The 57671-nt window shown below is 69.3% G+C and carries 27 protein-coding genes (1 of these 27 running past the window's edge); 17 read left to right on the top strand and 10 right to left on the bottom strand.

The genetic code is table 11. From position 1 onward, the window contains the following. The coding region annotated (locus ACNJ7E_RS14775; RefSeq protein ID WP_418340220.1) for a non-ribosomal peptide synthetase crosses the window boundary (this coding region is incomplete at its 5' end): on the top strand, positions 1-7766 show 7766 of its 15171 nt. 7405 nt of the annotated region lie to the left of the window's left edge. A gap of 531 nt (positions 7767-8297) precedes the next feature. Here the strand turns inward: ACNJ7E_RS14775 and ACNJ7E_RS14770 are convergent. Next, positions 8298-8636: an RNA polymerase-binding protein RbpA gene (locus ACNJ7E_RS14770; RefSeq protein WP_005255751.1), complete on the bottom strand. Its 339-nt coding sequence runs from the start codon at positions 8634-8636 to the stop codon at positions 8298-8300. Between the two features lie 172 nt (positions 8637-8808). Between ACNJ7E_RS14770 and ACNJ7E_RS14765 the strand changes: the two genes are divergently transcribed. From ACNJ7E_RS14765 to ACNJ7E_RS14735, 7 genes are all read left to right on the top strand, one after another. Continuing rightward, positions 8809-9141: a hypothetical protein gene (locus ACNJ7E_RS14765; protein ID WP_005246337.1), complete on the top strand. Its 333-nt coding sequence runs from the start codon at positions 8809-8811 to the stop codon at positions 9139-9141. Positions 9142-9356: 215 nt separating this feature from the next. Next, positions 9357-36143, top strand: a complete 26787-nt coding sequence (locus tag ACNJ7E_RS14760) for a non-ribosomal peptide synthase/polyketide synthase (protein ID WP_418340219.1) — start codon at positions 9357-9359, stop codon at positions 36141-36143. Between the two features lie 115 nt (positions 36144-36258). Next, the gene (locus tag ACNJ7E_RS14755) at positions 36259-37479 is read left to right on the top strand and encodes a lipase family protein (protein WP_280783141.1); all 1221 of its coding nucleotides are present in this window, start codon (positions 36259-36261) and stop codon (positions 37477-37479) included. Between the two features lie 118 nt (positions 37480-37597). Then, positions 37598-38284, top strand: coding sequence for an SDR family NAD(P)-dependent oxidoreductase (locus ACNJ7E_RS14750; RefSeq protein WP_280783142.1), 687 nt, complete (start codon positions 37598-37600; stop codon positions 38282-38284). Between the two features lie 60 nt (positions 38285-38344). Further along, the gene (locus ACNJ7E_RS14745) at positions 38345-40702 is read left to right on the top strand and encodes an ATP-binding protein (RefSeq protein ID WP_280783143.1); all 2358 of its coding nucleotides are present in this window, start codon (positions 38345-38347) and stop codon (positions 40700-40702) included. Positions 40703-40976: 274 nt separating this feature from the next. Beyond that, complete coding sequence (locus ACNJ7E_RS14740) at positions 40977-41366, top strand: Zn-ribbon domain-containing OB-fold protein (RefSeq protein ID WP_105417507.1); 390 nt, start codon at positions 40977-40979, stop codon at positions 41364-41366. A 5-nt stretch (positions 41367-41371) separates the two neighbouring features. Next, a complete protein-coding gene (locus tag ACNJ7E_RS14735) occupies positions 41372-41692 on the top strand; it encodes a hypothetical protein (protein ID WP_280783144.1) in 321 nt (106 codons plus the stop codon). Positions 41693-41702: 10 nt separating this feature from the next. Here the strand turns inward: ACNJ7E_RS14735 and ACNJ7E_RS14730 are convergent, their stop codons facing one another. The 3 genes from ACNJ7E_RS14730 to ACNJ7E_RS14720 are packed head-to-tail and all read right to left on the bottom strand — an operon-like array spanning position 41703 to position 45312. Continuing rightward, complete coding sequence (locus ACNJ7E_RS14730; protein WP_280783145.1) at positions 41703-43799, bottom strand: xanthine dehydrogenase family protein molybdopterin-binding subunit; 2097 nt, start codon at positions 43797-43799, stop codon at positions 41703-41705. Next, on the bottom strand, positions 43796-44788 hold the full coding sequence (locus tag ACNJ7E_RS14725) for an FAD binding domain-containing protein (RefSeq protein WP_280783147.1): 993 nt from the start codon (positions 44786-44788) through the stop codon (positions 43796-43798). The genes ACNJ7E_RS14730 and ACNJ7E_RS14725 overlap by 4 nt, the downstream gene beginning before the upstream one ends. After that, positions 44785-45312, bottom strand: a complete 528-nt coding sequence (locus ACNJ7E_RS14720; protein WP_280783148.1) for a 2Fe-2S iron-sulfur cluster-binding protein — start codon at positions 45310-45312, stop codon at positions 44785-44787. The genes ACNJ7E_RS14725 and ACNJ7E_RS14720 overlap by 4 nt, the downstream gene beginning before the upstream one ends. Positions 45313-45437: 125 nt before the next feature. Between ACNJ7E_RS14720 and ACNJ7E_RS14715 the strand changes: the two genes are divergently transcribed. The 4 genes from ACNJ7E_RS14715 to ACNJ7E_RS14700 are packed head-to-tail and all read left to right on the top strand — an operon-like array spanning position 45438 to position 48452. Beyond that, positions 45438-46103: a glycosyltransferase family 2 protein gene (locus ACNJ7E_RS14715; RefSeq protein ID WP_280783149.1), complete on the top strand. Its 666-nt coding sequence runs from the start codon at positions 45438-45440 to the stop codon at positions 46101-46103. Continuing rightward, a complete protein-coding gene (locus ACNJ7E_RS14710; protein WP_280783150.1) occupies positions 46100-47065 on the top strand; it encodes an acyl-CoA dehydrogenase family protein in 966 nt (321 codons plus the stop codon). Before ACNJ7E_RS14715 ends, ACNJ7E_RS14710 begins: the two co-directional genes overlap by 4 nt. A gap of 2 nt (positions 47066-47067) precedes the next feature. Next, positions 47068-47841 (top strand): PIG-L deacetylase family protein, encoded by a 774-nt coding sequence (locus ACNJ7E_RS14705; RefSeq protein WP_280783151.1) that lies wholly within the window; start codon positions 47068-47070, stop codon positions 47839-47841. After that, positions 47826-48452, top strand: coding sequence for a class I SAM-dependent DNA methyltransferase (locus ACNJ7E_RS14700; protein WP_280783152.1), 627 nt, complete (start codon positions 47826-47828; stop codon positions 48450-48452). The genes ACNJ7E_RS14705 and ACNJ7E_RS14700 overlap by 16 nt, the downstream gene beginning before the upstream one ends. Before the next feature lie 13 nt (positions 48453-48465). Here the strand turns inward: ACNJ7E_RS14700 and phoU are convergent, their stop codons facing one another. Beyond that, complete coding sequence (gene phoU, locus ACNJ7E_RS14695) at positions 48466-49113, bottom strand: phosphate signaling complex protein PhoU (protein WP_280783153.1); 648 nt, start codon at positions 49111-49113, stop codon at positions 48466-48468. Between the two features lie 39 nt (positions 49114-49152). Continuing rightward, the gene (locus ACNJ7E_RS14690; protein ID WP_280783154.1) at positions 49153-49422 is read right to left on the bottom strand and encodes a DUF4235 domain-containing protein; all 270 of its coding nucleotides are present in this window, start codon (positions 49420-49422) and stop codon (positions 49153-49155) included. A 132-nt stretch (positions 49423-49554) separates the two neighbouring features. On the opposite strand from ACNJ7E_RS14690, the gene ACNJ7E_RS14685 reads away from it, so the two are divergent. Together ACNJ7E_RS14685 and ACNJ7E_RS14680 are read left to right on the top strand one after the other, a co-directional pair. After that, positions 49555-50877: an NAD(P)/FAD-dependent oxidoreductase gene (locus ACNJ7E_RS14685; RefSeq protein WP_280783155.1), complete on the top strand. Its 1323-nt coding sequence runs from the start codon at positions 49555-49557 to the stop codon at positions 50875-50877. A 38-nt stretch (positions 50878-50915) separates the two neighbouring features. Beyond that, the gene (locus tag ACNJ7E_RS14680) at positions 50916-51143 is read left to right on the top strand and encodes a hypothetical protein (protein WP_280783156.1); all 228 of its coding nucleotides are present in this window, start codon (positions 50916-50918) and stop codon (positions 51141-51143) included. Here the strand turns inward: ACNJ7E_RS14680 and ACNJ7E_RS14675 are convergent. Continuing rightward, on the bottom strand, positions 51140-51829 hold the full coding sequence (locus ACNJ7E_RS14675) for an HAD family hydrolase (protein ID WP_418340218.1): 690 nt from the start codon (positions 51827-51829) through the stop codon (positions 51140-51142). The two genes, ACNJ7E_RS14680 and ACNJ7E_RS14675, sit on opposite strands and share 4 nt — an antisense overlap. 78 nt (positions 51830-51907) lie before the next feature. On the opposite strand from ACNJ7E_RS14675, the gene ACNJ7E_RS14670 reads away from it, so the two are divergent. Both ACNJ7E_RS14670 and ACNJ7E_RS14665 read left to right on the top strand, forming a co-directional pair. After that, on the top strand, positions 51908-52351 hold the full coding sequence (locus ACNJ7E_RS14670; RefSeq protein WP_317567508.1) for an SRPBCC family protein: 444 nt from the start codon (positions 51908-51910) through the stop codon (positions 52349-52351). 4 nt (positions 52352-52355) lie between these two features. Then, a complete protein-coding gene (locus tag ACNJ7E_RS14665; RefSeq protein WP_280783158.1) occupies positions 52356-53978 on the top strand; it encodes a phytoene desaturase family protein in 1623 nt (540 codons plus the stop codon). 12 nt (positions 53979-53990) lie between these two features. On the opposite strand, the gene ACNJ7E_RS14660 is transcribed toward ACNJ7E_RS14665, so the two are convergent. Continuing rightward, complete coding sequence (locus ACNJ7E_RS14660; RefSeq protein ID WP_280783159.1) at positions 53991-54401, bottom strand: NYN domain-containing protein; 411 nt, start codon at positions 54399-54401, stop codon at positions 53991-53993. 85 nt (positions 54402-54486) lie between these two features. Between ACNJ7E_RS14660 and ACNJ7E_RS14655 the strand changes: the two genes are divergently transcribed. Further along, entirely contained in the window at positions 54487-55470 is a 984-nt protein-coding gene (locus ACNJ7E_RS14655) for a magnesium transporter CorA family protein (protein ID WP_280783160.1), read from the top strand. Between the two features lie 603 nt (positions 55471-56073). Here the strand turns inward: ACNJ7E_RS14655 and ACNJ7E_RS14650 are convergent. Then, positions 56074-57219: an RNA polymerase sigma factor gene (locus ACNJ7E_RS14650; protein WP_280783161.1), complete on the bottom strand. Its 1146-nt coding sequence runs from the start codon at positions 57217-57219 to the stop codon at positions 56074-56076. Positions 57220-57225: 6 nt separating this feature from the next. Beyond that, complete coding sequence (locus ACNJ7E_RS14645) at positions 57226-57633, bottom strand: YciI family protein (protein ID WP_280783163.1); 408 nt, start codon at positions 57631-57633, stop codon at positions 57226-57228. Positions 57634-57671: the final 38 nt, after the last annotated feature.

Below are 57671 nucleotides of genomic sequence, written 5' to 3'. Positions count from 1 at the left end.
CGCTCACCGCACACCCGCAGATCGAGTACGCCACCACGGTCGGGTACGAGCACCCGAACGGGGAGACCTCCCTCGTCGCGTACGTGCTGCCGTTCACCGGTGAAGACGTGGACCGGGTCGAGGTCGCGAACTTCGTCGGACGCACCCTGCCCGCCTACATGGTTCCCGCCTCCGTCACCCTCCTCGACGCCCTGCCGCTCACCCCGGCGGGCAAGCTCGACCGGGCCGCGCTGCCCGAGCCGATCTTCGCCGCCGCGGCCACGACATTCGAGGCACCGCGGAACCCGATGGAGGTGATCGTCGCCGGTATCTTCGCGGACATCCTCGCATTGCCGGAGATCGGCATCCACGACAGCTTCTTCGACCTCGGCGGCAACTCGCTGCTCGCCACCCAGGTGGTGTCGCGGATCAACGCGGCACTCGACGTCCACGTCGGGGTCCGTGAAGTGTTCGAGTCGCCGACCGTGGCCGCGCTCGCGGCACGTATCACCGAGACCACCGCCCACAGTGTGCGGCGCCCCGCGCTGACGGCGAAGCCCCGGCCCGAACACATTCCGCTGTCGCTCGCCCAGCAGCGGATGTGGTTCATCAACCAGTTCGACACCGCATCGCCCGCCTACAACCTGCCGGTCGCGCTCCGGCTGTCGGGCGAGGTGGACCTGCGTGCCATGCAGATCGCGATCGCCGATCTCGTCGGGCGGCACGAGGCGCTGCGCACCGTCTATCCCGACTCCGCCGACGGTCCGCACCAGGTGATCGTGCCCGCCGGGGACGCGGTGCCCGACCTGACACCGGTGACGGCGCACCCCGACGACGTCCTCGAGCGGGTGCTCGCACTCGTCACGACGGGCTTCGACGTGACCGCGGACGTGCCCCTGCGGGCCCGGATGTACCGCGTCGGCGCCGACGACTACGTGCTCGTGATGGTCGCCCACCACATCTCGGGTGACGGCTGGTCGCTCGCCCCGCTGGCCCGCGACGTCATGCTCGCCTACACCGCCCGCGCCGAGGGACACGTTCCCCGCTGGACGCCGCTGCCGGTGCAGTACGCCGACTACAGCCTGTGGCAGCGGGAACTCCTCGGCGACGAGGCCGATCCCGAATCTGTCGCCGCCGCTCAGATCGCCTACTGGACCCGCACACTGGAGGGTCTGCCGGACCGGCTGTCCCTGCCGACCGACCGTCCCCGTCCCGCGGTCGCGTCGCACCGGGGCGCGCACGTGCCGTTCACCATCGGCGCCGGCACCCACCGCGCCCTGCTGGCGCTCGCCCGCGGCCGGAACACGTCCCTGTTCATGGTGATGCACACCGCGCTCGCGGTGCTTCTCGCGCGACTGAGCAACGAGTCCGACATCGCCGTCGGCGCACCCATCGCCGGCCGCGGTGAGGAATCCCTCGACGAACTCGTCGGGATGTTCGTGAACACCCTGGTGCTGCGCACCCACGTGGACCTCGCGAGTTCGTTCGCCGACAGCCTCGCCGACGCGCGGTCTGTCGATCTGAATGCGTTCGCGCACTCCGACATTCCGTTCGAGCGCCTCGTCGACGTGCTGAACCCGGCCCGGTCCCGCGCGCACCACCCGCTGTTCCAGGTCGCGTTCTCGTTCCAGAACCTCGCCACCACCACGCTCGAGCTTCCCGGACTGCACGTCGAGGGACTCGACGTACCGAACACGATCTCCAACTTCGATCTGCACCTGACACTGTCGGAGAAGCACGACGCCGACGGATCCCCGGACGTGATCGAGGCCCAGTTCACCTACGCCACCGACCTCTTCGACGAATCCACCGTGCGGGCGTTCGCGGAACGCTTCACCCGCGTCCTCGAGTCGGTCGTACAGGATCCGGACGTGGCCGTCGGGGCCATCGACCTCCTCGACGGCCCCGAACGGCAGTCGGTCCTCGCCGACTTCAACGACAGCGGCGTCGATCTGCCGCCGACGACGCTCGCCGAACTGTTCTCCGCCCAGGTGTCGCGCACCCCCGACAAGGCCGCGGTGTTCTTCGAGGGCACCGAACTGACGTACGCAGAGTTCGACCGCCGTGTCGACGCCCTCGCCCACCGGCTGATCGCTCGCGGGGTGGGACCGGAATCCGTGGTGGGACTGGCGATGAACCGGTCGATCGAACTGCTGGTCGGGATGTACGCGGTGCTGCGAGCCGGCGGCGCGTACCTGCCGATCGATCTCACCCATCCGGCCGACCGACTCGCCTACGTGCTCGCGACCGCACGCCCGACGTGCATCCTCACCACGTCCTCGGACGGGTTCGCCTCCGTGAACGTCCCGGTCATCGAGATCGACAGCATCGACCTCGCCGGCTCGCCCCGCGAACCGGTGACCGATGCGCATCGCCTCGCCCCGCTGCGGCCGGAGAACACGGCGTACCTGATCTTCACGTCCGGGTCCACCGGCCGCCCCAAGGGGGTCGCCGTGACTCACGCCGCCATCGCGAACCAACTCCGCTGGAAGCAGCACGAATACCCGCTCGACACCACCGACGCCGTCGTGCAGAAGACACCCGTCACGTTCGACCTGTCGGTGTGGGAACTGTTCTGGCCGCTGACCACGGGCGCCCGACTGGTCATCGCCCGCCCGGACGGTCACCGCGACCCGGCCTACTTGGCGGACCTGATGCGTCAGCAGTGCGTCACGACAGCACATTTCGTGCCGTCCCTGTTGGAGGCCTTCCTGGCGGATGCCGGGGAGCAGCCGGCCCTGCGGCGGGTGCTGTGCATCGGCGAGGCGCTGCCCGTCGACACCGCCGCCCGCTTCCGCCGCCGGTTCGGGACCGTCGCGCTGCACAACCTGTACGGGCCCACCGAGGCCGCCGTGTCCGTGACCGCCTGGACACACACCGCCGGCGACATCGACACCGTTCCCATCGGCGGACCCGAGTGGAACACGCAGGTGTTCGTGCTGGATGCCCGGCTGAACCCGGTCCCCGTCGGGGTGGCGGGTGAGCTGTACCTGGCCGGTGAGCAACTGGCCCGCGGCTACGTCGCTCGCGCGGATCTGACGGCCGAACGCTTCGTGGCCAACCCCTTCGGCGCATCCGGTTCGCGGCTCTACCGCACCGGCGACGTGGTCCGCTGGCGCGTCCGGGACAGCAGGGGTGTCCTCGAGTACCTCGAGCGCTCCGACTTCCAGGTGAAGGTTCGCGGGTTCCGCATCGAACTCGGCGAGATCGAGTCCGCCCTGGTGTCGAGCGCGGCGGTGGGGCAGGCCGTCGTCGTCGCCCACCAGCACCCGCACACCGGGACCGCCCTGATCGCGTACGTCGTCCCCGAGGACGGCGCCGCCGTCGACTCCGCCGCGGTTCTCGCCACTGTCGGCGCGGCGGTGCCGAGCTACATGGTGCCCGCCGCCCTCGTCGTGCTCGCGCAACTACCCCTGACCTCGAACGGCAAACTCGACCGCAAGGCCCTTCCTGCGCCCGACTTCGCCTCGGCGACAGACGAATATCGCGCTCCCGCGACGCCCACGGAGGAAGCGGTTGCCGCCGTGTTCGCCGACGTGCTCGGCGTCGACCAGGTCGGTGCCGCCGCGAACTTCTTCGACCTCGGTGGCAACTCCCTCGTCGCCACCCGGGTGGTCGCCCGGCTGTCCGAGCGGCTCGGGCGCCGCGTGGAGATTCGAACCCTGTTCGAGGCGCCCACCCTCGCCGCCCTGGCGGCACTACTGGATTCGATCGAGGCGACCGCACCCGCCCGCCCGGCGCTGACACCGGCGGTGCGCCCCGAACGGATTCCGCTGTCGTCGGCGCAACGCCGGATGTGGTTCCTCAACAGGTTCGACCCGAACTCCGCGGTGCACAACATTCCCGCGGCGGTTCGCCTGTCGGGCGCGCTGGACGTCGACGCACTGCAGCATGCGGTCGCCGACGTCGTCCGCAGGCACGAGTCGCTGCGGACGGTGTACCCGGACTCCGCGGACGGCCCGCACCAGGTGATCCTGCCCGTCGACCGGGTAGGGGGCGAGCTGTCCGTCGTCGCGACGGACGAGGCTGCGCTGCCCGCTCAGATCGCCGGCCTGGTGACCACCGGATTCGACGTCACCACGGAGGTTCCGGTGCGGGTGCGGATCTTCCGCATCTCTCCGACGGAACACGTTCTCGCCCTGGTGGTCCATCACATCTCCGGCGACGGCTGGTCGATGGCACCGATGGTGCGGGACGTGATGACGGCGTACGCGGCGCGGTCGGCGGACACCACGCCCGACTGGGCGCCGTTGCCGGTGCAGTACGCCGACTACGCGCTGTGGCAGCGGGCGCTTCTCGGCGACGAGGCCGATCCCGAATCGGTGTCGGCACGGCAACTCGCGTTCTGGACGCAGACCCTCGCGGGCGCACCGGATCAGCTGGACCTGCCCACCGACCGCCCGCGTCCCGCGGTCGCGTCGTACCGGGGCGGCACCGTCGACTTCGCCGTGCCGGCCGAACTGCACGGCACGCTCCTGGGTACGGCGCGGGACGCGAACGCGTCCCTGTTCATGCTCGTGCACTCGGCGCTCGCGGTGCTGCTGAGCCGACTCTCCGGCACCGGGGACATCGCCATCGGCACCCCCGTCGCGGGCCGAGGCGAACGCGAGCTCGACGACCTGATCGGGATGTTCGTCAACACGCTGGTCCTGCGCCAGCAGGTCGACGGAGGCCGGACCTTCGCCGAACTGGTCGCCGACGTGCGCGAGACCGATCTCGCCGCCTTCTCCCACGCGGACGTCCCGTTCGAGCGCCTTGTGGAGGTCGTCAATCCGTCGCGGTCCACCGGGCGGCATCCCCTGTTCCAGGTGATGCTCACGTTCCAGAACCTCGACCAGGCGACACTTCAACTGGGTGACCTGTCGATGAGCGGCGTCGACTTCGACGTCGACATCGCCAAGTTCGACCTGCAGCTCACCCTGATGGAGCAGTTCGACTCGGCGGGAAGTCCGGACGGGATCGCGGCCCGCCTCACGTACGCCTCCGACCTGTTCGACGAGCCGTCCATGCACGTGTTCGGACAGCGGTTCCTGCAGATTCTGCGGGCGGCCGCCGACAGTCCGGACACCGCGGTCGGCGACATCGATGTCCTCGGCAGCGGCGAACGGAAGCAGATCGCCGGCACCAACGCGACATCGCACGAGGTGCCCGCCGGGACCCTGGCGTCGCTGTTCGACACGAGGGTCGCGGCGGACCCCGACCGGATCGCGGTGATCTTCGACCGGGACGAGTTGACGTACGCCGACTTCGACGCCTGCGTGAACAGGCTGGCGCGCGGACTGATCGAGCAGGGCGTCGGCCCCGAGTCGGTGGTGGCGGTCGCGATGCGCCGGTCGATCGATCTGCTCGTCGCGATCTACGCCGTCGTGAAGGCCGGTGGCGCCTACCTGCCGGTGGATCCGGACCATCCGGCCGAGCGCACCGCGTATGTACTCGACACCGCACGGCCGGCATGTGTCCTGGTCAGCGGTGCCGGACTCCCCGGCGGCGGATCGGTCCCCGTCATCGACGTCGCGTCCGAGGATTTCTCCGGCTTCGACGACTCGCCCGTCACCGATGCGGACCGGCTGTGGCCGCTGTCCCCGGCGAACACGGCGTACGTGATCTTCACGTCCGGGTCGACGGGCCGGCCGAAGGGCGTCGCGGTCACCCACGGTGCGATCGTGAACCGCCTGCTGTGGATGCAGCACGAATACACCCTGACCAGTGCGGACGTCGTTCTGCAGAAGACTCCGGTGACGTTCGACGTATCGGTGTGGGAGCTGTTCTGGCCGCTGCAGGTGGGAGCCTCCGTGGTGATCGCCGCGCCGGACGGACACCGCGATCCGCGGTATCTGACAGGGCTGATGCAGGAACGTCACGTGACGACCACCCATTTCGTGCCGTCGATGCTGTCGGTGTTCACTGCCGAACCTGCTGCGGCGCAGTGTGATTCGTTGCGGTTGGTGTTCTGTTCGGGGGAGGCGTTGACGCCGGAGCAGGTGTCGCGGTTCCGGGCGGTCAGTGGTGCCGATCTGCACAACTTGTACGGGCCGACGGAGGCCGCGGTCGACGTCACGTACTGGGAGACCGGTGCGGCGGACACGGTGACGGTGCCGATCGGGCGTCCGGTGTGGAACACGCAGGTGCATGTGCTCGATGCCCGGTTGCATCCGGTGCCGAACGGGGTGGCGGGGGAGTTGTATCTGGCGGGGGATCAGCTGGCGCGGGGATATCTGAACCGGGCGGATCTGTCGGCGGATCGGTTCGTGGCGAATCCGCATGTGACGGGTGGGCGGATGTACCGCACGGGTGATCTGGTGCGTCGCCGCACCGATGGTGCGCTGGATTATCTGGGTCGTACCGATTTTCAGGTGAAGTTGCGCGGTCAGCGGATCGAGTTGGGGGAGATCGAGACGGCGCTCGAGACCCATCCGGACGTGTCGCAGGCGGTTGTGGTGGTGCACCGCGACGACCGCGGCGAAGAAGCGCTGGTGGCGTACTTGGTGGGCCGGCGCGCGGCCGATTGGTCCGACGTGCGTGCATACCTGTCGGCCCGCGTCCCGTCGTACATGATCCCGGCGCGCGTCGTGCACCTGGACACCCTGCCGCTGTCGGTGAACGGCAAACTCGACCGCAAGGCCCTGCCCGCACCGGCCGTCCGGTCGGCGGCCGACGAGTACCAGGCGCCGCGAACGGCGGCCGAGCGTGCTGTCGCGACGGTGTTCGCCGACGTGCTCGGCATCGACCGCGTGGGAGTGACGGACAGCTTCTTCGACCTCGGGGGCAACTCGCTGATCGCCACCCGGGTCGCATCCGCGCTCGGGTCCGAGCTGGGAATCGACTTCCCGCTGCAGTGGATGTTCAGCGACCCCACCCCGCAGTCGCTGGGACAACGCATCCAGAAGTGGACGAACGACGGGGTGGACGGTGCCGGTGCGTCACTCGACGTGCTGCTCCCGATCCGCACGAGAGGGACGGCGGAGCCGCTGTTCTGTGTCCATCCGTTCATCGGGCTCGCCTGGAGCTACGCGGGGCTCGGCCGCGAGCTGACCCAGGACCGGCCGATCTACGGGCTGCAGTCGCCCGCGCTGACCGAGGACGAGCCGCACCTGGAGACGATCACCGACTTCGCGGCCCGCTACGTCCGGGAGATCCGTTCGGTCCAGCCGCACGGCCCGTACCACCTGGTGGGGTGGTCGCTGGGCGGGGTCATCGCTCACGAGATGGCCGTGCAGTTGCAGGACGCCGGTGAAGAGGTGCGTCTGCTGGGGCTCCTCGACAGCTATGTCGGGATCGACCGCAGCGTGGAGAATTCCGCGACCACCGCGGATCTTCTCGGCGGTGTCGGCCTGGACCTCCCGGACGACAGCGTGCTCGACGAACTCGCGCCGGACGGACAGTTCGACGCCGAGCGGGCGGCGGCGCTGCTGCGGGTCGTCGGAGGGCCGCTGGGGGCGCTGACCGCTTCGGAACTCGAACGGATCTACGGCAATGCGCTGCGAGCCCCCGCACTGATCGACGCACACCGGCCGAGGGTGTTCGACGGCGATCTGGTGTTCTTCACCGCCGCCCTGGACGACGGTTTCCACGTGGACCCGGTGACCTGCTGGGGCCAGTTCGTGCGCGGGAGCATCGACGAGCATCCGGTGGACGCGACGCACTGGACGATGACGACGCCGGCTGCTCTCGCCGCGATCGCACCGCACCTCGAGCGTTCGCATCGTCGGCCGCGGCACGCCGCGCCCGACACCGGCAGGGACAGCGATCCCGACGACAGCGCGAACCGGCCGCACTCGGTGCGCTGACCGCATCACCGCCCGACAGACCGGAAGGTTTGGTTTGGGCGGTGATGGGGGAATACCACGAAATGTGAGTGGTTGTACGGAAAACGAGCGGTTGACCACCCCGAATGTCGTGGACGCCCGACCGGTCGTGGTTTCGGGGTGCCGATTTCATACCCCAGGTGTGAGATTTACCCGAAGAGAAGACCAAACCCTTGACTCCGCGGTACCGAATAGTAGATTGAGAGCGGTCATGTGACCTACCTCTCAAATGGTACGGAAGCCCGAGAGGTCGGTCATACGTGGTTTCTTCGACTGCGTGTTCGGGGCGTGACGCTCGGTGCTTTGTGTGCTCGGAATGTAACGCGCCCGCGTTCAGCAGATCGGAGTACTTGGATGAGTCCTGTCGAGACGGTGACCAGCCCAGTGACGAACAGAAGCTTGTCCGTGTCGAACACCCCGTCCGCGCCGAAGCCGGGGTCGCAGTCTCCCCGGACGCGGCGAACGCCGCCCCGGCAGAGCCGAGACGGCGTTCGTACGGTTCGGTTGCCTGTGTCAGGCTCCGCGGCGCTTCGCCTTCAGCAGGTCGAGGCGCTCCTTCAGCAGCTCCTCCAGTTCCTCCTTGGAACGGCGTTCGAGCAGCATGTCCCAGTGGGTACGCGGCGGCTTGACCTTCTTGGCCTCGGGCGCAGTGCCCTCTACCAGGGTTCCCTCGAGGCCGTTACGGCACAGCCACGTGCCGGGAATCTCGGCATCGTCGGCGAAGGGAATGTCGAAGACCTCACCGTTGTCGCACCGGTACTTGGCCATCCGACGGGGCGCGAGGTCGTGGTCACGGTCGGTCTCGTAGCTCACCGCTCCGAGTCGACTTCCTCGAAGTACGCGATCTGCCATGGTTGTGTCCTCTCCTCGATCGTCTCCGCGCGAGTACGCCTGGACCAGAACCAAGCGTTCACACTCATCTACAACGCCACGGCCTCCCGATTGGTTCCCGCACGCCGCGCAGATGCAACCTCGACATCTTACCGGGCGGGCCTCGAGGCGCCGCGCAGTAAGGTGGTTGACCATGACCGGCGCCTCCCGCAGACCCGATTCCTGTGTGTGGTGCGGCCGGGAAGTGGCCGAGACAGGGATGGGGCGGCGCCGCCGGTACTGCCGCCAATCCTGCCGGCAGCGCGCATACGAGCAGCGCAACCAGGTCAAGGGCACGAGCATCCCCGCCGATGCGGTGGTGCTCACCTCGGAGGAAGCCTCCGCCATGGTCGACCGGGTTTTCCAGGTTCGATGTGCCGCCGAGGACGTGGCGACAGCCGTTGCCGAAGGTGCGGCGGCCCATGAGGTGGAGTCTCTGTGCGCCGACCTCGTGCAACTCGCACGTGAGGCCGAACGCTTCCGCTGAGCCTCGGACAGAGGCGGGGGAGCGTAGGACGCACTCTGCTCGACCGGTCCGACCGTCGCCCGTCGATGGCGATTCCGAAACGAACATCACGAATCGACGCACGCCGAGCCCACGCGTACAGCACGATCAGTACAGCGTGGGAGACCGGTGTCGGTTGGTCCGTCTCACGCGCAGGACTTGCGCATCCAAGGTCTTCTACCCGCTGGGGGAACGAGATGACGACTGTGAATTCGCCGCAGCCGAATAACGGCGCCGAAGATGTGAACGTTCCCGAAGGGGCCTTCCCGCTCTCCTCGGTGCAACGCAGCATGTGGTTCGCCCAACAACTGAGCCCCACCGTTCCGAAGTTCATCGCCCAGTACATCGAGTTGCGGGGCGAGATCGACCTGGACCTGTTGAGCGATGCGGCGGTCCGGGCGGGTCAGGAGTTCCAGTCGCCGTTCCTGCGACTGCTGGACGTCGACGGGGAGCCCTACCAGGCGGTCGATTTCAGCATCGACCCGTCGATCGGCTTCCTCGACTTCCGGGGCGAGTCCGACCCGATGGCTGCCGCGCAGGTGTGGATCGACGAGGATTACGCGACGCCGCTCCGGCTCACCCGGGACCGGCTCGTCGAGATGAACGTTCTCCAGGTCGGTGAGCAGCACTACCTGTGGTACACCAGGATTCACCACGTCGCGCTCGACGGATACAGCGGTATGACCATGGTGAACCGGATCGCGGCGCTGTACACGGCGGCGGTCGAGGGCACCGAACCGGAACCGAACCGTGCGCTGGATCTGCGCGACCTCTACGAGCTGGACCAGAAGTACCGGGCGTCGAGCCGCTTCGAGAACGACCGGTTGTACTGGGCCGAACGCATTGTCGGCATCGAGCACGGGTCGACGCTCGCCACCCACGACGCGCCCGCGGCGGCGAAGAGCCGGCTCGAGAGCGCGAAGATCTCCGACACCGCACTGGGTTTCCTCGGAGAGTCGGATCAGCGGGTCGGCGCCACGTCGGCGGCGGTACTGCTCGCCGGGTTCGCCTGCTATCTGTCCCGGATGACGGGCAAGCGGGACGTGCTCATCAACCTGCCGGTGTCGGCGCGCACCACGGCGCCGTTGCAGCGTTCCGGTGGCATGCTCGTCAACGTCGCCCCGCTGCGGATCACCGTCCGCCCGGAGGACACGGTGGCCGAGCTCGTGCAGCGAACGCAGCTCGAACTGATGGGTGCGCTACGCCATCAGCGGTGCAGCCTCGAGGACATCCGCCGCGATGCCGGGCTCGCCGGGACCGCGGAGGGCCTCGCCGGCCCGATGGTGAACGTCATGCTGTTCCACCAGGCGTTCACTCTCGGCACGGTCACGGGCGAGTACCACATCGTGACATCGGGCCCTGTGGACGACCTGCTGGTCAACATCTATCAGAGCGGTGACGGGCAGACGCTCCTCGATTTCCGCGGCAACCCCAACCGGTACGGCTCGGAGGAGTTGCGCGCCCACCACCGCAGGTTCGTGGAACTGGTCGAGGAGTTCGTCACGGCCGAGCCGCAGACACGGACCGCCGACATTCACGCCGAGAGTGCGCGCCTCGGCGCGCGGTTCCTCGAGCGGGAGGCCCAGCTCGCGTTCTGGAAGCGGGAGTTGGCCGGCCTGCCGGAGGTGACGGCACTGCCACTGGATCGGCCGCGTCCGGTTGAGCGGGCCGGGGCCGGCGAGGTGGTCGGGTTCGCCGTCGACGCGGACGTGCAGCGCCGCGCGGCACTGCTTGCCGAGGAGGCGGGCACCGGGATCTTCACCACGCTGCACGCCGCGCTGGCCGTACTCCTGGGCCGGCTGGGCGACACCGACGACGTCGTGATCGGAACGCCGGTCGTCGGGCGCGAGGCTTCCGACTCCGACGACCCGGAAGCCGGAGCATTCTTCAACAAGACCGTCCTGCGGTCGCAGGTGGACACCGCAACGTCGTTCGTCGACCACCTGAGCCGGGTCCGGGACGCCGACCGGGCCGCGTTCGCGCATGCGGCGCTGCCCTTCGACGATCTCGTCGCCACCCTCGGGGCCGAATCCGATCCCTCGCACGCCCCCCTGTTCCAGGTGATGCTCGAATTCACCGACGGTGGCCATCCGCACTACTCGTCCGGGGACGTGACGGTCAGCCCGATCCAGCGCGAACACCGCGCGCTGGGGCTGGATCTCGTGTTCTCCCTCACCGAATCGGAGACGGGCGGCATCATCGGCCGGTTGCGGTTCGCGACGGACGTGTGGGACCGCGCCGGCGCGGAGGCCCTGGCCGCGCGCTTCGTTCGCATCCTGCAGACGGTGACGGCGGACCCCGCCGCACCGATCGGGGACGTCGACCTCCTCGAGCAGGTCGAATACGCGGAACTCGCGCCGGTCCGCGACGAACCGTCGGTCGAGCCCCGCACGCTGCCCGCGTTGCTCGCGCGCGCCGTCGAGGCGGGCGGCGACGGGGACGCCCTCGCCTACCAGGGACGCACCCTGACCTACCCCGAACTCGACGCGCAGTCGGACCGTCTCGCCCGCATGCTGATCGGACACGGTGTGGGACCGGGTTCGGTTGTGGCGCTGGCGATCGCGCGGTCGATCGAATCGGTGCTGGCCACCTGGGCGGTCGCGAAGTCCGGGGCCGCGTTCGTCCCGGTCGACCCGAACTATCCGCCCGATCGCATCGAGCACATGCTCACCGATTCCGGTGCGGTCGTCGGCCTCACCGTGGCGGCGCACCGGTCGTCGCTGCCGGAGATCACGCCGTGGTTCGTGATGGACGACGCGTCGTTCGGCCGGGACCTGGCGCAGCACGCGGCCGGCACGGTCGCCGACCCCGACCGACTGCGGCCGCTGCGGACCGCGGATCCGGCCTACCTGATCTACACGTCCGGTTCCACCGGCACACCCAAGGGTGTCGTCGTCACTCACATCGGCCTGGCCAATTTCGCCGAGGACGAGCGGCAGCGGTTCGCCGTGACCGCGGAGTCCCGCACCCTGCACTTCTCCTCACCGAGTTTCGACGCGTCCATCCTGGAACTGCTTCTCGCGGTGGGTGCCGGCGCCACGATGGTGGTGGCGCCGTCGACGGTGTACGGCGGTACCGAACTCGCGGACCTGTTGCGTCGGGAACGGGTGACGCACGCGTTCGTGACCCCCGCCGCGCTGGCATCCGTCGATCCGACCGGCCTCGACCACATCCGGTGCGTCGTCACCGGTGGTGAGAGCTGTCCTCCTGCGCTGGTGGCGCAGTGGGCGCCGGGGCGGGTCATGTTCAACGCATACGGCCCGACCGAGGCCACCGTCGTCGCGAGCGTGGCCGGACCGTTGACGGTCGGTGAACCGGTGACGATCGGCCGCCCGTCCCGCGGTTGCGCTCTGCTGGTGCTCGATTCGCGGTTGCACCCCGTCCCGAGAGGGGTCCCCGGCGAGCTGTACATCACCGGTGACGGTGTGGCACGCGGGTACCACAATCGGTCGATCCCGACGGCCGAACGGTTCGTCGCCGACCCCCACGGGGCGCCCGGCGAGCGGATGTACCGCACCGGCGACCTGGCACGGTGGAACGCTGCCGGACAGCTGGAATACCTGGGCCGCACCGACTTCCAGGTGAAGATCCGCGGGTTCCGCATCGAACTCGGCGAGATCGACGCCGTCGTCCGCTCGCATCCGAGTGTGGCGTTCGCGACCACGGTCGGACGGACCGCACCGTCCGGCGACACCGTGCTGGTGACGTACGTGCTCCCCGAGGACGGGACGGACATCGTCGTCGGCGACATCCTCGAGCACGCCGCCGCCGCGCTGCCCGCGCACATGGTGCCCGCCCGGGTGATGGTGCTCCGCGAGGTCCCGCTGACCCCGGCGGGCAAACTCGACCGGAAGGCGTTGCCGGAACCGCAGTTCGAGGCCACCTCCACCGTCTATCGGGCGCCGGTGACCCCGACCGAGATGCAGATCGCGGAGGTGTTCGCGGCGCTTCTGGGAGTCGAGCGCATCGGCGTCGACGACAGCTTCTTCGACCTGGGCGGCGACTCCCTCGTCGCGACTCGCGTGGTGTCCCGGGTCAACGCGGCCCTGAGCACGGAGATCGGGGTGCTCGATCTGTTCGAGGCGCCCAGCGTCGCGTTGCTCAGTGCCCGCGTCGACGCTCTCGGGCCCCGCACCTCCGCCCGCCCCGTGCTCGCTCCGCGGGCCGGGTCCGGCCCGGTGCAGGTGTCGCTGGCGCAGCAGCGGATGTGGTTCATCAACCAGCTCGACACGGCCTCGCCCGCATACAACATTCCCGTCGGCATCCGGCTGCGCGGCACGCTCGACGTGGACGCGCTGCGGACCGCGGTGAGTGACGTCCTCGCCCGGCACGAGTCGCTGCGGACGGTGTTCCCGAACACCCCCAACGGTCCCATTCAGGTGGTTCTGCCGGTCGCCGAGGTGAGCCCGCACCTCGACGCGGTCGAGGTGGCCGAGAACGAGCTCGAATCCCGCCTGATCGCCGACGCCGCAACCGGTTTCGACGTCACCGTCGAACCGCCGATCCGGGCGGAGCTCTACCGCACCGCGACCGACGATCACGTGCTGGTGTTCGTGGTACACCACATCGCCGCCGACGGCCTGTCGATGACACCGCTGACCCGGGACGTGATGGTGGCCTACCACGCCCGCGCCGCAGGCGACACGCCGCAGTGGGCACCGCTCGAGGTGCAGTACGCCGATTTCGCGGTGTGGCAGCGCGAGCTGCTCGGTTCCCCCGACGATCCGACGAGCCTCCTCGCCCGCCAGCTGGCGTTCTGGGCCCGCACCCTCGACGGCGCCCCCGAGGTCATGGACCTCCCGACCGACCGGCCGCGCCCGGCCCGGCAGTCGATGATCGGCGCCACCGCCGACTTCTCGATCCCGGCGCGCATCCACGCCGCGCTGCTCGAGATCGCGGGCGCCAACGACGCCAGCCTGTTCATGGTGGTGCACGCCGCCCTCGCGGTCCTGCTGTCCCGGTCGAGCGGCTCGTCCGACGTGTCGATCGGATCCCCGGTCTCCGGTCGTGGCGAACGCCAACTCGACGACGTCGTCGGCATGTTCGTCAACACCGTCGTCCTGCGCACCACCGTCGACCCCGATCGCAGCTTCCCCGAGATCCTCTCCCACACCCGCTCCGTGGATCTGGAGGCGTTCAGCAACACCGATCTGCCGTACGAGCGGCTCGTCGACGAACTGAAGCCGACCCGCTCCGAGGCACATTCACCGCTGTTCCAGGTGATGCTGGTGCTGCAGGGATTCGCGAACACGCGGCTCGAGCTGCCCGGGCTCGACGTGGAGGTCGAGGCCCTCGAGACCGGCGCCGCCAAGTTCGACCTGCAGGTCATCCTCACCGAGCACACCGAGGAATCCGGCGCCCCGGGTGCGATCGACGTCCAATTCTCGTACGCGTCGGAACTGTTCGACCCGCCGACGATGACGGCGCTGGCCGAACGCTTCGTCACCTTGCTCGAGACCGTCACCGCCGGTTCGGACGCGAAGGTCGGCGATATCGACCTGATCGGTGCGGACGAGACCCACCGGATGCTCGCGCAGTGGATCGACACGGACGTCGCCGTGCCGGACTCGGCGACCTTGGTCGGCCTGTTCGAGGCGCAGGTGGCCCGGACCCCGGACGCCGTGGCCGTCGTGTTCGCCGAAGAGGAACTGCTGTACGCGGAATTCGATGCCCGCGCCAACCGGCTGGCACGCGAACTCCTTGCCCGCGGCGTCGGACCCGAATCCCGGGTCGCCGTCGCCCTGCGCCGTTCACTCGAGCTGATGATCGCGATCTACGCGGTCGAGAAGACCGGGGCAGCGTACGTTCCGCTCGACCCCGATCACCCCGCCTCGCGAATCGCCTACGTGATCGAGAGCGCCGAGCCCGCATGCGTTCTCACCTCCTCCCGCGACCGGTGCGAGGGCGTCGACGGCGCGGCCGGTGCGTCCGTGATCGAGATCGACACCCTGAACCTGTCCCGGCGGCCGAGTACCCCGATCACCGACGCCGAGCGGGGCGGTCCGATCCACCCCGATTCGACCGCCTACGTGATCTACACGTCCGGATCGACCGGCCGTCCCAAGGGGGTCGCCGTCAGCCACCGCGCGATCGTGAACCGCTTGCTGTGGATGCAGGACACGTACCGGATGGACCACACGGACGTGGTGCTGCAGAAGACACCCGTCACGTTCGACGTGTCCGTGTGGGAACTGTTCTGGCCCCTCGAGGTCGGTGCGCGACTCGTCCTCGCCGCGCCGGACGGTCACCGCGACCCGACCTACCTGTCCCACATCATCGCCGACCACCAGGTCACCACCATGCACTTCGTGCCGTCGATGCTCGCGGTGTTCACGGCAGGCGCCGAACCGGAACTCTGCGGTTCGCTGCGCCAGGTGTTCTGCAGTGGTGAGGCGCTGCCGCCCGCCACCGCCGACGCGTTCCGGGAATTCGGGTCCGCGGCGCTGCACAACCTGTACGGCCCGACGGAGGCCGCGGTCGACGTCACCTACTGGGAGTGCACGGAAGGCGACCGGGCCTCGGTCCCGATCGGGGCGCCCGTGTGGAACACGCAGGTGTACGTCCTCGACTCCCGGCTGCACCCCGTGCCGGTCGGCGTGCACGGCGAGCTGTACCTGGCCGGCATCCAGCTGGCCCGCGGCTATGTCGGCCGCAGCGATCTGACCTCCGACCGGTTCGTGGCGAACCCGTTCGGCGCGCCGGGACAGCGGATGTACCGCACCGGCGACGTCGTCCGCTGGCGTGCCGACGGCAACATCGAGTACATCGGACGCCGCGACTTCCAGGTCAAGCTCCGCGGTCAGCGCATCGAACTCGGCGAGGTCGAGGCGGCCGTGCTGGCGCACCCGTCGGTGGCGCAGGCGGTCGTGACCGTGCACCGCAGCGAGGCCACCGGCGAAAGCCTTGTCGGCTACGTGATTCCCGTGGCCGGCGCCGACATCGACACCGCCGTCGTGCGCGACGCGGCGGCGGAGGCGCTGCCCGCCTACATGGTGCCGACCCGGATCATCGTGCTCGACCGGTTCCCGCTCGGGGCGACCGGCAAGCTGGACCGGGGAGCCCTGCCCGAGCCGGAGTTCCTCAGCCCGTCCGCAGAATTCGTCACCCCGCGGAACCCGATCGAGGAGATCCTCGCGTCGATCTTCGCGGATCTGCTCGACGCGCCCCGGATCGGTGTGTACGACAGCTTCTTCGACCTCGGCGGCAACTCACTGGTGGCCACCCGGCTGGTGGCGCGGGTGAACGCCGCGCTGGGCAGCCGGATCGGGGTCCGGGAGATCTTCGACGCCCCGACCGTCGCGACCCTGGCAACCCGGATCGAATCCGAGGCCGTGCAGGGGGCCGAACGCCCGCCGCTGGTGGCCGGGGTGCGCCCCGACCGACTGCCGGTCTCGCTGGCGCAGAAGCGCATGTGGTTCATCAACCAGTTCGACCTCGACTCCCCGGCCTACAACATCGCGCTCGCGGTGCGGTTGACGGGCGACCTCGACGAGGACGCGATGCAGGACGCCGTCGCCGACGTGATGGACCGGCACGAGTCGTTGCGCACCCGGTTCCCGATGGTGGAGGGCGAACCCGTCCAGGTGATCCTGCCGACCGAGGACGTGGTGCCCGATCTGTCGCCGATCGCGACGACGGAAGCAGAACTGCCCGAGCACATCTCGCGACTCGCGGGCGCCGGGTTCGACGTCACCGTGTCGGTGCCGGTGCGCGCCGCCCTGTTCCGTACCGATCCCGGCGAGCACGTTCTCGTCATCGTCGTCCACCACATCAGCGCCGACGGCTTCTCCATGGCCCCGCTCGCCCGGGACGTGATGACCGCCTACGCGGCCCGCACCGGGGGACAGGCACCGGACTGGACGCCGCTGCCGGTGCAGTACGCCGACTTCGCGCTCTGGCAGCACCGGGTGCTCGGCAACGCCGACGACCCCGACAGCCTGCTGGCCGCCCAGCTCGACTACTGGACGCACACGCTCGCCGGGCTTCCGGAACTCCTCGCGCTGCCGACGGACCACCCCCGGCCGGTGCAGCAGTCGATGCGCGGCGGCATCCACTCGTTCAGCATCGACCCGCAGGTGCACAGCCGGTTGATCACAACTGCCCGCGAACACAATTCGAGTGTGTTCATGGCCGTGCACGCGGCGCTCGCCGTGCTCCTGGCGCGGCTGGGCGACACGGACGACGTGTCGGTGGGCACCCCCATCGCAGGTCGTGGCGACGCCGCCCTGGACGACATGGTCGGCATGTTCGTCAACACCCTGGTGTTGCGCACCCCGGTCGAACCGGCCGGCACGTTCACCGATCTACTGTCCACGGTCCGCGACACCGACCTGAGCGCGTTCCACCACGCGGATCTGCCGTTCGAGCGGCTGGTCGACGCGATCTCACCCGAACGCGCGACGTCGCATTCGCCGCTGTTCCAGGTGGTGCTCGAGTTCCGCAACAACGAGCGCCCGCGGCTGGAGCTGCCCGGGTTGACCGTCACCGGCCTCGACCTGGCCACCGACATCTCCAACTTCGACCTGCAACTCACCCTCACCGAGGAATTCGGGGTGTCGGGGGAGCCCGCCGGGATCTCCGCGGCCTTCACGTACGCGTCGAGCCTGTTCGACGCGTCCACGATCGCCGGCTTCGCCGACTACCTGCAGCGGATCTTCGACGCGGTGACGTCCGAACCGGGCATGGCCGTCGGTGACATCGACCTGATGGTGGCGTCCGAACGTGCGGCCCTCACCCCGGTGATGGACGGGCCCGACGCCGAACCGCGGACCCTGCCCGAACTGCTCGCGGCCGCGGCCTCCGTGGATCCCAAGGCGGCCGCGCTGTCCTACGAGGGCCGTGAGGTGACGTATCGCGATCTCGACGAGCGGTCGAACCGTCTCGCCCGCTTGCTGATCGGGCGCGGCATCGGCCCGGAATCGGTGGTGGCGCTGGCGCTGGCGCGGTCGCCGGAGTCGGTGCTGTCACTGTGGGCCGTCGCCAAGACCGGTGCCGCGTTCGTCCCGGTCGACCCGAACTACCCGACCGACCGGATCGTCCACATGCTCAGCGACTCCGGTGCGGCGCTCGCGCTCACCGTCGCCGAGTTCCGTCCCACGCTGCCGGACTGCACGTCCTACGTCGTGGTCGACGCACCCGGATTCGACGACGAGGTGAGCGCGCACTCCGCCGCGGTCGTCACCGACGCCGACCGGACACACCCGCTCGCGCTGGAGAACCCGGCCTACCTGATCTACACGTCCGGGTCCACCGGCACCCCGAAGGGCGTCGTCGTCACCCACCGCGGCCTGGCGAACTTCGCCACCGACGAACGCGTCCGCTTCGGGGTCACGCCGCGGTCGCGCACGCTGCACTTCTCGTCGCCGAGCTTCGACGCGTCGATCCTGGAATTGCTGCTCGCGGTCGGCTCCGGCGCGACCATGGTGATCGCTCCGGCGTCCGTCATCGGCGGCACCGAACTCGCCGACGTGCTCCGGGAAGGCCGGGTCACGCACGCGTTCATCACCCCGGCGGCCATGGCGTCCGTGGACCCCGCGGGCCTCGACCAGCTCGAGTGTGTCGCCACCGGCGGCGACGTGTGCCCGCCGGAGCTGGTGGCGCAGTGGGTGACCGGGGGCAGGCGGATGTTCAACGCCTACGGCCCCACCGAGGCGACGGTCGTGTCCAGCGTGACGGGACCGATGATTCCCGGTGAGGGCGTCACCATCGGCCGTCCGCCGATGGGAACCGGGGAGATGGTGCTCGATTCACGCCTGCACCCGGTGCCCAACGGGGTGACCGGCGAACTGTACGTCACCGGTTCCGGTCTGGCCCGCGGCTACAAGGACCGGGCGGGCACGACGGCGGAGCGTTTCGTCGCCAACCCGTACGGCGGCCTCGGGGCCCGCATGTACCGGACCGGCGACCTGGCGCGCTGGAACGGTGCCGGCCAGCTCGAGTACCTGGGCCGCAGCGACTTCCAGGTGAAGATCCGCGGTTTCCGCATCGAACTCGGCGAGATCGAGACCGCCCTCACGCGCTACCCGGGGGTCGCCCGTTCGGTGGTGTCCGCGCACAAGGGCAGCACCGGAGCCAACCGGCTCGTCGGGTACCTCGTCCCCACGGCGGGCACGGAACTCGACCCGGAAGCCGTCCTCGATTTCGTCGGCGGATTCCTCGCCCCGTACATGGTGCCGTCCGCGCTGATCGTCCTCGACGAGTTGCCGCTCACCCCCGCAGGCAAGCTGGATCGCCGCGCGCTGCCCGAACCCGACTTCGGCGCCCGGGTGTCGACCGGCCGCGCGCCGGTGTCGGAGATGGAGGAGGTGCTCGCCGGACTGTTCGCCGAGGTCCTCGGTCTGGAATCGGCCGGTGTCGAGGACTCGTTCTTCGCCCTCGGCGGCGACAGCATCATGTCGATCCAGTTGGTGGCCCGCGCGAAGGCGGCGGGTGTGGTGCTGACCCCGCGGGACGTGTTCGAGGCCAAGACCGTTGCCGGTCTCGCCGCGGTGGCGTCGTGGGTGGGGGCCGCCGACATCGTCGTCCTCGACGAACTGCCCGGTGGCGGAGTCGGCGACATGCCGACCACCCCGATCACGAAGTGGCTGCTCGAACGGGGCGGCGAGTTCAACCGCATGTCGCAGTCGGCGCTGCTGACCGCACCGCCGAACCTGCGCGAACTCGAACCCCTGAGCGCCACGTTCCAAGCCGTCCTCGACCGGCACGACATGCTGCGCGCGCAGCTGATCGTCTCCGCCGAGGACTCGCACCTCGCCGTCCGCCCGGTCGGCGCGGTCGACGCACAGGACCTGATCCGCCGGGTCCCCGTGTCCACCGCCCCGGGAACCCCGGCGTTCGCGGCGACGGTGATCGCGGAACTCGACGCCGCGCTGGACCGACTCGATCCCGCGGCCGGCGTCATGGTGCAGGTGGTGTGGTTCGACGCCGGGGAATCCGGCGGCCGCCTGCTCGTCGTCGCGCATCACCTCGTCGTCGACGGTGTGTCGTGGCGCATCCTCGTCCCCGACCTCGCGACAGCCTGGGCGCAGATCTCGGCAGGCCAGGAACCGGTCCTCGAACAGGTCGGCACGTCCATGCGCCGGTGGGCGCACGGACTGGTCGACGAGGCGGCGAACCGGGCAGCCGAACTGGACCTGTGGCAGCGCATCCTCGACTGCGAGGACCCACTCGTCGGCAGCCGCCCGCTCGACCCCGACATCGACGTCAACGCGACCGTCGGCCGCGTCACCGTGCAGCTGCCCGCCGAGGTCAGCGAAGCCGTCCTCACGGCCCTGCCGGAGGCCATCCACGGCAGCGTGAACGACGGACTCCTCACCGCGCTGGCGATGGCGGTCACCCAGTGGCGGCGCACCCGCGGCCACACCCTGCACGGCCGGTCCGTCGACGGGACCCTGGTGAGCCTCGAGGGTCACGGCCGTGAAGACCAGGTCGTGCCGGGCGCCGATCTGGGCCGCACCGTCGGCTGGTTCACAGCGATGTTCCCGGTGCGTCTCGACCTGTCCGGCATCGACCTCGACGACGCGTTCGACGGCGGAAAGGCCGCCGGCTCCGCGATCAAGGCGATCAAGGAACAACTGCTCGCGATCCCGGATCACGGCATGGGTTACGGCATGCTGCGGTACCTCAACGCCGACACCGCCCCGCTGCTCGCGGCCCGCTCGCTGCCGCAGATCAGCTTCAACTACCTGGGACGCTTCGCCGCCGACCTGTCCGAAGCGGCCACCCGCGCCGGCTGGACGCCGACCGGTGAAGTCGACATGGACCGTGCGCAGGACCTCGACACCCCGGTCACCTCGGCCATCGACGTCAACGCGGTCACCACCGAGGTGGAGGACCGGCCTCAACTGCGCGCCACCTGGGCGTACGCGGCCGGTGTCCTGACCGTCGCCGAGGTCCGGGAACTCGCCGAACTGTGGGTCCGGGCGCTCACCGCGCTCACGACGTACGCGGCCCGCCCCGACGCCGGCGGCGTGACCCCGTCCGACCTCGAACTGGTCAGCCTCGACCAGGACGCCATCGACCGCATCGAATCGCGCTTCCCGGCGCTGTCCGACATCTGGTCGCTGTCGCCGCTGCAGTCCGGACTGCTCTTCCACGCACTGCTGGCCGATCAGACGATCGACTCGTACACGGTGCAGGTGACTCTCGAACTGCGCGGTGCCGTGCCGTCCCGCATGCGGGTGGCCGGGCAGGCCCTGCTCGACCGGCACGCGAACCTGCGGGCGTCGTTCGTCTACGACGAGGGCGGCACCCCCGTCCAGGCGATCCACGGATACGCCGAGCTGCCCTGGACGGAGATCGACCTGTCCGGTCTGGACGCGGAGAGCCGCGAGGCCGAGATCGTGCGACTCCTCGACGCCGACCGGCGCCGCGGGTTCGACATGGCCACCCCGCCGCTGTTGCGGTTCATGCTGATCCAGATCGGTGGGGACGAGCAGCGCCTGATCATCACCAACCACCACATCCTGCTCGACGGCTGGTCGATGCCGCTGCTGATCCGCGACCTCCTCACCCTGTACGCCACGGAGGGTGACGCCACGGCGCTGCCGCGGGTGCACCCGTACCGCGACTACCTCGCGTGGATGTCGCACCGCAGCACCGAGGACTCTCTCGGTGTGTGGCGGCGTGCCCTCGCCGGGGTGGAGGAGCCGACGCTGCTCGCGCCCGCCGACGCGTCGGTGCAGAGCGACACGCAGTCCAATGAACTGCTCGTCGAACTCGACGTCGACCGGACCGATCAGCTGAGTGTGCTCGCACGCGAGCACGGTCTGACCCTCAGCACCCTGATCCGCACCGCGTGGGGAATCGTGCTGGGCGGCTTGGTCGGTCGCTCCGATGTGGTCTTCGGTGGGACGGTGTCCGGTCGGCCTCCGCAGATCGCGGGGATCGAGTCGATGGTGGGCCTGTTCATCAACACCCTGCCGGTGCGCGTGGTTCTCGACCCGCGGGAAACGCTGGGGGAGTTGCTCGAACGCATCCAGGGCGAGCAAGCCGCGCTGCTCGACCACCATTACGTCGGACTGACGGACATTCAGTCGGTGGCCGGTCCCGGTGCCGGTTTCGACACGCTGACCGTGTTCGAGTCGTATCCCGTCGATCGGGAAGGGCTGACCGAGCAGACCGACATCGCCGGCATGCACGTCCTCGACGTGCACGACAGCGCGAACGCCGCCCACTACCCGCTCGCGCTGATCGCCTCGGCGCACGAGAACCTGCAGCTGAAGCTCGAGTACGTCGAGGAGCTGTTCGACCGGGCCGACGTGGAGCGGATCGGCGACCGGATCGTCCGGGCGCTGATCGCGCTCGCCGAGCATCCCGGGATGAAACTGGCGCAGCTGCGTCTGCTCACCGACGTCGAGGAGGCCGAACTGGTTCCGGCCCGCGGCCCGTCCGGCCGCTCCGTGCGAACACTGCCGCAGATGTTCACCGACACGGCCGCCGCCGCGGGGGACGCGACCGCACTCGTGTTCGGGGACCGCCGGATGTCCTACCGGGAACTGGACGAACGGTCCAACCAGCTCGCGCGTCTGCTCATCGACCGCGGCGTCGGCCCGGAAGACATCGTGGCCCTAGGTATCTCACGGTCCATCGAATCGGTCCTGGCGGTCTGGTCGATCACCAAGACCGGCGCGGCGTTCGTTCCGGTCGATCCGACCTACCCGCGTGAGCGGGTCGAGCACATGGTCACGGATTCCGGGTGCACGTTCGGTCTCCGCCTGGACGCCGACCACGGCCGGCTCCCCGACGCGGTCAGCTGGCTGACCCTCGACGACGCCGAGACCGCGACGGCCGTTCGGGCGATGTCCACCGACACCGTCACCGACGACGACCGCGTCGCCCCCCTGCGCTTCGCACACCCGGCGTACGTCATCTACACGTCCGGCTCCACCGGCAAGCCGAAGGGCGTGGTGGTCAGCCACCGCGGTCTCGACAATTTCGCCGAGGAGCAGCGGACCCGCTACGCGACCGATTCCACGTCGCGGGCGTTGCACTTCTCCTCACCGAGCTTCGACGCCTCGGTCCTCGAATACCTGCTGTCGTTCGCCGTCGGCGCGACCATGGTGATCGTGCCGCCGTCCGTGTACGGCGGCGAGGAACTCGCGGAGTTGATCCGCAGCGAGAGCGTCACCCACGGGTTCGTCACCCCCGCGGCGCTGGCCTCCGTCGACCCCGAGGGGCTCGACGTGTTCCAGAACGTGGTCGCCGGCGGCGAGGCCGTCCCGCCTGAACTGGTGACCCGCTGGGCGCCTGGCCGCACCATGTACAACGGCTACGGTCCCACCGAGACCACCATCATGAGCAACCTCAGCGACCACCTGCAGGCGGGGGAGACGGTCACCATCGGTGCCCCCGTCCGCGGCGTCTCCGAGGTGATTCTCGACTCGCGGCTGCAACCGGTCTCCGTCGGCGTCGCCGGCGAGCTCTACATCTCCGGTGAGGGCCTGGCCCGCGGCTATCATGCACGCGCCGGGCTGACCAGCGAGCGGTTCGTCGCCAACCCCTACGGCGGGCCGGGCGACCGGATGTACCGCACCGGCGACCTCGCGCGGTGGCGGTCCGATCACACGGTCGAATACCTGGGCCGCACCGACTTCCAGGTGAAGATCCGCGGGTTCCGCATCGAGCTCGGCGACATCGACAGCGCGCTCGCCGCGCATTCGTCCGTGGCGTTCGCCGTCACCCTCGGGCGTCCCGGCCCCGCCGGCGACACCGTACTCGTCTCCTACGTGCTGCCGGAGACCGAGTCGGCACTCGAACCGCCGGAACTGAAGGAGTGGACGGCGAACCTGCTGCCCGCACACATGGTGCCGTCCAGCATCATGATCCTGGACGAGATCCCGCTCACCCCCGTCGGCAAGCTCGATCGGGCAGCGCTGCCCGAACCGCAGTTCCTGCCCACGTCGGACGACTTCCGGCCGCCGTCGACGGTCCTCGAACACACGATCGCCGACGTCATCACCACCGTCCTGGGCATCGAACGGGTCGGCATCGACGACAACTTCTTCGACATCGGCGGAAACTCGCTGATCGCGACCCGTGTCGCCGCGCGCCTGACCGCGGAACTGGACACCGACATCGGTGTCCGCACCCTGTTCGAGGCGCCGACGATCCATCAGCTGGCCCGCCTCATCGAGTCGACGGCATTCGCACCCGCGCAGGACGGCGCCCACGTCCGGATCCCGCTCGGCCCGATGCCGCGGCCCGCGCACGTGCCGGTGTCCCTGGCGCAGAAGAGGATGTGGTTCCTCAACCAGTTCGACACGTCGTCGGCGGCCTACAACATTCCCCTGGCCGTGCGGCTGACCGGTCACCTGGACGTGGAGTCGCTGCGCGCGGCGGTGACGGACGTCTTCGTCCGCCACGAATCGTTGCGGACCGTGTTCCCGTCCCACGACGGCGAACCGACCCAGGTGGTCCTCTCGCCGGGTCAGTGGACGCCGAACCTCGAGATCGTCGAGGTGTCCGAGGACGAACTGAGGGAGCACATCGCCGGTCTCGCGACCGCCGGCTTCGACGTGACGGCCGACGTGCCGATGCGGTCGGCGCTGTTCGCACTCGCCCCCGACGACCACGTGCTCGTCATCGTGGTGCACCACATCTGCGCCGACGGGTTCTCGCTCACCCCGCTCGCCCGGGACGTCATGACCGCCTACGCCGCCCGCATCGCGGGGAGCGCACCGCAGTGGAACCCACTGTCGGTGCAGTACGCCGACTACACCCTGTGGCAGCTGCAACTGCTGGGCGACGAGAGCGACGCCGAATCGCTGATCTCCCAGCAACTCCGGTACTGGACGGATCAGCTGGCCGACCTGCCCGAACTCCTGCAGCTGCCCACCGACCGGGCGCGGCCGGTCCAGCAGTCGTTCCGCGGTGCGCAGGTCGACTTCACGATTCCGGCGGACGTGCACCGGGCGCTGGCGGCGTTGGCGCGCAAGCACAACTCCACCATGTTCATGGCCGTCCACGCGGCCCTGTCGGTGCTGCTGTCGGCGCTCTCGTCGACCGAGGACATCGCGGTCGGCACACCCATCGCCGGCCGCGGTGACGCGGCACTCGACGACATGGTCGGCATGTTCGTCAACACCCTGGTGCTGCGGAGCGCTGTCGACCCGGCGGCGGGTTTCGGCGCCCTGATGGATCAGGTGCGGGCCACCGACCTGGCCGCGTTCCACCATTCGGACCTGCCGTTCGAGCGGCTCGTCGACGTTCTCGCGCCGGAGCGCTCCACCGCGCACTCGCCGCTGTTCCAGGCGCTGCTCGAGTTCCGGAACAACGAGACGCCGCGGCTCGAGCTCCCGGAACTGACCGCGGCCGCCGTCGATTTCGATCTCGAGGTCGCCAAGTTCGACCTGCAGCTCAGCGTCGAGGAAGGATTCGACGCGGACGGGGTGGCGTCGGGTATCGCCGCGTCGTTCATCTTCGCCACCGATCTGTTCGACGCCGGCACCGTCCGGACGTTCGCCGACCGGTTCCTGCGCATCCTCGGTGCCGTCACGTCCGACCCGCTGGCCCCGGTCGGGGACATCGTGATCACCGACGCCGCCGAGCGGTCGGCGATGGCGACCGAATGGAACACCGCCGGACTCGACGCGGGCACCGACACCCTCGCGGACCGGTTCGCCCAGAGCGTGGCCCGGTTCCCCGACGCCACGGCCGTGACGTCGGAGGACGTGGCACTGACGTACGCGGAGCTCGACGCCCGGTCGAACCGGCTGGCCCGCCTGCTCATCTCCCAGGGGGTGGGGCCGGAAACGCTGGTGGCCGTGGCGCTTCCACGCACCTGCGATCTGATCATCGCCCTGCTGGCGGTGATCAAGACCGGCGGCGGCTACCTGCCCGTCGACATCACCTACCCGGCGGACCGGCTGGCGTTCGTGTTCGAGGACGCCGCACCGAACTGTGTCATCACCACCACGGGGGACGTCTCCGCCCTGCCGGATTCGGAGACCCCGGCGATCCTGCTCGACGACCCCGAAACCACCGCCGACCTCGCGCAGCAGTCGCCGGCGACGATCACCGACGCCGACCGGCTGGCGCCGCTCGACTCCGCGTCGGTGGCGTACGTCATCTACACCTCCGGGTCGACGGGCCGCCCCAAGGGCGTGGTCGTCTCGCACCGCAACGTGCTGACGCTGTTCGCGAACACGCAGCCGCTGTACGGGTTCGACGAGAACGACGTGTGGACGATGTTCCACTCGTACGCGTTCGACTTCTCCGTGTGGGAGCTGTGGGGTCCGCTGCTCTATGGCGGCCGACTCGTCGTCGTCGACTACTACACGGCGCGGTCGCCGGAAATGTTCCACGAACTCCTGCGGAACGAGCAGGTCACCGTACTCAACCAGACCCCGACCGCGTTCTACCAGCTCGCCGAGACCGACCGCATCGTCTCGGAGATCGACGTGAACGCGGCGGCACTGGCCCTGCGGTACGTGATCTTCGGTGGTGAGGCGCTCGACCTCGGACAGCTCGGCCGCTGGTACTCGCGGCACGACGACTCCGCCCCGACGCTGGTGAACATGTACGGCATCACCGAGACGACGGTCCACGTCAGCTACCTCGCGCTCGACCGCGAATTCGCCGAGTCCGCGTCGGCCAGCGTGATCGGCCGCGGAATCGCCGGGCTGCACGTCCACGTCCTCGACCGGCGCCTGCACCCGGTTCCCCCGGGCACCATCGGGGAGATGTACGTGTCGGGTGACCAGGTGACCCGCGGCTACCTCGGCCGGGCCGGGCTCAGTTCGACCCGGTTCGTGGCCGACCCGCTCCGGCCCGGGGCCCGGATGTACCGCACGGGTGACCTGGCGCGCTGGAACACCGACGGCCAGCTCGAGTACCTGGGCCGCAGCGACTTCCAGGTCAAGATCCGTGGTTTCCGCATCGAACTCGGCGAGATCGAATCCGCGCTGCTCCGGTACCGCGGCATCGCCCAGGCCGTCGTCCTCACCCGCGACGACGGGCACGGCGGTCACCGGCTGATCGGCTACGTGGTTCCGGAATCCGGCGCCACCGTCGAGGTGTCGTCCGCGCTCGAGTTCGTCGGCACCCAGCTCACCTCGTACATGGTGCCCGCCACCCTGGTGGTGCTCGACGCACTGCCGTTGACGAGCAACGGCAAACTCGACCGCCGCGCGTTGCCGGAACCCGACTTCGGGGCCCGGGTGTCGGCGGGCCGCGCCCCGGCCACGGAGATGGAAACCGTCCTTGCCGGTCTGTTCGCCGAGGTACTCGGTCTGGAATCGGTGGGTGTGGACGACTCGTTCTTCGCACTCGGCGGCGACAGCATCATGTCGATCCAGTTGGTGGCCCGGGCGAAGGCCGCCGGTGTGGTGCTCACCCCGCGGGACGTGTTCGAGGCCAAGACCGTTGCCACGCTCGCCGAGGCCGCCTCTTGGGCGGGCGCCGCCGACGTGGTGGTCCTCGACGAACTGCCGGGCGGCGGGATCGGCGAGATGCCGGTCACCCCGATCACCGCGTGGCTGCTCGAACGCGGCGGCGACTTCCGCCGCTACACCCAGACCGCGCTGCTGTCCCTGCCCGCCGCGGCCGACGAGACACTGCTGAAGCGCACGATCGCGGCCGTCGTGGATCACCACGACATGCTGCGGGCGCGTCTCCTCGGTGCCGAGCCGCAGTGGCGGATCGAGGTGCAGGCCGTGGGCGCGGTCGACGTCGACGACGTGCTGCACCGCGTCGAGGTCGCGTCGGTGGTCGGTTCCGGGTTCGCGGAGGTCGCGACCCGTGAACTCGATGCCGCGGCAGGACGACTGGACCCCGAGGCCGGGGTCATGCTGCAGATGGTGTGGTTCGACGCCGGCGACGAGGGCGGGCGGCTGCTGGTCGTGGCCCACCACCTGGTGGTCGACGGTGTGTCGTGGCGGATCCTCGTCCCCGACCTGGCGACCGCGTGGGCGCAGGTCTCCGCCGGTCAGGAACCGGCCCTCGAACCGGTCGGCACGTCGATGCGGCGCTGGTCGCACGGCCTCGTCGAGGCGACACGCGAACGCGCCGGCGAGATCGAACTGTGGCGCCGGGTGCTCGAGGCCGACGACCCGCTCATCGGATCGCGTCCGCTCGACGCCGCGGTCGACGTGGCCGGGACCGTCGAGAAGGTGACCGTGGAGGTGCCCGCCGACGTGACGGACGCACTGCTCACGCGTGTTCCCGAGGCGTTCCACGGCGGCGTCAACGACGGACTGCTCACCGCGCTGGCGCTGGCACTGGCCCAGTGGCGGCGCACCCAGGGCGACTTCACGCGCGAATCGCTGGTCAGCCTCGAAGGCCACGGCCGCGAGGACCAGGTGCTGCCGGGCGCCGACCTGGGCCGCACCGTCGGCTGGTTCACGGCGATGTTCCCGGTGCGCCTGGACCTGTCGGGCATCGACCTCGACGACGCGTTCGCCGGTGGCAAGGCCGCGGGGTCCGCGGTCAAGGCGATCAAGGAACAGTTGCTGGCCATCCCGGATCACGGCATCGGCTACGGCATGCTCCGCTACCTGGACCCGGAGAGCGCGGATCAACTGCGGGCGCTGGCGAAGCCGCAGGTCACGTTCAACTACCTGGGCCGGCTGGGCGGCGCGACGTCCACCGACATCCACGGTCACGCCTGGGTTCCGGTGACGGACACGAAGCTCGACGACATCCCCGCCTCCGACATCCCGGTGGCGTCGGCGCTCGACATCAACGCCGTCACCGGCACCGGGGCCGACGGCAACCGGCTGCGGGCCACGTGGGCGTTCCCGACCGGGGTCCTCACCCCGTCCGAGGTCCGCGCACTCGCCGACCTGTGGGTGCAGGCGCTGACCGCGCTGACCACCCACGTCGCGCGGCCCGACGCCGGCGGTGTGACCCCGTCCGATCTGGACCTGGTCACCCTCGACCAGGACGCGATCGACCGGCTCGAGGCCCGGTTCCCGGCACTGTCGGACATCTGGTCGCTGTCACCGCTGCAGTCCGGGCTGCTGTTCCACGCCCAGTTCTCGGACGCCTCGGTCGACCCGTACCTGGTGCAGCTGGCGCTGAAACTGCGCGGAAACATCGACCCGGACCGGATCCGCCGGGCCGGACAGGCCCTGCTGGACCGGCACCCCAACCTGCGGGCCGCGTTCGTCCACGACAGTGCGGGCGCCTCCGCGCAGATCATCCAGCAGCACGTGGAACTGCCGTGGTCGGAGTTCGACCTCTCGGCACTCGACCCCGACGAGACCACCCGCGAATACGACCGGATCGTGGCACGGGACCGGTCGGTGAAGTTCGACATGGCGAACGCGCCGCTGCTGCGGCTGGCCCTCGTCCGGCTCACCGAGGAGGACTACCGGCTGATCCTGACCAACCACCACATCCTGCTCGACGGCTGGTCGACTCCGCTGGTCATCCGCGACCTGCTGACGCTGTACGCGTTGGACGCCGACGGCAGCCTGCTGCCCCGGGTCCACTCCTACCGCGACTACCTGTCGTGGATGAAGCGCCACGACACCACGGACTCCCTCGACGCCTGGCGCACCGCGCTCGACGGGGTCGAGGAGCCGACCCTCCTTGCCCCGCTGGAGCGGGGTGAGGCGCACTCCGTCGTCGCGGAGGAGACCGCCTTCACACTGTCGGTGGAGCAGACCACCCGGTTGCGGGACCTGAGCCGGGAACGCGGGCTCACCCTCAACACCGTCGTCCAGACGGCGTGGGGAATCGTGCTGGGCGGCTTGATCGGCCGCTCCGACGTGGTGTTCGGCGGTACGGTCTCGGGCCGGCCGCCGCAGATCGCGGGCATCGAATCGATGGTGGGTCTGTTCATCAACACCCTGCCGGTGCGGGTGACCCTCGACCCGTGGGAGTCGCTGGGCGAGCTGCTCGAACGTGTGCAGAGCGAACAGGCCGCACTGCTCGATCACCACTACCTGGGTCTGACCGACATCCAGTCGGCGGTCGGCGGCGGCGGTGCGTTCGACACGCTGACCGTGTTCGAGTCGTACCCGGTCGACGAGGCGGGGCTGACGGAACAGACCGACATCGCTGGGATGTTCGTCACCGGCATCGACGGCAAAGACTCCGCGCACTACCCGCTCGCCGTCGTCGCCTCCGGGGACGCGCGGCTGAACTTCAAGTTCGAGTACCTCCCCGAGGTCTTCGAGGAAAGCGCGGTCGACGAGATCGCGGACCGGCTGCAGCGGGTGCTCGACGCCCTCGCCGACCGACCCGAGATTCCGCTCGCCCACATGCAACTGCTCACCGAGGCCGAACTCGCCGAGTTCGCGCCGGTGCGCGGCCGTCCCGGGTTCTCCGTCCGGACGCTGCCGCAGATCTTCGAGGACGCGGCCGCCCTGGATCCGAACCGCACGGCGCTGACGTTCGAGGGCCGCAACGTGTCCTACCGGGAACTCAACGAACGCTCCAACCAGCTCGCGCGGGTGCTCATCTCCCGCGGCGCCGGCCCGGAGACGTTCGTGGCGCTCGGCATTCCCCGATCGATCGAGTCGGTCCTCGCCGTGTGGGCGGTGGCCAAGACGGGTGCCGCATTCGTCCCCGTCGACCCGAACTACCCGATGGACCGCATCGAGCACATGCTCACCGATTCGGGTGCCACCATCGGATTGACCATGGCCGCGTACGAGAAGGCGCTGCCCGACTCGGTGCCGTGGCTGCAGCTCGACTCGCCCAAATTCGAGAAGGCCTGCCAGTCGAAACCGGCTCTGCCGGTGGCCGATTCGGATCGGCGGTCGCCGATAAGCCTCGACAACGCCGCCTACATCGTCTACACCTCTGGTTCGACGGGGAAGCCGAAGGGCGTCGTGGTCACCCACGAGGGCCTCGACAACTTCGCCGAGGACCAGCGGCAGCGTTTCGCCGCCGCGCAGACGTCCCGCACCCTGCACTTCTCGACGCCCAGCTTCGACGGGTCGGTGTTCGAGTACCTGCAGGCCTTCGGGGTCGGCGCCACGATGGTGATCGCCCCGCCGACGGTGTACGGCGGAGCGGAACTGGCCGAACTGATCAGGTCCGAACACGTCACCCACGCGTTCGTCACCACCGCGGCGCTGTCCACGGTCGACCCGACGGGGCTCGACGAATTCCAGCACGTCGTGTTCGGCGGCGAGGCGTGCCCGCCGGAACTGGTGACCCGCTGGGCGCCCGGCCGGCAACTGTCCAACGCGTACGGGCCCACCGAGACCACGGTGATGGCGAACATCAGCGACCCGATGACGGTGGGCGACCCCATCACCCTCGGCGGCCCGATCCGCGGAGTCGGTGAGCTCGTGCTGGATTCACGTCTCCAGCCGGTGCCCGTCGGGGTGCCCGGCGAGCTGTACATCACCGGTGCCGGTCTCGCCCGCGGCTACCACCGGCGCCCGGAACTGAGCAGCCAGCGGTTCGTCGCCAACCCGTTCGGGGAGGCGGGGGAGCGGATGTACCGCACCGGCGACATCGTCCGGTGGCGCGCCGACCACACCGTCGAGTACGTGGGCCGCAGCGACTTCCAGGTGAAGATCCGCGGTTTCCGCATCGAACTCGGCGAGATCGACAACGAGATCGCCACGTTCCCCGGGGTCAGCTTCGCCGCGACCCTCGGTGTTCCCGGCCCGTCCGGTGACACGGTGCTGGTGACCTACCTGCTGCCCAACACGGCCGGCGGCGTCGATCCGGCCGAACTCACCGCGCACCTGTCGACCCGGCTCCCCGCGCACATGGTGCCGACGAGCGTCATGTTCCTGGACGAGATCCCGTTGACCCCGGTGGGCAAACTGGACCGGTCGGCGCTGCCCGCCCCCGAGTTCCACGTCACCACCACCGAGTTCCAGCCGCCGACCAACGACCTCGAACGCAAGATCGTGGACATCTTCGCCGATGTCCTCGGTGTCGAACGGATCGGTATCGACGACAACTTCTTCGATCTCGGCGGAAACTCGCTGGTCGCCACCCGTGTCACGGCGCGGTTGCGGGATGCCCTCGACACCGACATCGGTGTGCGTGCCCTGTTCGAGGCCCCCGACGTCCGGTCGCTGGCCGCACGCGTCGCCGACAGTGTGAGTGGCGGCGCCCGCCCGGCCCTCGCGCCGGTCGAACGGCCCGACCGGATTCCGCTGTCGCTGGCACAGAAGCGGATGTGGTTCCTCAACCAATTCGACACGTCCTCACCGGCCTACAACATTCCGTTGGCCGTCCGGCTGACCGGAACCCTGGACGAGGACGCCCTGCGGCTGGCGATGGCCGACGTCCTCGAACGGCACGAGACGCTGCGCACCGTCTTCCCGACGGTCGACAACGAACCGACCCAGCGGATCCTGCCCGCCGCCGATGCGCAACCGGGCGTCGACACCGTCGCGGTGGCGGCGGAGGACTTGCCGCGGCACATCATGGATCTGGTGTCCCGTGGGTTCGACGTCAGCACCGACGTGCCGGTCCGCGCGGCCCTGTTCCGGATTGCGCCCGACCATCACGTGCTGACGATCGTGGTGCACCACATCAGCGCGGACGGATTCTCCCTGGCGCCGCTCGCCCGCGACGTCATGGTGGCGTACACGTCACGGCTCGGCGGCGACGGCCCGCAGTGGGATCCGCTGCACGTCCAGTACGCCGACTACACGCTGTGGCAGCATGCCGGACTCGGCTCGGAGAACGATCCCGAATCGATGATCAACCAGCAGTTGCGGTTCTGGTCGGAGACGCTGGCCGGGGTGCCGGACGTCATCCAGTTGCCGACCGACCGGCCGCGCCCGATCCAGCAGACGTTCGAGGGTGATCGGGTCGAGTTCGCGATCGACGCCGACCTCCATCAGCGGCTCACGGCACTGGCCCGGGCCAACAACGCCACCATGTTCATGGCCGTCCACGCCGCGCTGGCGGTTCTGCTGTCGAGGCTCGGCAGCACCGACGACGTCGTCATCGGCACCCCCGTCGCCGGGCGCGGTGAAGCCGCACTCGACGACATGGTCGGCATGTTCGTCAACACCCTGGTCCTGCGGAACCGGATCGACCCGGCGTCGACGTTCACCGAACTGGTGCAGCGGATCCGGGAAACGGACCTGGCCGCGTTCCAGCACTCGGATCTGCCGTTCGAGCGCCTCGTCGAGGAGCTCAACCCGACCCGGTCCACGTCGTACTCGCCCCTGTTCCAGGTGGCCCTCGAGTTCCAGAACAACGAGAACCCGACGCTGGAACTGCCGGATCTGCGGGTCGAGAACGTGGACCTCGAAACCAAGGTGGTGAAGGAAGACCTCGAGGTGATCCTCGCCGAGCAGTTCGATCAGGACGGCGCGCCAGCGGGTGTCGCCGGCGGACTCGACTTCGCCGTCTCCCTGTTCGACCGCGGGACCGCACGCTCGATCGCGGACCGGTTCGTCCGGATCCTCGCGGCCGTCACCGCCGACCCGGACCGGCCGATCGGCACCCTCCCGCTGCTCGACGAGGCGGAGATCGAGGAGATGGTCCCGGCGCGCGGCAAGCCCGACGTGCGCCCCGAGGTGTGGCCCGACCTGCTCACGGCCGCCGCGGCACTCGACCCCGATTCGGTGGCGTTGTCCTTCGAGGACCGGCAGGTCACCTACCGCGAACTCGACGAATGGTCCAACCGGCTGGCGCGGGTGCTGTGCGCCCAGGGAGTCGGGCCGGAGACGTTCGTGGCCATCGGAATGCCGCGATCGATCGAGGAAGTCGTGTCGATCTGGTCGGTCGCGAAGTCGGGTGCGGCGTTCGTGCCCGTCGACCCGACTTACCCGCGGGACCGCATCGACTACATGCTGACCGACTGCCGGGCGTCCGTCGGCCTGACCGTCGCCGGCCGTCGCGACAACCTGCCGGACACCGTGTCGTGGCTGGTGCTCGACGACGAGTCCTTCGCCGAGCAGGTCGCGGCCGTCTCCTCGGCGCCGGTCACCGACGCCGACCGCACACGCCCGCTCCATCTGGCCCACCCGGCGTACCTGATCTACACGTCGGGATCGACCGGTAAGCCGAAGGGTGTCATCGTCACTCACCGCGGCATGGCCAACCTCACCGCGGAGGAGCACGAACGGTTCCAGGTCACGCACGAGTCCCGGGTCTCGCATCTGGCGTCCCCGAGCTTCGACGCGTCGATCTTCGAGCTGATGATGGCGTTCGGCGCGTCGGCCCGGGTCGTGATCGTGCCGCCCACCGTCTTCGGTGGCACGGAGCTGGCGGACCTGTTCCGGCGCAACGCGGTGACACACGCGTTCATCACGCCCACCGCGCTGTCGTCGATCGAGGACGTGGGACTCGAATCGCTCCGTGTCCTCGCGGTGGCCGGTGAGGCCTGCCCGCCGGAGCTGGTGGAGATCTGGGGTAAGCACCGCAACATGCACAACGGCTACGGGCCCACGGAGACGACCATCCAGGCGAGCGTCAGCGCCCCGATGCGTCCGGGTGGCGTCGTGAACATCGGCGCCCCCGCGCTGGGATTCGGTTCGCTGGTCCTCGACGAGCGCCTGCAGCCGGTCCCGGTCGGTGTGCCCGGCGAGCTCTACATCACCGGCCCCGGACTGGCACGCGGGTACCACAACCGGTCGGCGCTGACGTCGGAGCGGTTCGTCGCCTGCCCGTTCGGCGAGCCCGGTCGCCGGATGTACCGCACCGGCGACGTGGTGCGCTGGCGCGGCGACCACACCATCGAGTACATCGGCCGCACCGACTTCCAGGTGAAGGTCCGCGGCTTCCGCATCGAACTCGGTGAGATCGACGCCGTCCTCGCCCGCCACCCCGCGGTCGCGTTCGCGGCCACCATCGGTCACACCGGACCGTCCGGCGACACGCTCCTCGCGTCGTACGTGCGGGCGGCCGAGGGACACGATCTCGAGCCGGCGGAGTTGCGTACCCACGCAGCCGACCGCCTGCCCGCGCACATGGTCCCGTCCGCGGTGGTCGTCCTCGATCAGATCCCGATGACCCCGGTCGGCAAACTCGACCGCAAGGCGCTGCCCGCGCCCGAGTTCGGCACCACCGGCGCGGCCTTCCGGGCCCCGACGACGGCGACCGAGCACATCATCGTCGAGGCGTTCGCCGAGGTGCTGGGCGTGGACCGGGTCGGCACCGCCGACAGCTTCTTCGACCTCGGCGGCAATTCGATCGTCGCCACCCGGGTGATCACGGTGCTGCAGGAACGCCTCGGACGGCAGATCCCGTTGCAGTCCATGTTCCTGGACCCGACCCCCGCCGGTCTGGCACTGCGCGTCGACACCGAGAACGCGGCCGGGTCGCCGGTCGACGAGGCGCTCGGCGTGGTCATCCCGCTGCGGCCGACAGGGGACAAGCCGCCCCTGTTCTGCATCCATCCCGGGATCGGGCTGTCGTGGGGTTACGCGGGTCTCCTGCAGCACCTCTCGCAGGACCGGCCGGCGTTCGGCCTGCAGTTGCCGATTATCAGCGGTGGCCCGAGCTTCGAGTCGATCGAGCAGCTGGCGCACCAGTACGTGCTGGAGATGCGCAAGGTCCAGGCGCACGGGCCCTACCACCTGCTGGGCTGGTCGCTCGGCGGCGTCATCGCCCACGCGATGGCCGTCGAACTGCGGCGGGAAGGGGAGGCGGTCGACACGCTGGCCGTCATGGACAGCTACGTGACCGACGGGACCGACCAGGGCCCGGAGAGCCTCACCGTGTCCGAGTTGCTCCACGGCCTCGGGCTGGACCTCGAGTCCGTCTCCGAGGAGGAACTCACCTACGAGCGGGCAGTCGAGTTGCTGGACGACGCGTTCGGGCAGAAGACGGGACTGACCCCGCAGCACCTGGAGCGGATCAGCGCCGGATTCACGAACTCCTCGCGGATCATGAACAACTTCCGCCCGCAGGTGTTCGACGGGGATCTGCTGTTCTTCACGGCCGCCGGATCGGCGTCGACGGAACAGCATTCGCCGGACGAGTGGCGGAGTTCCGTCACCGGAGGCATCCGGGAAGTGAAGATCGAGTGCGAGCACAATCAGATGATCGAACCCGAGGTCCTGGCCGTGGTGGGGCCGGTCCTCGAGGATTATCTGAGCGCGCATTGACCCGTTTTCGTTGCGTCGGGCCCGCCCTCCATTGCAGTGGCGTAACGGGCGGGCCCGAATACCGATATCTCCTGCGAACTCGGTAACAATCGATCTACGCAAACTAGGAGGCGGCATGAAGCGCTCACGTATCTCGAGCCTCACCGCGGGTGCACTGTGTGCCGCATTCGTCGCCTGCGCCACCGTCGCGAACGTCGGAGTCGCGGCTGCTGTGCCGATCTATCCCGCATCCGACCCCGATCCCTTCTACCTGCAGCCGCAGGGTCTGGCGGATACGGCGGTCGGCGAGCCGCTCGTGGTCCGGCCGATGCCGCCGTTGCTCGCCTTCCCCGACACCGACGTCTGGCAGGTGAAGTACCGCACCACCAACTCGGAGGACCACCCGATCTCGTCGGTCACCACCGTGCTGGTTCCCCGCACCCGGGCGGTGAACGGGCCGCTGCTGTCGTATCAGCACATCATCAACGCGCTCGGACCGCGGTGCGCGCCGTCGCGGACCCTGTACTCGAACGATCCCGACCTCCAGATCAAGGAGGCGCCGGCACTGAACCTCGCACTGCAACGCGGCTGGACGGTCGCGCTTCCCGACCACCTCGGCCCGAACAGTGCGTACGGTGCCGCACGACTCGGCGGAACCATTACCCTGGACGGCATCCGCGCGGTTCAGCGGGTGCCCGAACTCGCCGTGGCGGAGAGCCCGGTCGCGCTGGCCGGGTACTCCGGTGGCGGCATGGCGTCGGCGTGGGCTGCGGCGCTCGCCCCCACGTACGCGCCGGAACTGAACATCGTCGGTGTCGCCGAGGGCGGTGTGCCCATGAACATCGGCAAGATGGCCAACGGCCTCGGCATGCAACCGCACCCGGCGTTCGGCCTCGCGATGGCGGCGGCACTCGGACTCGAGCGTGAGTACCCGGACCGCCTTCCGATCAGCGAGCAACTCAACGATCGCGGCCTGGCGATGCGCGACGAGATGGTCAACGCGTGCACCAACGGCATCCTCGCGGCAGGCGCAGGGCGCAGCGCGACGGAGGTCGCCAGGACCACCGACCTCATGAGCAGCCCGCAGGCCTGGGAGGTGCTGAACGAGAACAGTGTCGAGCTGTATCCGGGGGTTCCGACCGCGCCGATCTTCGAATGGCACAGCCCGACAGACGTACTCATTCCGGTCGATTCGATCGAGGCGACCGTCGCGCGCTACTGCGCCGCCGGCGTCACGGTGCAGTCCGATCTGTTCCCGAGTCCCGACCACCTGACCACCGCCGTGCTGGGCCTTCCGACCGCCCTGGACTACCTCGATGCCCGGTTCCGCGGCGATCCGGCGCCGTCCAACTGCTGACGGTGGGCGTCGATCCGCGACGGGTCGCGTGTGCGGCTCGTCGTCGGATTATGTTCTGCCCGTACGCAGTCCGAAAGTTGAGCGTTTGAGCAGATCTGCCAGGGGGTATTCCGAATCCATGCACCCCAGCACACGCACCGCAGTCGTGACGGGATCGGACTCGCCGATGGGCCGAGCGGTCGCACTGGCGCTCGCGGACCACGGGTTCCACATCGGCCTCGCCTACGCCGCGGACCGGGACAGCGCCGAAGCCACCGCCGCCGACGTCCGGTCCAGATCGGTGAATGCGGCCGTGCAGCGCATGGACCTGGCGGACCTGCCCGACTCCGCGGCCGCCGTCGACGAGTTCGCCCGTGAGCTGGGCGGAATCGGCGTTCTCGTCAGCTGCCCCGGCAGTACGGCCGTCGAGTGCATGCAGCGCGCCGTCCGTTACATGATTGCAAGTGGCGGGGGCGGCCGGATCGTCAACATCGTCCCGTCGTCGTCCGGTCTCGGCGGACTCACCGGTCTGCTTGCCGCCGAATTGGCGCGATACTCGATCACGGTCAATTCGGTCGTGGTGCCCGCGGTCGAACCGGACTTCGCGTCGCCCGGCCCCGACGACCGGGAAGTCGCCGCCGTCGCGTCGTACCTGACCGCGCCGGGCGCAATGTTCGTCACCGGGGCCGCCTACGTGGTCGACGGCACCCGGATCGCCATGATCCCGCACAGCCTGACCGAGGCCGGCACGCGGCGGCCTGCCCGCCGCGCCAACCGCATCCGGTCCTACACCGGCCGCTGGGCGCCCACCCGCTGGACGCGGTGACCCGAAACTCGCGGACCCGCAGCCGAAAGCGTCGTTGCCGCCGCGCACCGGGAGTACCGTGTGCGCAGGGGGCTGCGAGTCGAGAGTGACGGTGTGATGCCGGCGGCAGTGAAGGGCACAGTGGGAAATCTGCCCCACGAACTGACGAGTTTCGTCGGCCGTCGCCGTGAGGTGACCGAGGCGCGACGTCTGCTGTCCGTGTCACGACTGGTGACGCTCGCCGGGATCGGTGGGGTCGGGAAAACCCGGCTGGCGTTGCGGGTGGCTGCCGATGCGAGTCGCGCATTCGAGGACGGCGTGTGGCTGGTCGAACTGGGAGAGCTGGACGACGACACGACACTCGTCGACGCCGTGTCGGCGGCACTGCGACTGCGCGAGCAGCGCTCCGGGAACCCGGAGGTGCTGCTGACCGAGTACCTCGCCACCCGGCAACTGCTGCTGGTGCTCGACAACTGCGAGCACGTGGTCGCCGCGGCCGCCGCGTTGTCGGAGACGTTGTTGCGGAGCTGCCCGGAGTTGCGGATCCTCGCGACGAGCCGCGAACCGCTGGCCATCGGCGGCGAGGCGGTACTGCGGGTGCCGCCGTTGACGGTGCCCGAACCCGAACGCTCGTCACTGCAGGGCCTGCCGCAGTACGAGGCGGTGACGTTGTTCGTCGAGCGGGCGGCCACGGCGGTGCCGGAGTTCGAACTCACCGAGGACAACCATGTGGCGGTGGCCCGGATCTGCCGCCAGCTGGACGGGTTGCCGTTGGCGATCGAGCTGGCGGCGGTGCGGCTGCGGGTGATGTCGGCGGAACAGATCCTGCAGCGACTGACCGACCGCTACCGGTTGCTGACGGTCGGATCGCGGGGCGCGCCGAGCCGGCAGCAGACCCTGCGGCTGTGCGTCGACTGGAGCCACGAGCTGTGCACCGAGGAGGAACGCGAGCTGTGGGCGAGACTGTCGGTGTTCGCCGGCGGCTTCGAACTGGACGCCGTGGAGGGAATCTGCGCCGGGGACCTGCCGGTGGAGAACGTCCTCGACGTGGTGGCGTCGTTGATAGACAAGTCGATCCTGATCCGCGAGGAGTCGGGGCCGGCGGTGCGATACCACCTGCTCGAGACGGTGCGCGACTACGGCCGCGAGAAATTGCAGGAGACCGGGGAGTACGTGTCGCTGCGGCGGCGGCACCGCGACTGGTACGAGCAGTTGGTGGTGCAGTGCGAGGCCGAGTGGATCGGTCCCCGGCAGGCGATGTGGATCGGCCGGCTCGACGCGGAGACGCTGAACGTGCGGGCGGCTCTCCATTTCTGCCTGACCGAGCCGGGGGAGGCCGAGACGGGGCTGCGGATCGCCGCCGCACTGTACCCGTACTGGCGCGCCCGCGGACTGCTCCGTGAGGGTCGCCGCTGGCTCGGACAGCTGCTGGGACGGCACCCGGGTGGCGCGAGCCGGGAACGGATCGAGGCGCTGTACGTCGACAGTGTGCTCGCGGGCATGCACGGCGACCGCGAGGCCGCGAAAGCGCTGGTCGACGAGGGGGTCGTCCTCGCCGAGCGGAACGGTGACATGCTGATGCGTGCCCTGGTGGTCCACGCCGCCGGGTGCTGCGCCATGTTCGCCGGGGACCTCCCCCGCGCACGGGCCTGCTTCGAGGAGGCACTCGCCGAGTTCCGCGACAAGGGCAACCTGCTCCAACTGACGTGGGGACTGCTCGGGGTGGCACTGGTCAGCGGCATGCAGGGTGACGGGGCGGTGGCGAAGATGTGCGGATCCGAGATCTTCGCGCTCACCGAGGCGCACGGCGAGTCCGTGTACCGGGGCTGGTCGCTGTGGGCGGCGGGAATGGCGGCGTGGCAGCGCGGACACCTCGCCCTCGCCGACGACTACGTGAAGCAGGGGCTGCGGCTGTCCCACCTGGTCGACGACCGGATCAGCGCGTGCGGGGCACTCGAGGTGCTCGCCTGGGTCGCCGTCGGCTCCGGCCGGGCCCAGCAGGCCGCCGAACTGATGGGCGCCGCGGAGGCCGTCGCGCAGACCGTGGGCAACCCGAGCACCGTCTACCCGAACCTGCTCGTCCACCACGCCGAATGCGAGCAGCAGGCACGCGCCGTGATCGGGGACCGCGCATTCGACGCCGCCTTCGACCACGGCATGCACACGTCGTTCGACGATGCGGTCGCCTATGCGCTCGACGAGCAGCGACCGGAGGCGGTGTCGGCGTCGAACGGGGCGACGCACCTGACCCGACGAGAATGGCAGGTCGCGGAACTGGTCGCCGACGGGCTCACCAACAAGGCGATCGCCGCCCGGTTGGTGATCTCCCAGCGCACGGCGCAGGGGCATGTCGAGCACATTCTCGCGAAACTGGGTTTCAATTCGCGCACCCAGATCGCGGCGTGGATCGTCGAACACGCACAGGACCCGCACCCCTGACCGGGCACCCGCACGGGACGAAATAGGTATGTCCCCGGGTCGTTCAGCCGCTGTACTTCGCCGCCGCGGACGGGATGCTCGTACGCGTCCCCCAATCCGGCTCGAGACCGAGGCCCCCGATGTCCACTGATCCCCGAACGCACCGAAAGCCCGACCCCCAGCTTCCACGGCCCCCGATTCTCCGTCGGGCGCACACCGACCGGTGTCTTGTGTGGATCGGGGGAAGCCGAATGGCAGACGAGGTGGTGGGGCAGGAATTCACGGGGGTGACGGCGTGACCACGGACGGCATGACCCGCTGGCAGGGTCTTGCCCAGAAATGCGAACTGATGATCCAGCGCTGCCTCAACTGCACGACCCTGCTCGCGCCGTTGATGGCCACCTGCTCCGCGTGTCAGGGTTCGAACCTCGAGCGGGTCCCGTCGTGCGGCGTCGGATCGATCGTGTCCTCGAAGGTGGTCCACCGCGAGGTGAACGAGACCAACCGTGGCCTCGTCCCGTGCACGATCGCGATCGTCGAACTCGACGAGGGACCATGGGTGTACACCTGGATCGACGGCGACGTCCCGGCACCGTCCGACTGTCCGGTTCGCGTCGAGTTCCGTCCCGCGTCGACGGCGGAACAGTTGCCGGTGTTCGCGGTCCGCTCCGCCGGTCAGCGGTGAGCGGCATGACGACACAGATCACAGAGGAACCGGAGGAAGCGTTCGGCACCGATTGGCTGCGCCTGGCGCTTCGCCGATGCGATCTGCTCGCGCAGATGCACTCGGTGAGCTCGGATGCCCGGTGGATGATCAGCTTCGCGATCCAGTGGGCACCGTTCGGTGGTGCCAGCGCGGCGGAACTGCTGGAGCGATTCGGTGTCAGCCGCCGACGCTTCATGGAACTCGTGCTCGAGGGACTCGCACCGAAGTCCACCGATGTCCAGAAGATCCGTGCGATGAAAAGTCACCTGCGCACCTCCCTCGCGCAGGCGTGGGGCGTGCAGTAGCACCGGTCGATCACCCGGGCAGCAGGTCGTCCAGGTGGATCGGCACCTTCCGAACCCGCACCCCGGTGGCGTGACGAACAGCGTTCGCCACCGCGGCCGCTGCCCCGACGATGCCGATCTCACCGGCGCCCTTCGATCCCATCGGATTGGCGTGCTCGTCGACGTCGTCGAGGCACACCGCGTCGAGGTACCTGATGTCGGCGTGCGTGCTGACGTGATAGGAGGCAAGGTCCTGGGTCACGACGTGACCGAACCGGGGGTCGTTCACACTGCTCTCGTGCAGCGCCATCGAGATCCCCATCGTCATCCCGCCGAGGAGTTGCGACCGAACCGTGCGGGTGTTGATCACCCGGCCGATCGCGAACACCCCGAGCATGCGTTCGACGCGGATCTCGCAGGTGTCCCGGTGGACGTGCGCCTCCACGAAGTGGGCACCGAACGAGTGGAGCGCGAACTTGTCGGCGTCGGGGTTGTCGGGCGTCCCCGCACTCGTCGCCGCGCCCGGGGCGGGGGACGTGCCGTGCTGGTCCCGGAACGCCCGGGCCGCCGCGACGATCGCACTGCCCCAGGAACTGGTACCCGTGGAGCCGCCTGCGACGGTCGCCGACGGAAGATTCGTGTCGCCGATCTGCAGGACGATCGCGTCGAGGGGACAGCCCAGCGCGTCGGCGGCGATCTGCGTGAGCGCGGTCCATGCGCCGGTGCCGATGTCGACCGACCCGATCTGCACGGTGTACGTGCCGTCGGATTCGTACACGATCCGGGCAACCGATCCCGGTGACGTGTTGGCGGGATACGTTGCGGACGCGACGCCCATCCCCACCTGCCACTCGGAGTCCGACCGGGCCTGCGCCGTCGCGTCGCGGTCCGCCCACCCGAAACGCCGGGCGCCCTCCCGCAGGCAGTCGGTGAGGCGCCGACCCGACCAGGGGTGGCCCGTACTCGGGTCGACGTCGGGTTCGTTGCGGATCCGCAGTTCGATCGGGTCGAGTCCGCAGGCCTCGGCCAGTTCGTCCATCGCCACCTCGGCCGCGAACATGCCCGGGGTCTCGCCGGGCGCACGCATCCAGGAGGGGGCGGGCACGTCGAGGGACGCGAGACGGTGGGTGGTGTACCGGGTGCCCGCGGAGTACATCAGCCGCGACGGGACTGCCGCCTGTTCGGCGAATTCCTTGATCTTCGCGGACTGCACGATCGCCTCGTGGGAGAGCGCGGTCAGCCGTCCGTCTGCATCCGCCCCGAGCCGGATGTGCTGCACCGTCGGGGTGCGATACGCGGAGAGGGCGAACATCTGCTGCCGGGTGAGCGCGAACTTCACCGGCCGGCCGTCCACCCGCTGCGCCGCCAGCACCACGAGCACGTCGTGCGCGTGCGGCAGTCCCTTGGAGCCGAAGCCGCCGCCGACGTACGGGGCGATCACCCGCATCTGCTCGACTTCGAGTCCGAACAGCGGTGCCAGCGTCTGCCGCACGGAGTGGACGCCCTGCGTCGAATCGTGCAGCGTCAGAACCGGTCCGCTGCCGCCCGGGGTCCATCGGGCGATGGCGGCGTGCGGTTCCATCGGATTGTTGTGTTCCATCGCGGTGGAGTACACCTGATCGACCGTGACCGCGGCGGCGGCGAGTGCCGCGTCGACGTCGCCGTCCTCGGTGTCGGTCGGGAACCCCGCGTTCACGTCTTCGGGGGCGTACAGGTCGTCCCGGCCGGAATGGAAGTCGGTGTCGTGGGATTCCACGTCGTAGTCGACACGCACGATGCTCGCGCCGTGCCGGGCGACCTCCGGTGTCTCCGCGACCACCGCACCCACGAATTGGCCGCGGAAGTGGACGTCGGGGTCCTGCAGGATCGCGAGTTCCCCGTCCGAGGTGTCTGCGAGGCGAGGCGCATCGAACACCGTCAGGACCGCGAGCACCCCGTCCAGGGCTTCCGCGTCGGCCGTGTGCATCGCCGTGACCCGGCCGCGTCCGATCGTCGACAGGATCGGATGCAGATACGTCGGCTCCTCCACCGGGTACTCGAACGCGTACAACGCCGTGCCGGTCACCTTGTCGTGGGCGTCCAGCCGTTCGGCGGAGGTCCCGATCACCTTCGGATCGACGAGGGTCATCGGCGCGCCTCCTCGGCGAGTGAACGAAGTACCGACGCGAGCACCCGGCGGGTCAGCGCGACCTTGAATTCGTTTCCCGGAAGCGGTTGTGCCGCGGCGAGTTCCGCTGCGGCGGCCTCGGCGTACGTGGCCTCCGTGGGCGGCGACCCGACGAGGACCTCCTCGGCGAGCGTGGCACGCCAGGGTCGGTGCGCGACCCCGCCGAGCGCGACCCGCGCCGACGTGATCGACGTGTCCCCGATCGTCAGCTCGGCGGCCACCGACACCACCGCGAACGCGAACGAGGCACGGTCACGCACCTTCCGGTACGCGGACCGGTTCCCGGCAGGCGGCGGGGGCAGCTCCACGGCCGTCACGAGATCACCGTGCGCGAGGACCGTGTCGCGGTCGGGCCGGTCCCCGGGAAGCCGGTAGAACTCGCTCAGCGGGATTCGCCGGTCACCGTCGGCACTGCGCACCACCACGACACCGTCGAGCGCCGTCATCGCGACGGCCATGTCGGACGGGTGCACCGCGACGCAGTGCTCCGACGCGCCGAGAATGGCGTGGTAGCGGACGTAACCGCCGATCGCGGAACACCCGGTGCCGGGCTCCCGCTTGTTGCAGGGCGTGGTGACGTCCTGGAAGTACACGCAGCGAGTCCGCTGAAGCAGATTTCCCGCCGTGGTCGCGACGTTGCGCAGCTGGCCCGACGCACCGGAGAGGAGTGCGCGCGACAGCATCGGGTACCGGGCGCGGACGACGTCGTGCGCGGCGAGATCGCTGTTGCGGACGGCCGCCCCGATACGGAGCCCGCCGTCCGGGAGTTCGGCGACGTCGTCGAGGGGAAGACGGCTCACATCGACGAGGAGATGCGGGTGCGCCACCCCGAGCTTCATGTGGTCGACGAGGTTGGTGCCGCCGGCGAGGAACGACGCCCGCGGGTCACCCGTGACCGTGGCGACGGCACTGTCGACGTCGGTGGCCCGTTCGTAATCGAAGGGAATCACGCCTCCGCCGCCTGCCTGATCGCCGCGAGGATGTTCGGGTACGCGCCGCACCGGCAGAGGTTTCCGTTCATCCGCTCCCGTATCTCGTCGTCGGTGAGTTCGGGCGGAGCGGTCAGGTTCTCGGTGACGGCGCTCGGGTGCAGGGCCAGGAACTCGTCGAACATCCCGATCGCCGAACAGATCTGACCGGGCGTGCAATAACCACACTGCAGTCCGTCCTGCTCGACGAACGCCTGCTGAACGGAATGCAGCACCTCTCCGTCGGCCAGTCCGTGCGCGGTGACGACGCGGTCCCCGTCGTGGGCGACGGCGAACGTGAGGCAGGGCGTGACCCGTCTGCCGTCGAGGAGGACGGTGCACGAGCCGCACTGGCCGTGGTCGCAGCCCTTCTTGGGCGCGGTCACCCCGAGGTGATCGCGAAGCGCGTCGAGCAGCGTCGTGCGGGTGTCGACTTCGAGTGTCCGTTCCTCACCGTCCACGGTGAGGGTGATCTTCCGGTAGCGGGGGCTGTCCGCGACATTCATGGCGGGAGGTTACCCGCGGTGACGGATCCCGAATCAGTCTCGGCGGTGCCACGGCTGTGGTTCCCCTGACGACGGACTGGGTACTTGCTGAACCCGGAAACAGTGAGTGATCAGGAAGGGACGTCATGCGCGTCGAGCACATCACGGTGGTCGTGCCCGCCCACGACGAGGAAGCGTTGCTGCCGCGCTGCCTGGAGGGCCTGCATACCGCCGCGCAGGCGGTGTCCGTGCCGGTCACGACAGTGGTGGTGCTCGACGGGTGCACCGACGGCAGTGAAGCCGTCGTCCGCAGGGCGGGTGTCGACGTCGTGGTCCTGGGTGCGCGGAACGTCGGAGCGGCCCGGCGTGCGGGTTTCGAGTCGGTCGCCCCGCGCCCGCACGAGTGGTTCGCCACGACGGACGCCGACTCGCGCGTCCCCGCGCACTGGCTGTCGTCCCACCTGCAACACGCGAGTCGTGGGGCGCAGTTGGTGGCGGGCACGGTGGCGGTCACCGACTGGTCGGGGTGGCCCGACCACGTCCGGTCGCGGTACGGCAGCGCCTACCGGTCCGGCGCCGCCCACGGGCACGTGCACGGCGCGTCCCTCGGATTCTCCGCGGACCTGTATCGGGCGGCGGGAGGGTTTGCCGCACTGCCCGCGCACGAGGACGTGGATCTGGTGCAGCGGATGGTCGAGCGGGGAGCGAACGTGGTGTGGAGTATCGATGCCCCGGTGGAGACATCTGCGCGAGTCGACGCCCGCGCGCCGCAGGGTTTCGCCACGTACCTCGAAGGACTGCAGGACCGATGAGCGCCGACGTCACCCACGGCAGCAGCCCCACCGACGCCGCAGTGCGGGCGATCATCGGTGCGGGGGACGCGGAACTGCCGCTGCCCGGCGGAGGCTCGACCGCAGCCCGGTGGGCACGGCTGACGCAATGGTGCCGCCACGACCTCTCGGTCGGCCGGCTCCTCGAGGCACACGCCGACGCGGACGCGATCCTCGCCGAAGTCGACGGCACCCGCTCCGGCCGGAACGAATTCTGGGGCGTGTGGGCCAGCGAGCCACCACACCCCGTCCTGCACGCGTCCCGCGACGTCACCGGGTGGCGCCTGCGGGGGACGAAGGCATGGTGCTCCGGGGCGTCGATGTGCACGCATGCCCTGGTCACGGCACGAGTCGACGGGCAACCCCGCCTGTTCGCCGTCGATCTGCGGGAACCGGGGGTCACGGCGGGACGCGGAGGCTGGCGGAATCCGGGCATGGCGGCGACCGACACCGAGTCGGTGACGTTCGACGGTGTTCCCGCGCGACCGGTGGGCGCGCCCGACGAGTACCTGGATCGTCCCGGGTTCTGGCACGGCGGCATCGGGGTGGCGGCGTGCTGGTTCGGGGGCGCACTCGCCGTCGCGGAACCGCTGCGGGTGCGGGCCCGGAGTGGCCGCGCGGACAGTCACCAGCTCGCGCACCTCGGCGCGATCGACGTCGCCGTCAGCGCGGCACGATGGGCACTCGAATCGGCGGCCGGGGAGGTGGACGCGAGCCCCCTCGACCGGAAATCCGCCCAGGTGCGCGCGTTCCGGATGCGGGCGCTGATCGAACGGACCGCGAGCGAGGTGATCGACCGCGTCGGCCGAGCGCTGGGCGCCGCGCCGCTCGCGACCGACGCCGACCATGCCCGCAACGTCGCGGACCTCCTCGTCTACATCCGGCAATCCCACGCCGAACGCGATCTCGCGACACTCGGCGCACTCGTCGCGGGGGAGGACTGACAGTGGACAACGGCACCAGGTTCCGGGAGATTCCCGTGGCCGCGCGCGGCACACCGGAGGACGAATGGCAGCCGTGGCTGGCGTCCACCCGCTTCTTGCCGGTACCACTCGCGGAATGCGACCGGTTGGTCGTCGTCGCACCACATCCCGACGACGAGGTACTCGGCGTGGGCGCGCTGATGGCCGCCGCCGCGGCCGCGGGCATACCCGTCGTGGTGGTGGCGGTGACGGACGGTGCGGCGTCCCACCCGGACTCGCCGACGCTGTCGCCCGACGCCCTGGCCGCCGCCCGGATCGCCGAATCGAACCAGGCGACAGCACTGTTGGGTGTCGGGGAACCACTGCGACTCGGAATACCGGACGGCGGGGTGAGCGCACACGAGCACGCACTCACCACCGGCCTCGTGGACGTGCTCACCGCGACCTCCGGTGAAGGGGAGAGGGTGTGGGTGCTCGCGACCTGGCGAGGGGACGGCCACCCCGATCACGAAGCCACTGGGCGAGCTGCGGCAGCAGCTTGTTCGATCACCGGGCACCGACTGATCGAGTATCCGGTCTGGATGTGGCACTGGGCCCGGCCTGCCGATCCGGCGGTGCCCTGGAACCGGATACGCGTCCTGACCCCGGCCGCCGAGATCCTGGCACGCAAACGCCGTGCCGTCGACGAATTCCGGACCCAGATCCTCCCGCTGTCCGAGGACCCGCGGGACGCCGCGATCCTCCCGCCGTGGGTGCTCGCGAGACTGATGCGGACAACGGAATGGGTGCTGTGGTGAGCGCGATGGATCCCGGCTACTTCGAGACGATGTACGCGGACTCGGCGGACCCGTGGGGCTTCGACGAACGGTGGTACGAGCGCCGCAAGTACGCGCTCACTCTCGCGGCCCTGCCCCGTCCGCACTATCGGCGGGCGTTCGAACCGGGGTGCTCTATCGGCGTGCTCACGGCGCACCTGGCGCGGCGCTGCGACCGGGTCGTCGCAACGGACGTGGTTCCGCGCGCCCTGGAGAGCGCACGGGACCGTCTGCGGCGCGAAGGAGTGGCCGACCGGGTGGAACTCGGCCTCGCATCGCTGCTCGACCCGTGGCCGCCCGGCGCCTTCGACCTCGTCGTGCTCAGTGAGGTGCTGTACTACCTGACGCCCGCCGACCTCGCCACCACGCTGGGACGTGCCGTCGACGCCCTGGAAGTCGGTGGCACTCTCGTGGCGGTCCACTGGCAGCATCCGGTACCCGAGTACCCGCAGACCGGCCGCGCGGTGCACGAGACGGTCGCCGCGACGGACGGCCTCCACCGTGCCGGGGCGTACCAGGACGCGGACTTCCACCTCGACGTCTACACCCGAGGTCCGGTGCCCTCGGTGGCCGCGGCGGAAGGGTTGAGCTGACCGGGCGCCGCGCTCACTGTTCGGGCAGGCTGCCCGTCTCGAGGAAGATGACGCGCCTGCCGATCTCGACCGTGTGGTCGCAGAACCGCTCGTAGAAGCGGCCGAGCAGGGTGATGTCGACGGCCGACTGGACACCGTGCGGCCAGTCCTCGGCCTGGGTGATCGTGAACAGGCTCCGATGGAGTTCGTCCATCGCCTCGTCCGCCGTCAGCAATTCGCGTGCGCGTTCGGGATCGCGGTGTTGCAGAACCTGCTCCGTCTCCTTCGCCTGCGCGACGGCGACGGCGCCCATCTCGGTGAACACGTCCAGGACCTCGTCAGGAACGACGTGGTCGGGATGCCGTCGGCGGGCGATCTTCGCGATGTGCACCGCGAGTCCGCCCATGCGGTGCAGATCCGCGGAGATGTGGAGGCCGCCGACCATGAACCGGAGGTCGTGCGCGACCGGCGCCTGCAGCGCCAGCAGTGCGAAGGCCCGCTTCTCCCAGTGCGCCGCGGCATCGTCGAGTTCGCCGCTCACATCGATGACGTGCTCGGCGAGCTCGAGGTCTGCCTGCAGCAGTGCGTCGCTCGCCTCCGACATCGCGGTAACGGACAGCCGGCACATGGAGGCGAGATCGCCGGACAGGCTGTCGAGGTTTTCCGCGAAACGAGTACGCATCGGCTCAGCCTAGGGGTGTTCCGTGACAACTGCCTCGATCTACCGGGGGTCGGCGTGGGCGAGCTTCCGGTATCCCTGCGCGCCTGCACGGTCTACCGCCGCCTTGACCAGGCCGAATACGGTGCCCTGCACGGCCGCCGCGATCAGCACCTCGCGGGTGCTGCGTGTGAGATCCTTGGGGTCGGGAGCCTCGGATTCGCCGGCGACGCGCTTCCACACCTGACCGAAGGCCGCACTGGCCGCGATTCCGCCGGCGACACTCGCGGCCAGCGCCAACGGTTTGTACATTGCCTTCGACACAGCACTCATGTTCCCGCCCTTCACATTCGATCACGTCGATCACTCTCGTACGGCGAGTACCCGGAATCGCCGTCCTCACACCGCGATGCCGCGCCGCCGGAGATTGTTTGGTTCGACGCCAGGTTGGGGACAGTGTTCTGTATGACCCACGAATCAGCTGGAGAGCCAACTCGCATCGTCGTGGTGGGAAGCGGCTTCGCCGGATTCGAATGCGCACGCGCTCTCACGCGGCGCCTCCGGGGGACCGATAGCCGCATCACCATGATCTCGGCGCACGACTACATGCTCTACACACCGCTCCTGCCCGAGGTGGCGGGCGGAATCCTGGACGCACGGTTCGTCACCGTTCCGCTGTCCGAGGCGCTGCCGAACGTCGAACTGGTGAAGGGCAACGTCGATTCCGTCGACTTCGAGGCCCGCACCGTGCACGTGACCGACTGTGAGCAGGGCGTCGAGGACGTGGCCTGGGACCGGGTGGTGCTCACCCCCGGGTCGGTGACGCGCCTGTTCGACATTCCCGGTCTCGCCGAGCACGCCAGGGGACTCAAGACGCCGGCCGAGGCGCTGTACTTCCGCGACCAGCTCCTCACCCAGATCGAACTCGCCGAGCGGGACACCGATCCTTCGGTCGCCGACGCCCGCCGGACGGTCGTCGTAGTGGGTGCCTCCTACGCGGGCACGGAACTCACCGCCCAACTGCGCGCCCTCGCCGACGAAGCGGCCGCGCGGCGAAACCTCGACCCCGCGAAGATCCGGTTCCTGCTGCTCGACGCCGCCGACAAGGTGATGCCGGAGGTGGGGGAGAAGCTGGGCGGCAAGGTACTGGATGTGCTGCGCTCCCGCGGCATCGACGTACGACTGGAAACCACCCTCACGGAACTCGGACCCGAACACGTCACGCTCGACGACGGCACCGTGATCCCCACCCGCACCGTCGCCTGGGTGACGGGAGTGACCGCCAGCCCCCTCATCGACACGCTCGGATTACCCACCGAGAAGGGAAGGTTGACGGTGCGCCCCGACCTCTCGGTGGACGGGCATCCCGACGTGTTCGCGGGCGGCGACGCCGCAGCTGTTCCCGATCCGAAGAACAGCGGGTCGATCACCCCACCCACCGCCCAGCACGCCGTCCGGCAAGGGCAGGCCCTGGCCAGCAACGTCGCGGCCAGCCTGGGCGTCGGCGACCCGAAACCGTACAGCCACCGCGACATGGGTCTCGTCGTGGATCTCGGCCCGGGGTTCGCCGTCGCGAATCCTCTCGGCATCCAGCTGTCGGGGTTCCTCGCGAAGGTGGTCACGCGCGCCTACCACCTGTACGCCATGCCGAACGCGGCCAATCGCTGGGCGGTCGCTCTCGCCTACCTCACCGATCTGCTCTTCCCCCGCCCACTTGTGGCGATCGGACTGGTCACCGATTCAGAATCGCGGTTCGCGGCCGGGGAGGGCGTAGGAGCGCAGCACTGAAAGCACGCCGCCTGCGAACGCAACGAAAGGAACAGATGATGGCTGAGAGCAAGAAGCAATTCGTCGCACTGCGCCTCGACGAGGTGATCCACGAATGGGAGGCGGACGCGCCTGCCGGTGGTTCCGAATCCGGGGGATCGGAGGGTCCGTTGGTCACAGCGCAGCGCCACCGAGCCGAGATAGACACCGCGACCGACGAGCGTGTCGACGAGATCGCCGACGCGTATCCCGAGATCGCGCAGGCGTGGTCGTCGCGCGGAGCCTAGGACACCAGCAGCTTCGCCAGCGGACTGGACTCGAGGTTGTCCAGTAGGTCCTGTGCGTCCTCGAACACCGCCGCCGCGCCGGCCTCCGTCAACTCGGCGCGGGAAATACCCCCGCTGAGGAGACCGACGAACGTGACACCGGCCCGGGACGCCGCCTTGCCGTCCCACACAGCGTCGCCCACCATCACCGCAGTGTCGGGCGACGAGGACGCTCGGTCCATCGCCGCACGGACCACCCCAGGATCCGGCTTGGCATGATCGACGTCCTCGGACGACGTGGTGTGAGCGATGTACGAGTCGACCGACAAGATCTCCCGCAGCACATCCAGCTCCTCCTCCGGGGCGGAAGTGGCAAGGACGACCTGCACACCGCGCCCGTGCAATTCCCGGATCAGTTCCCGTGCCCCGGACAGCGGCCGCATGCTGTCCCGCGCGCCGAGGTAATACGTCGTGTGGAGATCCTTCGCGCGGTCCCCGAGCTCGTCCGCATCGTCACCGAGAAGCGATTGCAGGAGTAGCGAAGAATCCAGTCCGATCGCACGATGCACCCGCCACGCGTCCACATCGTGCCCGACCTCCCGGAACGCCCGCTGCCACGCTCGGACGTGCAGGTAATTGGAGTCGACCAGGGTGCCGTCGACGTCGAACAGCGCTGCTCGGGTGGTGGACGCGGATTCCGCAGACATAGGCTCGAGCAAACCACAGTTTTCGATGCGATGAACGTGGGTAAGCGCGGAGAGTCCGTCAAGTACTCATTCGAGGGAGTGGTCGTCATCGAGGCACAACACGACACGTCGGCGTCGGCTTCGGACGTGTGGTCCGTTCTCGCCAACGGGTGGCTGTACCCGTCCTGGGTGGTCGGAGCGTCACGCATGCGTGCCGTCTCCGCCGAATGGCCCGCCGTCGGGAGCCGTCTGCACCATTCCGTCGGCGCCTGGCCCGCGTTGATCGACGACTCCACCGAGGTCCTCTTCGCCGAAGAGGACCGTGAACTTCGGCTGCTCGCCCAGGTGACGCCTACGAAAGCTGTCGTGCGACTGCGACTCGAGCCGCGTGGATCCGGCTGCCACCTCCGGATGTCCGAGGCCGCAGCCTCCGTTCCGTTGAAGTGGGTTCCGCAGACGGCGCAAGACCTCGCGGTCCTCCCGCGAAATCTGGAGTGTCTACGCCGGCTCTCGTTCCTCGCCGAGCGAAACACGAAACCCTGACGCCGTGACAGTGCGGACTGTCGACGCTGTCGTCATCGGGGCCGGACCCAACGGTCTCGCCGCAACGGCCACCCTGGCGGAGGCCGGCTGGGACGTCGTCCTCCTCGAACAACAACCCGAGCCGGGTGGCGCCGTCAGGTCGGCCGAACTCTTCCCGGGTTTCCGCACCGACCTGTTCAGTGCGTTCTATCCCCTGGCAGCGGTCTCACCGGCGATCCGGCACCTCGACCTCGAAGGTGTCGGTCTGCGATGGAGCCAGGCGCCCGCCGCGGTCGGGCACCCCAGGCACCCGCACGACGACGACGCCCCGCTGATCCACGGGGATCCGGCAGACACCGCGGCCGACCTCGAGCGCAGGCAACCGGGGGACGGACAGGCGTGGCTCCGCCTCTTCGAGCAGTGGAAGGACGTGAAGGAACCGTTCCTCGACACCCTGTTCAGCCCGTTTCCGCCTGTACGGGGACCACGGCGACTGTTGTCGCAGCTCGGCACCGCGGAAGCTCTCCGGCTCCTGCGTTTCCTCATGCTGCCCGCACGCCGGATGACGCACGAGCTGTTCGACGGAGAATCGGCCCGGGTGTTGTTGCTGGGCAACGCAATGCACGCCGACACCCCGGTCGACGCACCGGGGAGCGGAGTCATGGGATATCTCCTGACCATGCTCGCGCAGGACGACGGGTACGTCGTCCCGGTCGGTGGGGCCGGCGCCCTCTCCGCCGCGATGGCGGAACGAGCGAGACGGAACGGCGCGGAAATTCGGTGCGGCGAGGAGGTGACGTCGATCGAGGCAACCGGGGGAGTGGCGACAGAGGTTCGGACCGCGGGCGGCGACCGCTATCTGGTCAGGCGCGCGGTGCTCGCCGATGTCTCCGCGCCCGCACTCTACGGACGGCTGCTGGATTCCTCCGCTGTCCCTGCGGGCGTCCGTGCAGACCTCGAGAAGTTCGAATGGGATACCCCCGTCGTCAAGGTGAACTACGCTCTGGACCGCAAGATTCCGTGGCGGTCGCGGAGCCTCGAATCCGCCGGAACCGTGCATCTGGGTGCCGACGACAACGGACTGGTCCGGTGGATGGCCGACCTGACCACAGGGGTGATCCCGACCCACCCGTTCCTGCTGTTCGGTCAGATGACGACGTCCGATCCCAGCCGCTCGCCCGAGGGAACCGAAAGCGCCTGGGCCTACACGCATCTGCCGCGGGGAATCACGGACGACGAATCGGCCGAGTTGCTGGGGCACCGAGTGGACGCGATGCTCGAATCGCACGCGCCGGGATTTGCCGAGCGCGTGGTGGGTCGCAATGTGCAGCGTCCGGGCGACCTCGAGGCGAGCAACGCGAACCTGCACGGCGGCGCCGTCAACGGCGGCACCGCCCAGCTGTACCAGCAGCTCGTCTTCCGCCCGACCCCGGGTTCGTCCGGGCCCTACACGTCCATCGACCGGCTGTATCTGGCCAGCTCGGCCACCCATCCGGGCGGCGGTGTCCACGGTATGTGTGGATACAACGCGGCTCGTGCCGCCCTGGCCGATCACGGGCGGTGGGGGTTGGTGCGGAGGAAGGTCCGTGGCCGCATCCTCGACCTCGTGGTCACCCCCGACGGAAAGCGGTCGCCGCACCGCCGCTGAGTGGTAAGACCGTCAGGAGTCGATGTGGTCCAGGAGCCAGCGCGGACCGATTGTTCTGGCCCCGAGTGCCTCGACTCGGTCGCGGAGTTCTCGGTCTGCGGTGACGACGGTGATCGGCCGGTCGCCGTCCTCCTCGGCGGCTGCGGCCACCACGTCGACGATCGCGTCGTCGCCCGAACCGACCGCCGATACCACGTGCAGGCCCTCGAATTCCGGGTTGGTCTCACCGGTGACCGCGGCCTTCGCCGCGCCCTCGAGGACGACCACCACCTCGGCGGGCTGGTCCAGGCGCTGTTCGAGGGTGCCGAGCTTGGCGAGCAATCGTCGGGCCGCACCGGCACGATCACGCCACCAACCGTCGGGTCGCGAGCCGACGACGTTCGCAGCATCCACCACAACCAGCGCAATTTTGTCGTCAGCCACGCCCTCAGTCTCCTCTGTCCTCGCATCCGCCGTGCGGGTGCTATGACAGAGGAGATGGTCTGTCCGTCGTGGCGAGGAGGCCGATATGGACGTCCGCTTCATCTCCCGTGACGGTGTGCGTTCGTGTGCGGTGACGGAACTGAGGGCGTTGCTCGACCGCCCCGACGGATTGGTCTGGGTGGATGTCCCGACCTGGGACGACCAGGCGAACGACGCTTTGACCACGATTTTCGGCTTCCATCCTCTCGCCGTGCGGGATTCGATGAACCGCAATCAGGTCCCGAAGGTGCACAGGTACGAGGACCACTTCTTCGTGGTTCTGCACGCGCCGCAGTCGGGAGCGCACGGACACGTGCACTACGTCGAACTGGACCAGTTCATCGGCGGCCGGTACCTGGTCACCGTGCACGGTCCGGTGAATCCGGCGATCGATCCCTCGACCGCAATGGTCGAGGCGAATGCGGTGCTGGGCCGGCTGGAGTCGGGGAAGTTGCAGCCGGGCACCGCGTTCGAGTTGTCGTTCGCGTTGCTCGCCGCGTTGACGGCTCGGATGCGGGCGTACACCGCCGAGCTGACCAAGGACGTGTGGAAGCTCGAGCAACAGGTCACCGGCGGGCACCTCGGCAATCCGGAAACCTTTCTCGACGAGATGTTCCGAGTCCGACACGGTCTGCTCACGGTCGGCACCATGGCCGCGTTGAGCCGAGAGGTCTACGGCCGCATGGTCACCATCGAGGCGTTCGGCGCCGGCAAGGGGCAGGATCTCCTGCTCGACGCGGTCGACCAGTTCCAGCATCTGACCGTGATGGCCAAGGGCCAGAAGGACTACCTCCAGGGCACGATCGAGTTCTACCAGGCGCGCACGAACACCAAAATGACCATCGCTGCCGAGCGACTCGCCGTCATCGCGGCCGTCACGCTGCCGATTACTGCTCTGTCCTCGATCATCGGCATGAATGTGATCGTGAACGAACGGACGCAATGGCTCTCGGTTGCCGCGATCCTGCTCGTGATGCTCGCGATGTCCGGGGCACTGCTCGTCTGGGCGAAGCGTAAAGGCTGGTTCTGACGCGTGTATTTTGCGTTCAGCGGGGGAGTGGCGAACTCGGCGGCAGGGCCGTGCCTGGGGTGGGGGGGACGCGTGACCAGCTCGTGGCATTCCCACCATCTGCGACTCCTGCAGGCTCGTCGGAAATCGCCGCATCAAGTCCCCAAAAAATTCGACGGTATGACTCTGACTCGGACGGAACGCGTCGATTACCCGAATTTTGGTGGTCACCCCGCGGCGTCGGGGTAGTGGGACCCTTGTCTGCACCTCTCGACTAGCTCACAACTTGTTCGAAGGGCTTGGACGCAACGGGCCTCAGGCCGACGCCGGAGTAGGGGAGAGGGCGCTGCCGGGGCCGGCTGAATGCCAGGGGGAGTGGAGCGACTCGCCCTGGCGTTCAGCCGAGTAGCGGTCGGCAGCGAACAGGAATCGCGCACCCACCGTCAGCGCCCTTCATCTTCTTCCGTCGCCGGTGGTTGACTCGGACCGTGACGGAACACCCTGTTTTAACGAATTCGCGGGGTCACCAAGGCCCGCAGCAACCGTCGTCACCACAACCATCACGCTCCCTTTCCACAGCCGATCACCACATAACCAGCGCATACGAGACGGTGTGGTCGCTGCTCAACTACGCAGGTGTGCGTTGAGCCGAGCGGCCTGTCGCGTGAGGTGGTCCCGTTCGGGGAGGTTGGGCGCCGACCGGGCTGCTTCGGCGTAGAGCCGTGCTGCGGTGGCCGGGTCCCCGTCGCGCTCGTGTAGGTACGCCGCGGCCGCGGAGTGCCGGGGCAGAGCGGGGTCGAGCCCCGACAGGGCGGCCAGGCCCGCCCTCGGGCCATCTGCCTCGCCGACGGCGACGGCCCGGTTGAGGCGGGCCACCGGGCTGTCGGTGAGGCGCACCAGTTCGTCGTACCACTCGACGATCTGCACCCAGTCGGTCTCCGCGGACGTTCGGGCGTCGGCGTGGAGCGCAGCAATGGCGGCTTGGGCCTGGAACTCGCCCAGTCGGTCGCGGGCGAGGGCCGACTGGAGTACGACGACGCCCTCGGCGATCAGGCGGGTGTCCCACAGACTGCGGTCCTGCTCGGCAAGAGGCACGAGGCTGCCGTCGGTGCGGGTCCGCGCCGGGCGCCGTGCGTGGTGGAGCAGCATGAGCGCGAGCAGGCCCGCGACCTCCTCGTGGTTGGTCTTGGCCGCCAGCTGGCGAGTAAGCCGGATAGCCTCGGCGGCGAGATCGATACTGCCGCCATAGCCCTCGTTGTAGACCAGGTAGAGCACGCGCAACACCGTCGCGACGTCACCGGGCTGGTTGAACCGCACGTCCGAGACGGTCCGCTTGGCCCTGCTGATCCGCTGGGCCATCGTCGACTCGGGCACGAGGTAGGCCTGCGCGATCTGACGCGTGGTCAGGCCGCTGACCGCGCGCAGCGTCAGCGCGACGGCCGAAGCGGGTGTCAGCGACGGGTGCGCGCACAGGAAGTACAGCTGGAGTGTGTCGTCCACCGCCTCGCCCGGGCCGGGGGAGGGCTCGGCGTCGACACGTTCCTCGCGGTGCCGCCGCGAGGAATCCGCGCGCGTGGCGTCGAGAAACTTGCGCCAGGCCACGGTGACCAGCCAGCCCTTGGGGTCGCGCGGTGGGTCGTCCGGCCACGCACGCACGGCCTCGATCAGAGCGTCCTGCACGGCGTCCTCGGCCGCCGCGAAGTCTGCTCCGCGACGAACGAGGACGCCGATCACGGTGGGGGTGAGGGTCCGCAGAAGGGCGTCGTCCACCGTGCGTCACTCCGTGACGGTCGGGTGCGCGGCCAGGAACGGACGCACCTCGAGCCATTCGTGGATCGGTTTCCCGTCCGCACCCGGGGCCGCGGACAGCTCGCCGGCCAGTTCGAGTGCCCGCTCGTGGGTCTCGACGTCGATCACCATCCAGCCGGCGATCAGGTCCTTGGTCTCCGCGAACGGGCCGTCGGTCACTGGCGGTCGCCCCTCGCCGTCGTAGCGGACGAACGTGCCCTCCGGGGAGAGTGCCTGACTGTCGACGAACTCGCCGGTGCTTTCGAGCCGAGCGGCGAAGTCGTTCATGTACTGCACGTGGGCGGAGATCTCCTCCGGTGTCCACTTGTCCATGGGCACGTCGTTGACCGATGCCGGCGCGCCACGGTAGTGCTTGAGCAGCAGGTACTTGGCCATCATGTTCTCCTTGGTGCGGTACGGCCCATTCTGGCCGT

Origin of the sequence: Rhodococcus mengyinensis (assembly GCF_048381435.1) — a bacterium.
GTDB lineage: Bacteria > Actinomycetota > Actinomycetes > Mycobacteriales > Mycobacteriaceae > Rhodococcus_F > Rhodococcus_F opacus_D.
This window is presented reverse-complemented; position numbering and strand designations above follow the sequence as displayed.

What these genes read in the sequence shown, in the direction of transcription:
- ACNJ7E_RS14770 (WP_005255751.1), bottom strand. Translation starts at nt 8,636, where the DNA reads ATGGCAGATCGCGTACTTCGAGGAAGTCGACTCGGAGCGGTGAGCTAC.
- ACNJ7E_RS14765 (WP_005246337.1), top strand. Translation starts at nt 8,809, where the DNA reads ATGACCGGCGCCTCCCGCAGACCCGATTCCTGTGTGTGGTGCGGCCGG.
- ACNJ7E_RS14760 (WP_418340219.1), top strand. Translation starts at nt 9,357, where the DNA reads ATGACGACTGTGAATTCGCCGCAGCCGAATAACGGCGCCGAAGATGTG.
- ACNJ7E_RS14755 (WP_280783141.1), top strand. Translation starts at nt 36,259, where the DNA reads ATGAAGCGCTCACGTATCTCGAGCCTCACCGCGGGTGCACTGTGTGCC.
- ACNJ7E_RS14750 (WP_280783142.1), top strand. Translation starts at nt 37,598, where the DNA reads ATGCACCCCAGCACACGCACCGCAGTCGTGACGGGATCGGACTCGCCG.
- ACNJ7E_RS14735 (WP_280783144.1), top strand. Translation starts at nt 41,372, where the DNA reads ATGACGACACAGATCACAGAGGAACCGGAGGAAGCGTTCGGCACCGAT.
- ACNJ7E_RS14730 (WP_280783145.1), bottom strand. Translation starts at nt 43,799, where the DNA reads ATGACCCTCGTCGATCCGAAGGTGATCGGGACCTCCGCCGAACGGCTG.
- ACNJ7E_RS14720 (WP_280783148.1), bottom strand. Translation starts at nt 45,312, where the DNA reads ATGAATGTCGCGGACAGCCCCCGCTACCGGAAGATCACCCTCACCGTG.
- ACNJ7E_RS14715 (WP_280783149.1), top strand. Translation starts at nt 45,438, where the DNA reads ATGCGCGTCGAGCACATCACGGTGGTCGTGCCCGCCCACGACGAGGAA.
- ACNJ7E_RS14710 (WP_280783150.1), top strand. Translation starts at nt 46,100, where the DNA reads ATGAGCGCCGACGTCACCCACGGCAGCAGCCCCACCGACGCCGCAGTG.
- ACNJ7E_RS14700 (WP_280783152.1), top strand. Translation starts at nt 47,826, where the DNA reads ATGGGTGCTGTGGTGAGCGCGATGGATCCCGGCTACTTCGAGACGATG.
- phoU (WP_280783153.1), bottom strand. Translation starts at nt 49,113, where the DNA reads ATGCGTACTCGTTTCGCGGAAAACCTCGACAGCCTGTCCGGCGATCTC.
- ACNJ7E_RS14690 (WP_280783154.1), bottom strand. Translation starts at nt 49,422, where the DNA reads ATGAGTGCTGTGTCGAAGGCAATGTACAAACCGTTGGCGCTGGCCGCG.
- ACNJ7E_RS14685 (WP_280783155.1), top strand. Translation starts at nt 49,555, where the DNA reads ATGACCCACGAATCAGCTGGAGAGCCAACTCGCATCGTCGTGGTGGGA.
- ACNJ7E_RS14680 (WP_280783156.1), top strand. Translation starts at nt 50,916, where the DNA reads ATGGCTGAGAGCAAGAAGCAATTCGTCGCACTGCGCCTCGACGAGGTG.
- ACNJ7E_RS14675 (WP_418340218.1), bottom strand. Translation starts at nt 51,829, where the DNA reads ATGTCTGCGGAATCCGCGTCCACCACCCGAGCAGCGCTGTTCGACGTC.
- ACNJ7E_RS14655 (WP_280783160.1), top strand. Translation starts at nt 54,487, where the DNA reads ATGGACGTCCGCTTCATCTCCCGTGACGGTGTGCGTTCGTGTGCGGTG.
- ACNJ7E_RS14645 (WP_280783163.1), bottom strand. Translation starts at nt 57,633, where the DNA reads ATGGCCAAGTACCTGCTGCTCAAGCACTACCGTGGCGCGCCGGCATCG.